The following is a 57671-nucleotide window of genomic DNA, read 5'->3' as shown; positions in this document are numbered from 1 at the left end:
AGCGGACCGTCGGCCCGACGCTCGGCGCCGCCGCCATCGACGCCAGCGCCCGTGCCGCGCTCATCGGCGCCGCGGCCACCGCGCTCTTCATCACCGTCGTCTACCGGCTCTTCGGCGCGCTCGCCGCCGTCGCGCTCGCCGCCTACGGACTGATCTCCTACGCGGCCCTGGTCGCCCTCGGCGTCACCCTCACCCTGCCCGGCCTCGCCGGATTCGTTCTGGCCATCGGGATGGCGGTCGACGCCAACGTGCTGGTCTTCGAACGGGCCAGAGAAGAACAGGCGCAGCGTCCGGGCCGCACGCTGCGCTCGTCGCTGACCGCAGGGTTCCGCGGTGCCTGGAGCGCGGTCGCCGACTCCAACGTGACGACACTGATCGCGGCCGGTCTGCTCTTCTTCCTCGGCTCCGGACCGGTGAAGGGCTTCGGCGTCACACTCGCCATCGGTGTGATCGCCTCGATGTTCTCCGCCCTCGTCATCGCCCGTGCGCTCACCGAGATCGCCTCGGGCTCACGCTTCGTCAACGACTACCGGGGTGTCAACGGCATCGCCAGTCCCGGTCGGGTGCGGACCTGGCTGACCCGTCGCAACCCCCAGCTGATGCGCTCCCCACGTCGCTGGCTGCTGATCTCCACGGCACTGATCGCCGTCGCGGTCCTCGGCATCGTCGTACGCGGCGTCAATCTGGGCGTCGAGTTCACCGGTGGCCGGCTGGTCGAGTACTCGACCAGTCGACCAGTAGACGTCGAGCGCGCCCGCAGCGCCCTGGCCGACGCCGGTTTCGGCGACGCCGAGGTCACCACGGCCGGCGCGGGCGACCTCTCGGTACGTACCGGAAAGCTCGACGACGACGGCGAACAGGTCCTGCGCGCGGCCCTCGCGGAGGAAGGCGGCAAGACCACCAAGATCCGTGACGAACTCATCGGACCCAGCCTCGGGGACGAGCTCCGGCGCAATGCCCTGATCGCCCTCGGCATCGCCGTCCTCGTGCAGCTGGCCTATCTGGCGATCCGGTTCCGCTGGACGTTCGCCCTGGCCTCGGTCGGGGCGCTGGTCCACGACGTCATCATCCTGGTCGGCGCCTTCGCCTGGCTCGGACGCACCGGCGACGGCATCTTCCTCGCCGCGCTCCTCACCGTCATCGGATACTCCGTCAACGACTCGGTGGTGGTCTTCGACCGGCTGCGGGAACTGTGGGCGAAGGCCCGTCGCACACCGGTCGGCACGATCGCCAACCAGGCCGTTCTGCAGACCGTCCCCAGAACGGTCAACACCGGGATGGGAGCCCTGTTCATCCTGACCGCTCTCGCCGTGCTGGGGGGCGACTCCCTCGCGGACTTCGCGCTCGCCCTGCTCATCGGCATCTGCGTCGGGACGTACTCCTCGGTGCTGACCGCCGTACCGGCCGCGCTCGTCCTGGAGCGGAGCAGCAAGGCCCCGCCGCCCGCCCGGAAGAGGGCCCCGAGCCGCCGTTCCGGTTCGCGAACGGCGCGCCGGGATCCGCTCGACAACGGAGCACGCGTCTAGCTAGGGGTGTCCCGTAATCCCTGGTGGAGCAGCGTGGCGTCGGATGCGGTGCCTCGCAAGGCGGAGGGACGTCCGCATACCGGATGTATGCGGACGTTCCGACGACGCGGCGAGGTGCCGTGGCTGTCGTCGTGCGCCCGCCAGGGATTACGGGGCGCGCTCGTCGGCGCAGCGGCCGTGCTGGACGGGCACCCGGGTCTTTCCCTGCTGCTCGCCGTGGCAGTGCTGGCCGTCGCGAGCACCGTCGCCGCGTTCTCGGCGCGTTCGGCACCCTGGGCCCGCCGTCGTCAGGAAGTGAGGGAGCGCAGATGGTCGGCGGTGGCCCGGTCGGCGGGCAGGAAGGTCTCGATGGCCAGTTCCGCCACCGTCACGTCCATCGGTGTGTTGAACGTCGCGATGGAGGAGACGAACGAGAGCACCCGCCCGCCGTGTTCGATGTGCAGGGGCAACGCGAAGGGCAGAGGTGACGCGGGGCCGACCGCCTTGTCGTTCCCAGGGCCGCCGCCGACCCCGTTTTCGTCCCCGCTTGCGCCGATGGCGCCGCTGTGCCCGCCGATTCCGGGGGTCCCGGTGGTTGCGGCGCCCCCGCAGCTCTCGGCCGTGCCGGTGCCGTCCGGTGCGGGATAGCCCGCGACCTCCTCGTACAGCTCACGCAGCTCCGCCGACCGGGCCAGGGCGATCTGGCGTTCCATCTGTGCCAGCAGGTCGGCCCGCCACTCACGAAGGTTACGGATGCGCGGGGCCAGGCCCTGCGGATGGAGCGTGAGCCGCATGGCGTTCAACGGCGGGACCAGCAGATGCCCGGCCACGCCCTCCAGCAGCATGGCGATACCCCGATTGGCCGCCACCACGTTGTACATGCCGTCGACGACGAGCGCCGGATACGGGTCGTACCCCTGGAGCAGCCGCTCCATCCCCTCGCGCAGCGCGCCCAGCGCCGGGTCGTCGAGCGCGGTCTGTGCGTATCGGGGCGCGTAACCGGCCACCACGAGCAGGGCGTTGCGTTCCCTGACCGGGATGTCGAGGTGTTCGGCGAGCCGCAGGATCATGTCCTCGCTGGGGCGGGAGCGGCCCGTCTCGATGAAGGAAATGTGCCGGGCCGAGGAATCGGCGCGGAGGGCCAGTTCGAGCTGGCTGATCCGACGCTGCTCCCGCCAGCTGCGCAGCAGCGGCCCTACCCCCGTGTCAAGCGCGACAGTTGTCATACCAAGACCGTAACGTCACCGGCACCGTCGACCGGCACCGAACGCTCGTGAGGGAGTCCCAGCATGCCTGCCGCACCATTGTCGCAGAAAGAGATCGAGGACCGTCTGGGTGACCTGCCCGGCTGGTCGCTGGAGGGTGACAGCATCACCTGTACCTACCGGCTCCACACGCATTTTGCCGCAGTCGGGCTGACCGTGCACGTGGCCCAGATCCAGGACGAACTGAATCACCACTCCGATCTGACCCTCGGTTACAACACCGTCACCCTGTCCGTGAACACCCATGACGCGGGTGGCGTGGTCACCGAGAACGATCTCAATCTGGCCGCGCGGGTGGTGGCGATCGCCCCCGGACACGGCGTGAGATAGCCGGGCGGGCACGCCGTCGAGAATCGAGGTACCGGGGTCCGGCGCCCGACGAGGAGCCGGGCGCCCGACGAGGAGCCGGGCGCCCGATGGGGGCCGGGGTGACGTGGGCGGGCGACTCGGGTGGGTGACGCGGGTGGGTGACGCGGGTGGGCGCCGCGCAGCCGCGGCGCCCACCGCAGGTGCGCGGCGGCAGGGAGCGCGGCGGGTCCGGCACGGTGGGTCCGGAGCGGTGGATCCGGAGCGGTGGATCCGCCAGGGCCGGGTGCCTTCGCGGGGCCCGGCCGAGCTGTGCACGATGACATGTCACATTGCAATATCCGATCTGTTGGCGCGCGGTGGCATGTCACATTGCGGTGCCGGCGCGAGGTGTCATGCCCCATCGCCATGCGCCCCATCGGTATGTCGGTATGCGGTGACCCGTCACGCGCGGCGCCGATCCGTCGACACGGGGTGCCATGTCGTATCGCGGACATCTCACATCACGGCGCCGAAGCGCGGATGCCCGGCGAGCCACCGCGCATAGCTTTCGCTGCGCTCGGCCGCCTCCGCGTACGCCGCCCGGGTGTGTCCGCTCACCGCTCCGGACGCGGCTGCGGCCGCAGCCGAGCGGGGGTGCCAGCCCAGCAGATGGCGCCAGCTCAGCGGTGAACCGGAGAGCGGGCGGGTCACCACCCCCGGCGTCGGCGGGAAGGTCGCCCGGCACAGCCCGACCGCCCGCCCGACCTGGACCAGATGGACGACGGACGTCGTGTCCGTCTCGTACACCGACACCGGGCTGAACCCGGCCCGCGCGCAGGCGCCGACGAAACAGTCGGCGAAGCAACCCTCGCCCGGCACGTCCGCCCAGCACTCGCCCGCCAGCGCGGAGAGGTCGAGTTCCGGCTCGGCGGCGAGCGGATGGGAGTCCGGCAGCATCACAAAGACCGGGTCGACCCCGACCACCTGCCACGTCAGCCGGTCGTTCGCCGGTGGCAAGCTCTCCCCGCAGGTCCCGATGAGTCCGAAGTCGAGCCTCCCGTCGACCAGTTGGGCGGCGATCTCGGTAACCGACCAGGAGGTGAACGTCGACACGGGCGCGGTCGGGTGCGCGGCGACCAGACGGTCGACGAGGCCGCCCAGCAACGGTCCGTGCGTGCCACCGAGCCGGAAGCGTTCCATCGTCCCGCAGGCATTGGCGAACCGCACCGCCTCCTCCTGGAGCTCGCTGACGGCGGGCAGCACCACCCGGGCCCGTTCGAGCACCAGCTCACCGAGGAGCGTGGGCCGCGCACCGGTGTGGTCCCGCTCGAAGAGCGGGCCGCCGAGAGCCCTCTCGATCCGTCGCAGTTGCGCGCTCAGCGCCGGCTGGGCCAGTCCGAGGGCCGCGGCGGCCTTGGTCAGGCTCCCGGTGTCGGCGATGGCACGTACGGTTCGCAGATGGCGCAACTCCAGCTCCATAAACGCAAGTTATGGGCCCAGTGGCCTACCGGCAATATACCGGTGTCCATTCGGTAGAGGTCTGTCCTAGAGTCGGGCAGGTGCTGAACTACAACACTGAGGCGGCTGCCTACGACGCCACCCGCGGTGGCGTGCCCAGAGCCGAGGCGGCGGCCGCGGCGGTGCTCGACCTGGTCCCGTCCACTGCCCGCACCCTGCTGGACATCGGCTGCGGTACGGGCCTGGTCACCGAGCGAATGGCCCTCGCCCGTCCCGGGCTCGGCGTATTCGGTGCCGACCCCTCGTACGGCATGGCACGGATGGCCCGGCAGCGGATCGGCCCGGTGGTGCTCGCCGACGCGCGCCGGCTGCCGCTGCCGGAAGCTGCGGTGGATGCGGTCGGCGCGATCTGGCTGCTGCATCTGCTGCGCGGCGAAGGGGATGTGCGGGCGGTGGTGTCCGAAGCGGCGCGAGTGCTGCGGCCCGGTGGTGTGTTCGTCACCACCGTCGACAAGGACGCTGCCCACGACGTGGGCAGCGACATCGACGAGGCCTTCGCCCCCTATCTCGCCGCCGGTCCGTCCGATTCCACAGACCTGGTCGTCGGGTACGGATCGGAGGCCGGCCTCGACGTGGTGGGGGAGGCCCGCTTCCGGGGGCATGGCCAGGGCCAAACCCCGTTGAGCGCGGCGCAGGCGGTGCGTGAGGGCTATTACGCCTCGCGCCTGCACCTGCCGGGGGCGGCGGCCGAGAGGCTCGCGGCCGTACTGACGGCGCTGCCCGAGCCCGACCGGCCGCGCCCCGATCCGTGCTACCGGCTGCTGGCGCTGCGACGCGGAGACTGAGCCCGGCGCCTCCACGAGTGCGTTCCGATGCTCCCGGCCGCCCCACGGGCCGACGGTGCTACTCCCCGAGCGTGCCACGGACCTCCCACGCACCCGCCTGCGCCGCCGCACGGGCGAACGCCCCGAAGTCCTGCGGATCGCGCCTGAGCACTCGCTTCACGCCCTCGGTCACCGTCGCGTTGTGCCCGTCGAGCAGCGTGGTGAACAGGTCGGCCAGAAAGCCGGCTTCGGGCCCCGGCACACCGTAGTTCTCCAGCATGTGCGCGTACTCCGGTCCGGTCACCGGCAGATACCGCACCGTGCGCCCCGTGGCCCGCGCGATCTCCGACGCGACCTCGTCGAACGTCAGCAGTCGCGGCCCGGTCAGCTCATGCACCGCGCCCGCATGGCCGTCCTCGGTGAGCGCGGCCACCACCACGTCGGCGAGATCGTCGACGTCCACGAACGGCTCGGCGGTTCCGCCCGCCGGGAAGACCACCTCGCCGCCGAGCACCCCGTCCAGCATCGCTCCTTCGCTGAAGTTCTGCGCGAAGAACGCCGACCGGACGACGGTGAGTTCCACCCCGGCCGCCGATGCGCGCAGGCTCTCCTCCGCCACCACCGCCTGTGGCTCGCCCCGTCCGGACAGCAGTACCAGCCGCCGCACCCCGTTCTCCACCGCGATCCGCCCGAAGGCCGCCATCGCCTCCGGCGCACCGGGCGCCGCCAGATCCGGGTAGTACGTCACATATGACGCGTCCACACCCCGCAGCGCCTGCGCCCAACTGGACTCGTCCGCCCAGTCGAAGCGGACCTCACCACCGCGCGAACCGGACCGCACCGGGACCCCGCGAGCGGCCAGCCGCTCCACGACCCGGCGGCCGGTCTTTCCCGTACCGCTCGTCACCAGCACCGATTCCCGCTGCACGTTCTCCGTGTTCTGTGTCATGGCTCAAGGCTCGCCCGGCGGTGCCGTCCACGACATCCCCGTGCCGCTCAGCTCCATACGCGTGCGTCTACGCTGCTGGGCATGGACGCACTCGCCGGACTCCTGGACGGGCCGAGGGCCAAGGGCGCCTTCCTGCTGCGGATGGTGATGGAGCCTCCGTGGTCCGTACGGATCGCGGACCGGGCCCCGCTCTGTCTCATGTCGATGACCGACGGGGAGGCCTGGATCGTTCCGGCCACGGGCACGGACGCCGTGCTGTTGCGGCCCGGTGACATCGCCATAGCGCGCGGCCCGGATCCGTACACCGTCGCCGACACTCCCGGCACCGCGCCGCACGCCGTGATCGGACCCGGCGGCACCTGCACCACTCTGCGCGGGGAGCCGCTCTCCGAATCCATGCAGCTGGGGGTGCGCACCTGGGGCAACGCCCCCGGTGGCGCGGCGGCCATGCTCATCGGCACCTATCTGCTGGACGGCGAGATCAGTCGACGGCTGCTCGACGCCCTGCCCCCGCTGCTCCACCTGCCCGCGGACGGGCGGGGCAGCCCTCTGCTGACACTGCTCGACGAGGAGATCTCCAAGGACGAGCCCGGCCAGAGCGTGGTCCTGGACCGCCTTCTCGATCTGCTGCTGATCGCCGCGCTGCGGACCTGGTTCGCCAGACCCGGCGCCGAAGCCCCCGCCTGGTACCGGGCCCTGGGTGATCCGGTCGTCGGGCAGGCTCTGCGATTGCTGCAACGGGACCCCGCCCACCCCTGGACGGTCGCCGGTCTCGCCGCCCGGACCGGGGTCTCCCGGGCCGGGCTGGCCCGGCGTTTCACGGAGCTGGTCGGGGAGCCCCCGATGGCATACCTGACCGGCTGGCGCCTCGCCGTCGCCGCCGACCTGCTGCGGGAGACGGACGCCACGGTCGAGTCGGTGGCGCGGCGGGTCGGGTACAGCCAGTCGTTCGCGTTCAGCACCGCGTTCAAGCGCGTCCGGGGCGTCAGTCCACAGGAGTACCGGAGCGGTGGCTTGCCGAACCGGCAACAAAGCTTGCCGGGCGGGTGATGTGCGGTGAGGCTGTCCGCATGAGCCAGCACACCGATCACGGTCATCACCACGACAACACCGAATTCGACTGGGACGTCCTGGGCCCGACACTGGAGCAGAACGCCGAGCTCAGCAGCCGGCAGTATGCGGAGGCGGCCCGTTGGATCGCCGGCCTGCCCACGGCGCCGAAGGTCCGCAGGGTGCTCGACATCGGCAGTGGCCCCGGCGTGATCTCCTGCCTGCTCGCCCAGGTGTTCCCCGAGGCGGAGGTGGTCGCTGTCGACGGCACCCCGGCCCTGCTGGAACGCACCCGGGCCCGCGCGCAGCGGCTCGGCCTCGGTGACCGGGTCCGCACCCGGCACGCCGATCTCCCCGACGACCTCGCCGGACTGGGGGAGGCGGACCTGATCTGGGCGGGCAACGCCCTGCACCACATGGGTGACCAGCGTGCCGTTCTCGCGGGGTTCGCCGGGCTGCTGCGCCCCGGTGGGACCATCGCCCTGGTCGAGGGCGGTCTGCCGCCGCGTCAGCTCCCGCGTGACATCGGCATGGGGCGGCCCGGTCTGGAGGCCAGGCTCGACGCGATCAACGCGGAGTGGTTCGAGGACATGCGGGCGGCACTGCCCGGCTCCAAGCGGGAGACCGAGGACTGGAACGCCCTGTTCACCGCGGTGGGGCTGGCCCCGCAGGGCACCAGGAGCTTCCTGCTCGACCTTCCGGCACCGCTCTCAGGGCCGGCGCTCGACCACGTCGTCGCCGAGTTCAGCCGTCGGCGCGAGATGTTCGGGGAGGCCCTCTCCACCGAGGACATCGCGGCACTGGACCGCCTGCTCGACCCCGAGGACCCGGCCGGGCTGCGTCACCGCCCCGACGTCTTCCTGCTCATGGCACGCACGGTGCACCTGGGCCGGAAGGACTGACCGATGCCGGCCTGCTGGGTTCCGGGGAAAGGACGGACCGGACAGACCGGTCCGCGGGCGGGTGCGGGAGGCCGACGCGTGGGTGAGTCTCTGAACCGGTCGACCCGCCGCCACGAACCCGGCCCGCCCGTGCTCGCGGGCCACCGCGCGCCCGACCGCGAGTTGTCCGGTCCCGTCGCCGCGGCACACCGCGGCGACGGCGAGGGGGAGTTCGCCCCGTACGGCGACAGCGAGGTCGGGTGCTCGGCCGCCGTGCCCACTGACGCCCCGCCCGCCGTCGAGGCACCGGTGCGACCCCTCGACGCCGGCGCAACGCACATCGAATCCAAGACGGACGGAGATGCTGCGCGCATGTCCCTCGCTGTGCGTGAACAGAGCCTCGCCGTACGGGTGTTCTTCACCACCACGACCGCGATGCACGCGCGGGGTCCTTGGACGGTGACCTGGTGAACGCCGCCGCCCCCGGGCCCCTGTCGGGTGTGGTGATAGCCGATTTCGGGCGGGTGCTGGCGGCCCCGTACGCCACCATGCTCCTCGCGGACCTGGGCGCTGACGTCATCAAGGTGGAACGTCCGGGCTCCGGCGACGACACCCGGGCCTGGGGCCCGCCGCGTGCCCATGACGAGTCCACCTACTTCCTCTCCGTGAACCGCAACAAACGGTCCCTCGCCATCGATCTGGGCACGGAGAGGGGACGCCGCGACGCGCACGAACTGGTGCGCCGCGCCGATGTGCTCTTCGAGAACTTCCGTCCCGGCACGATGGACAGGCACGGGCTCTCCTACGAGGAGGCCGCCGCGCTCAACCCCGGCATCGTCTACTGCTCGGTGACCGGATTCGGAGCCGGTGAAGGCGCCGCGCTGCCCGGCTACGACCTGCTGTTGCAGGCGGTCGGCGGGTTGATGAGCGTGACCGGGCCCGCGCCGGGGCAGCCCGTCAAGACGGGCGTGGCACTCGTCGACGTGCTCACGGGCCTGCACGCGGCCGTGGGGGTCCTGGCGGCGCTGCGCCATCGCGACGCCACCGGCGAGGGGCAGCACGTCGAGGTCAACCTGCTGTCCACGCTGCTGTCGAGCATGGTCAATCAGGCGGGTGGATACACCCTGGCCGGTCGGATACCGGGCATCCTCGGCAACCGGCACCCGTCCATCGCCCCGTACGAGGTCTACCGGGCGGCGGACCGGCCGCTGGTCGTGGCCGTCGGCAACGACCGGCAGTTCCTCGCCCTGTGCCGGGGCCTGGGTGCCGAGAAACTCGCCGACGACGCCCGATTCGCCTCGAACCAGGATCGTGTCGCACACGTCGACGTGCTGGCCGAGGAGCTCTCCGCGCGGCTCGTCCTGCGCCCCGCCGCCGAGTGGTTCGACCTGCTCACGCCGCTCGGGGTGCCCTGCGGTCCGGTCAACGACCTTGCGGGCGCCTTCGACCTGGCCGAACGCCTGGGCCTGTCCCCGCGTGTCACACCGGCCGACTCGGACCCCGACGACCCCCTGCGCCTGGTGGCCAACCCCATCGGGCTGTCCCGTACCCCGCCGCGCTACGAGCGGCGCCCGCCGAGGCTGGGCGAGCACACCGACGACCTCAGGCGCTGGCTGGAGAGCTGAACCGTCGGCCGGCGCCGATTCCGTACTCCACTCGGCCCATGACCGGGGTACGCGTGTGCCGGAAATTTCCCGGCCGGGCCGGTCTCCACGGACCCGCTCGACTCCTCCGGCGCAGCGCTCGCCGCCTCGCCCGCGGCGTGTCAAGAGGAGACACGCTGCCGCCTGAGTGAGTGGGTGTCAGAAAGTCGCCCTTACAGGCTAACTGGACATCAATTCGCCTACAGGAAAAGGCGATTGAAGGCTTATCCAATTATATGGAAATAGCATTTGGTGTACCTTTTATCCCTCGATCGGCGCCCCGGCGTCGGCCTTCAACGTGTCCGAAATGAAAGTCATGGGAGCCGTCAGTACGTTCGTCCCGGGTCGACTGCTCAGCCGACCTCTCTGAGACAGGAGAAGCGACATGGTTACCCGTTCCACCATCGTTACAGCCGCTGTCGCGGCCGCCGCGGCCATGGCCGCCACCGGCATCACCTACGCCTACGCTGCCCCCTCCTCGACGGCCCAGGCCGCCGCGGTTGCCCAGCAGGTCGCTCCCGTTTCGGCTCTCGACGGCGGCGACGCCGGCAAGGGCAACGAGAGCAAGGGCGGCGAGGGCAAGGGCAACGAGGGTCGTGGCTACGAGGGCCGTGGCTACGAGGGCCGTGGCTACGAGGGCCGTGGCTACGACGAAGGCCGTGACCACTACGAGGGCCGGATCCACATCAACGAGCGCACGTACTCCGACGAACCGGGCGGCTGCATCACCGTGGTCAGCGGCCTCGGCTCCACCAGCCTCAACATCCGCAACGACAGCCGCCGGACCGTCGAGGTCTTCCGCGGGGCCACCTGCGACAACGGTGCCCCCATCGCCACCGTCGGACCTCACAGCTCCAGCGACGGCGTCTTCCCGGGCCACGTCCGGGGTGGCGTGTGGGTCGTGAACGGAGTGGTGGGCAGCTTCCGGGTGCTCGAGCGCCACGAGGGCAAGTGGTGACCGGACCCGTCGTACCGAGCCAAGGTCGGTGACCTCGTCACTGGCCTGACGTAGAACCCCGGCCCGCCGGAATCGGGCCGGGGTTCCAGCCGGGCGCCTGGAACCGGTGCACGCCGGTTCCAGGCGCCCACACCTGACCAACGCTGACAACCCGTTCACCTGCCAAGCCATATTAAAGCCGCAGGATGAGGCGTTGCCAGCGGGCCATGAGGGCCGCGTCGCGCGTGGCCTGCGGCCTTGGGCTCTCGGCAGGGACCGGCGGCAGGGCTGCGGAACCCGATGCCGACGCGGCGGACGCCGCCCCGCGTCACGGTCGTCGGGAACCCGGCCGCTCCTGCGGACGGGCCGATCGGCACCGGAAGGCGGACGTAGAGGCCCCAGGAATCGCGCGTCGCCCCGACACGCCCGCAACAGCGGACTTTGGTCCGGACGGGTGAAGGGGCGCGGCCACACAGCCCTCGAAGTGTCCAGCCCGTCCGCCCCTGATCCGTGACCCGCCCGGCGTGATCCGGACGAAAGACCCTAAGGGCTGTCCGGCGCCGGCTCCAACTGCCACCACTGACCGGGGGAGTCGGTGTCCTCCCACTGCTGGACCCGGGCGCCGTCCGCCGTGCTGCCGTCGGCCACTTCGAGGACGAGCCCGCTGATGAAGCTGACCAGCGTCACCACCCCCGGTGCTTCCAGGTGCCGCTCGATCAGCCATTCCTGGGCGCCGTAGTTGTTGGCACGCCACTGCTGGACCACGGCGCCCTTCTCGGTGGAGGCGTTGGCGACGTCCAGGCGCTTGCCGCTGTGGGCGTTGACCAGGTGGTAGAGCGCCGCGCCCTCGTGGACGGGCGAGAGCTGCCAGTGCTGGGCCGCCGAACCGTTCTCCTCGCCCTGCTGTACCGGGGCGCCGCCGCCCTTGGCGGAGCCGTACACCTCCAGCAGCAGGCCGCTGCCCACGTTGCGCAGCCGGTAGCGGCCCGCTGCGACGACCGGTGCGCCGTCCCCGCTCATGCTCTCGTTCCTCCCTGCGCGGCGGACCGCCGCCCGGCTCGTCGGCCGGGCGGCGGTCGGCGTCGCCGTCGATGTGCGGTGGCGCGGCTCAGGCGCCGAGGTTGAACTCGCCCGGGTTCGGGCCGAGGCGCTTGCCCTCGTCCAGCGCGGCGAACGCGGCCAGGTCGTCGGCGTCCAGCTCGAAGCCGAACACATCGAGGTTCTCCACGATCCGGGACGGCGTCACGGACTTCGGAATCACCACGTTGCCGGTCTGGATGTGCCAGCGGAGCACCACCTGGGCCGGTGTGCGGCCGTGCTTCCGGGCGATCGCGACGACCGTCGGGACCTCCAGGAGCCCCTTGCCCTGGCCCAGCGGGGACCAGGCCTCGGTCGCGATGCCGTGCTTGGCGTGCAAGGCGCGCGACTCGGCCTGCTGGAGCTGCGGGTGGAGCTCGATCTGGTTGATCACCGGGACCACGGAGGTCTCGCCGAGCAGCCGCTCCAGGTGCTCGGGAAGGAAATTCGAGACGCCGATGGCCTTCGCCCGGCCTTCGGAGTAGATCTTCTCGAACGCCTTGTACGTGTCGATGTAGGCGTCCTTGGCCGGGACCGGCCAGTGGATCAGGTACAGATCGACATAGTCCAGACCCAGCCTGTCGAGCGAGGCGTCGAAGGCGCGCAGGGTGGGGTCGTAGCCCTGCTCGGAATTCCACAGCTTCGTCGTGACGAAGAGCTCTTCGCGGGCGACGCCGGAGGCCGCCACGGCCCGGCCGGTGCCCTTCTCGTTCTCGTAGATCGCGGCGGTGTCGATGCTCCGGTACCCGGCCTCGATGGCTGTCGCGACCGTCCTCGCGGCCTCGTCGTCCGGGACCTGCCAGACACCGTAACCGAGCTGCGGCATTTCGACGCCGTTGTTGAGAGTGATGGAGGGGACCTTGCTCACGAGCGGTCGATCCTTACGTCGTCGGTTGGCATTCTCAAGGTCAACGATCACGGAGGGCCGGACATTCCCGCGGGGCCGATGTCCGTGGCCGCCCCCCTGCCCGGCCCACGGTGATCCCGGTCCGTCGGCCTCGCCGCGTCCGGGCCCCACTCGGTGCGGCCCGGCCTTGTCCCGGACGTGGCGCGACATCGTCGGTTCGTGCCCGAGCTGTCCGAAACACAGCGAAATCACGTACGGGTTTTGATATTTGGGCCCACGCGCAGCATTGACAGATCGTTCTCCAGGGAATCCCATGCACTGATGGTTAGGAACCTTTCCTAACGTTGATCGGGAAGGGAGCACCCGTGCACGTTGACCGACCCCCACGCCGTACCGTCGCCGTCCTCGCGGGCCTCAGCTGTCTGTTTCTGCCTCTGCTCGCCCATGTCCCGAAGGCCACCGCGGCCACGGCGGACCGGGCTCCGGGTGCCGGCTCCCCGGCCGCCACCGCGACCGCCGTCGGCCCCGGCGCGATGGCCGCGGCCCCGTACGAGTACCTGGGCTGGGGAAACCCGCAGAAGCCGGCCGATGTGATGGCGGCGACGGGTGTGAAGTGGTTCACGCTCGCCTTCGTCCTCTCGGACGGCACCTGCAACCCGAAGTGGGACGGCGACCGGGCGCTGACCGGCGGCTCGGACCAGGCCGCCATCGACTCGATCCGGGCGGCCGGTGGCGACATTGTCGTATCGGCGGGCGGCTGGAGCGGCAACAAGCTGGGCGAGAAGTGCTCCAGCGCCTCCGCGCTGGCCGGGGCCTACCAGAAGGTGATCGACGCCTACCGCCTCAAGGCGCTGGACATCGACATCGAGGACACCGAGTTCGCCAAGGCGACCGTGCGGCAGCGGGTGGTCGACGCCCTGAAGATCGTCAAGACCAGGAACCCGGGCATCGTGACGTACGTGACCATGGGGACGACCCCGACCGGGCCCGACGCCAACGGCAAGGACCTCATCGAGCGGGGTGCCGCGGCAGGCCTGGACAACGACGGCTGGGTCGTCATGCCGTTCGACTTCGGCGGGCACACCGGCACCATGGGTGCGGCCACGGTGAGCGCACTCGACGGCCTGAAGGCCGCCGTCAAGAGCGCCTACGGATACAGCGACGACGCGGCCCACCGGCACATCGGGGTCTCCTCGATGAACGGGAAGACCGACGAGTCGGACGAGACCGTCACCACCACCGACTTCAGGACGATCCTCGGCTACGCGCAGCAGCACCACATCGCGCGCTTCGCCTTCTGGTCCGTCAACCGGGATCGCGCCTGCGGCTCCGGCGGCGACGCGGACGCCTGCAGCGGGGTGTCCCAGTCCCCGTACGACTTCACCAGGATCGTCGTCCAGTACAAGGGCTGAGGAGGTCCGATGCGCATCACTTCGAGCATGCCGACCATCGGCGGCACGGCACTCGCCGCCGCCGGGCTGCTGCTGCCCCTGCTCGCCGCGCCGCCCGCGGCCGCGGCGGCCGCCCGTTACGAGGCGGAGGGCGGGACGCTCTCCCGGGCGGTCGTGGCCACGAACCACACCGGCTACTCCGGTACGGGATTCGTCGACTACGCCAATGTCGCGGGATCATCCGTGGAGTTCACGGTGAACGCCGCAGCGGGGAGCACGTCGCTCGCCATCCGCTATGCCAACGGCACCGCCACCGACCGGCCGATGGACATCAGCGTCAACGGTACGGTCGTCGCCTCCGGGGTCTCGTTCGGCGCTACGGGATCCTGGGACACCTGGGCGACCAAGACCGTCCCCGCGCAGCCGGCCGCCGGAGCCAACACCGTCCGGGCCACCGCGACCACCGCGAACGGCGGCCCCAACCTCGACTACCTGGACATCGCGGCCCCCACCGCCGGTGGTCCCGCGGTTCCCTTCGGCAGCCATCAATTCCCCTACGCGGCAGGGACGCTGAAGCCGTCGGGCTCGCAGTCGACGCTCGACCAGGCCGTGATCAGGACGTACAACGCCTGGAAGTCCGCGTTCGTCAGGAAGAACTGCGGAAACGGCTGGTACGAGGTCATCTCGCCGGACGCCGACCACCCCTACGTCGCCGAGGCCCAGGGCTACGGCATGGTCGTCACCGCGACGATGGCGGGGGCGGACCCGGAGGCGAAGACCGTCTTCGACGGCATGGTAAAATACATGCTCGCTCATCCCTCGGTCAACAACGCCAACCTCCTCGCCGCCGAACAGGACGCCTCCTGCAAGAGCGTCGACGGCTCGGACTCGGCGACCGACGGGGACCTCGACGTCGCCTACGGCCTGCTTCTCGCCGACAGGCAGTGGGGATCCACGGGCACGTACGACTACAAGGATCTCGCGGTCAAGCACATCAACGCCATCAAGAGGAGCGAGGTCAACCCGACCACCCACCTCATGCTGCTCGGTGACTGGTCGGACTCCGGTGAGTCCCACTACTGGATGACCCGCTCCTCGGACTGGATGATCGACCACTTCCGCGCCTTCAAGAAGGCCACGGGCGACAGTGCCTGGGACACCGTGCGCACGGCCCATCAGGATCTGATCACCGGTCAACAGTCCAAGTACGCTGGCAGTACAGGCTTGTTGGCGGACTTCGTCGTCAACACCAACAGCACCCCCAAGCCCGCCGCCGGTGAGGTGCTCGAAGGCCCCAACGACGGCGACTACTCCTGGAACGCCTGTCGTGACCCGTGGCGCATCGGCACCGACGCCGTCACCAGCGGGGACGCCGCCTCGCTCGCCTCGGCACGCAAGCTCAACTCCTGGATCAAGTCGAAGACCGGTGGCGACCCGAAGAAGATCGTCACCGGATACCACCTCAACGGCACTTCCTTCGACAGCGGCGACGACATGGCGTTCACCGCCCCGTTCGTCGTGACCGCGCTGACCGACTCCGGCTCCCAGGTCTGGCTCGACGCTCTCTGGAACAGGCTCGCCACCACCTCGATCGACCCGCAGCTCTACTACGGCGGAAGCGTCCAACTGCAGTCGATGATCGTCGCATCCGGCAACTACTGGGTTCCCTGACGGAGGTTCAGATGCAGATCGGAACGCTCACCGCGTTACGCAGAAGGGCGGCCGTGCCGGTGGTGGCGCTGCTCTGCACCGCCCTGGTGCAGGCGGTCCCGCAATCCGCCTCCGCGGCAGCCACCCGGTACGAGGCGGAGTCCGCGACGATCGTGCGGGGCGCCGTGGAGTCCAACCACTCCGGCTACTCCGGGACCGGCTTCGTCAACGGCGACAACGTCGTCGGAAGCTACGTGGAGTTCACCGTCACCGCCGCCTTTGCCGGGACCGGAAGAATCGCCGTCCGGTACTCCAACGGGACGACGGCCGGCCGGGCCGCGGATGTCGCAGTCGGCGGTACGGTCGTCTCCGCCGCCCGCCCCTTCGGCGCCACCACCGACTGGGACACCTGGGCCACCTCCACCCTGACCACCCCGGTCGAGGCGGGCAGCAACAAGATCCGGCTGACGTCCACGACGGCCGATGGGCTGCCCAACCTCGACTACGTCGACTTCACGGTCGCCCCGCCGGACACCGAGGCCCCCACCGCACCGGGGCAGCCCAGCTGCTCGGCGATCACCGAGAACAGCCTCACGCTGAACTGGGGCGCCGCGACGGACAACGTGGGCGTCACCGCGTACGACATCTACGAACACGGCAACAAGCTCGCCGAGGCGGCCGGGAACGTCACGACGAAGAACCTGACCGGGCTCACGGCCGGGACCAGGTACGACATCACCGTGTTCGCGCGTGACGCGGCCGGCAATGTGTCGTCGGTCAGTCCGATCGTGGACTGCACCACCCTGCCCGGCTCCGACACCACCGCGCCCTCGGTGCCGGGCACCCTGTCCGCCTCGGGCCTCACCGCCAACAGCGTCGTCCTGAAGTGGGGTGCCTCGACGGACGACAGGGCCGTCACCGCCTATGAGGTCCGCAGCGGAAGCACCGTCTACAAGACCGTGTCCGGCACCCCGCCTGCCACCACGACCACCCTCACCGGGCTCGCCTGCGCCAGCCCCTACGTCCTGGACGTCGTCGCCAAGGACGCGGCGGGCAATGCCTCGCCGCCCGGCAACACCGTCACCTTCACCACCCCGGCCTGCGCCACCGACGGCGGCGTACCGTCCGGCATCGCCACCGTCTCCACCGGCTGGTCCGTCCCCTGGGGCACCTACTGGATGCCCGACGGAAAGACCGCGCTGGTGACCGAGCGGGACGGCTTCAAGGTCTTCAAGGTCACCCCCGGCGGCACCAGGACCCAGGTCGGCACCGTGCCCCAGGCCGTCACGACCGACGGCGAAGGCGGCCTGCTCGGCGTCGCCGTCGACCCCAAGTGGTCCACGAACCACTACGTGTACTTCATGCACACCGCGTCCGAGGGCAACCGGGTCGCCCGCATGACGTACGACGGCACCTCGCTCGGCGGATACACGGTCCTGCTCCAGGGGATCAAGAAGAGCAGATACCACAACGGCGGACGGCTCGTCCTCGGCCCCGACGGCTATCTGTACGCCTCGACCGGCGAGGCCCAGACCCCCGACCTCGCCCAGGACAAGAACTCGCTGAACGGCAAGATCCTGCGGATGACCACGGACGGCAGGCCCGCTCCCGGCAACCCGTTCGGCAACTACGTCTACAGCTACGGCCACCGCAACCCGCAGGGCCTCGCGTTCGACCGCAACGGCCGCCTGTGGGAGGCGGAGTTCGGCGACAGCAAGAAGGACGAGCTCAACCTCATCAAGCCGGGGAACAACTACGGCTGGCCCGTCTGCGAGGGCAACTGCTCCACCGCCGGAATGACCAACCCGAAGAAGACCTGGAGCGTCTCCGAAGCCTCGCCCAGCGGGATCGCCATCGTCCGCAACGTCATCTACATGGCCGCGCTGAAGGGCGAGAGGCTGTGGCGGGTGCCGATCACCGGTGACACCGAGAACCTCGGCACGCCGAGCGCCTACTACGTCGGTACCTACGGGCGACTGCGCACGGTCACCCAGGTGCCCGGCCGGGACCAGCTCTGGCTCTCCACCACCAACTGCGACAACAAGGGGAACCAGCCGGACGGCTCGGACAAGCTGTTCCGCATCTCGATCACGTAGCCCGTGCTGTACCGCTGGGGCACGACCGTGCCTCAGCGGTACAGCGCGTCGACCTCCACCGCGTACGCCGTCTCGATCGCCTTGCGCTTCAGCTTCAGCGACGGGGTGAGCAGACCGTGCTCCTCGCTGAACGGATGCGCCAGGATCCGGAACGTGCGGATCGACTCGGCCTGCGAGACGGCTGTGTTGGCGGCCACCACCGCCCGCCGTACCTCCATCTCCAGGTCCGGATCCCGCACCAGCTCCTCCGTCCTCATCGGCACCCGCCCCTGCATCGCGAGCCAGTGGTCCACCGCCTCCTGGTCCACCGTGACCAGTGCCGCGATGTACGGCCGGTCGTTGCCGACGACGATGCACTGGGCGACCAGCGGATGTGCCCGTACCCGCTCCTCCAGGCCGGCCGGTGACACGCTCTTGCCGCCCGACGTCACCAGGATCTCCTTCTTCCGGCCGGTGATCGTCAGATAGCCCTCCTCGTCGAGCGCCCCCAGGTCCCCGGTGGCCAGCCAGCCGTCGCGCAGCACCGCGTCGGTGGCCTCCGGCGCCCCGAGATAGCCCGCGAACACATTGGCGCCGTGCACCCACACCTCGCCGTCCTCGGCGATGTGCACCGTGGTGCCGGGGATGGGCTGCCCGACCGTGCCGTACCGCGTGCGTTCCGGCGGATTGGCGGTGGCCGCCGCGGTCGACTCGGTCAGCCCGTACCCCTCGTACACCGTGACGCCCGCGCCCTCGAAGAACAGCCCGAGCCGCCGCTCCATCCCCGAACCGCCGGACATGGCGTGCCGGATCCGGCCACCCATCGCCTCGCGTACCTTCTTGTACACGACCTTGTCGAAGAACTGGTGCTGCACCCGCAGTCCGGCGGACGGCCCGGGACCGGCCCCGAAGGCCCGTTCCTCCATCGCCTCGGCATACTTCACCGCGATGTCCACGGCCTTGTCGAACGGCCCGGCGCGCCCCTCGGCCTCGGCCTTGCGCCGGGCCGCGTTGAAGACCTTCTCGAAGATGTACGGCACCGCCAGGATGAACGTCGGCCGGAACGACACCAGGTCCGGCATCAGGGCCTTCGCCGACAGCTCCGGCTGATGGCCCAGCTTCACGCGGCCGCGCACGGCGGCGACCTCGACCATGCGCCCGAAGACATGCGCCAGGGGCAGGAAGAGCAGCGTGGCGGCCTCGTCACCCGGCCTGGAGCGGAAGACCGACTGCCAGCGGGAGGCCATGGTGTCCGTCTCGAACATGAAATTGGCGTGCGTGATCACACAGCCCTTGGAGCGTCCGGTCGTCCCCGAGGTGTAGATGACGGTCGCCACCGACTCGGGCGTCACCGCGCGCCGGTGCCGGTGCACCACCTCGTCCTCGACATGGGCACCCGCGCCGACGAGCTCGGTCACGGCGCCCGCGTCGAGCTGCCAGAGCCGCTGGAGCCGGGGCAGCCGGTCGATCACCGAGGCGATCGTCATGGCGTGGTCCTCGTGCTCGACCATGACGGCGGACACATCGGCGTCGTGCAGCATCCAGAAGACCTGCTCGGCCGAGGAGGTCGGGTAGACCGGTACGGACTGGGCACCGATTGTCCACAGGGCGAAGTCGAAGAGCGTCCACTCGTAGCGCGTACGCGACATCAGGGCCACCCGGTCGCCGAACCTGACGCCGTGCGCGATCAGCCCCTTGGCGAGCGCCATCACCTCGTCGCGGAACGTCGCCGCAGCGACATCCCGCCAGTGGCCGTTCTCGTCCTTCCGGCCGAGCGCGACCCGGTGCGGATCCTCCTCGGCGTAGTCGAACACCGCATCGGCCAACCCGCCCACGAGGGGCGCGGCCGCCATGGGTGGGACAGTGAACTCACGCAATGACCTGCTCCTCGTGGCGCTCCGCACAGCGCCGTGACGCTACCCCAAGGGACGGCGCGGCGGGAGGGGCCCGAACCGACGGACAACGTGGCATATGCACAGGTCAGCCACCGAAATCCGGCCAGATGGGCAAGGCTCGGGCGTGGCCGAGACCACGGAGTAAGCGGCCGAAGGCGGAATCTCCACCGAATCTGTACGTCGCGGTCACTCCCGTTCCGGGTGGATACGGGGGCATTGGTCCGCGGACGGGCCGACGCCCGTCGGCCCGCACCGGGCCCGCCTCGCCACCGCGACTGCCGTCCACCCTCCCCGTGACGGCGTACGGTCATGCATCCACCCGGCCGCCGAGCGAACCGATCGTGCCGACATCTCGGATCAGCCGGTCGCCGCCCGCCAGGATCGCCGCCGCCAGGGCGTCCGCGGCCTCCTGGGCGCCGTCCCGGCGGCGGCCGTGCAGCAGGACGAAGTCCACGTCGCCGAGGTCCGGCAGCCCCGCTCTGGCCGGCATCGGCGTCAGGCCCGGCGGGATCAGCCCCCGGCTGTGAGCCATCACGCCGAGCCCCGCGCGGGCCGCCGCGATCAGTCCACTGAGACTGGTGCTCGTACAGGCGATCCGCCAGGACCGGCCGTGCTCCTCCAGGACCTCCAGGGCGCGGGCCCGAGTGATGCCCGGCGGCGGGAAGAGCACCAGCGGAACCGGACGGTCCGGGTCGATCCGCAGCCGGGGCGCGCCGATCCAGGTCAGCGCGTCGTGCCGGACCAGTTCTCCGTGCGTGTCGCCGGTGCGCCGCTTGGCGAGGACGAGATCCAGCCGGCCCGCCGCCAGTCGCTGGTGCAGCGTTCCGGACAGCTCCACCGTCAGCTCCAGCTCGACGTCCGGATGGTCGCGGCGGAACGACTCCAGGATCTCCGGCAGCCGGGTCAGTACGAAGTCCTCGGAGGCCCCGAACCGCAGCCGTCCGCGCAGCCGGGTGCCGGTGAAGAAGGCCGCGGCCCGCTCATGGGCCTCAAGTATCGTCCGGGCGAAACCGAGCATCGCCTCGCCGTCCGGCGTGAGATCGACCCGGTGCGTGTCCCGGGCGAACAGCTGGCGCCCCGCCGCGTCCTCCAGCCGCCGCACATGCTGGCTCACCGTGGACTGCCGTACCCCGAGCCGCCGGGCGGCCTGCGTGAAACTCAGCGTCTGGGCCACGGCGAGAAAGGTGCGCAGCTGCGCGGGGTCGTACATGAGGCCAGGCTATCGCGAACCGTGATGACAGTGAGAGCGGTGTGCGGGATTCCCGATCACCTTGATCGGGAGCAGGATGGGCAGGGCCCGACCGGAATCAGACAGAACATGTGGAGCACATGAGCCGCCGCACCTGGAAGCTGCCGACCCGGCTGCCGATCGACCCGTACATCCTGGCGCTGATCGGCACGGTCGTGCTCGCCGCGGCGCTGCCCGCGTCGGGGACCGCCGCGGATGTGGCGGGCGGCGCCTCGACCGGAGCGGTCGCCCTTCTCTTCTTCCTGTACGGCGCCCGCCTCTCCACCGCCGAGGCGCTCGACGGCCTCAAGCACTGGCGGCTCCATCTCGCCGTCCTGGTCTGCACCTTCGTGGCATTTCCGCTCCTCGGCCTGGCGGGCAGGGGGCTGGTGCCGTACGTCCTGACGCCGCAGCTCCACAGCGGCTTCCTCTTTCTCTGCCTCGTCCCCTCGACCATCCAGTCCTCGATCGCCTTCACCTCGATCGCCCGCGGCAATGTGCCGGCGGCGATCTGCGCTGGCTCCTTCTCCTCGATCGCCGGAATCTTCCTCACCCCGCTGCTCGCGGCCGCGCTGCTCGGCAACAGCGGCGGCGGGTTCTCGGTGGACGCGCTGTTGAAGATCGCGGTGCAACTGCTGCTGCCGTTCGTCGCGGGGCAGTTGCTGCGCCGCTGGATCGGTGGCTTCCTCACCCGTCACAGGAAGGTCCTCGGCCGTGTCGACCGGGGCTCGATCCTGCTCGTCGTCTACACGGCGTTCAGCGAGGGCATGGTCGCGGGCATCTGGCACCAGGTCACCCCGGCCCGGCTCGGGGCGCTGCTCGCCGCCGAGGCGGTGCTGCTCGCGCTGATGCTCATCCTGACCTGGTACGGGGCGAAGCGGCTCGGCTTCGACCGGGAGGACAGGATCGCCATCCAGTTCGCCGGTTCGAAGAAGAGCCTGGCCTCCGGGCTCCCGATGGCGAGCGTCCTGTTCGGGGCGCAGGCGTCCCTCGCCGTGCTGCCGCTGATGCTCTTCCATCAGATGCAGCTCATGGTGTGCGCGGTGATCGCCAAGCGCCGCTCGCGCGATCCGCTGGAGGGGAACCCCGGCAGGGCGGCGCGGACGAGTGGTCGGGCGACGGAGAAGTCCTTGGCGGTGGGCTGAAACCGCCCCGGGGACGCGCCCGGTCCCCGGGGCGGACGTGCACGCAACGGGACGGGCCCGGTCGGCCGACGCGGGGGAGTGCTCTTCGTCGGTCGGCACCCGGACCCGTGCGGACGGGCAGGGAGCCTCAGCCCCGGCCGGCCGGGGCCTCCAGGGCGACGCGCTCCTCGCCCGCGTACACGTTCATGGAAGGGCCCCGCAGAAAACCGACCAGGGTCAGTCCGGTCTCGGCCGCCAGGTCGACGGCGAGGGACGACGGTGCCGAGACCGCCGCGAGCACGGGGATCCCGGCCATCACCGCCTTCTGGGCCAGCTCGAAAGAGGCACGTCCCGACACCAGCAGAATCGTGCGGGACAGCGGCAGTCGACCGTCCGTCAGGGCGCGGCCCACCAGCTTGTCGACCGCGTTGTGGCGGCCGACGTCCTCCCGGACGTCGAGCAGCTCACCCGTCTCGGAGAACAACGCCGCCGCGTGCAGACCACCCGTCCGGTCGAAGACCCGCTGGGCGGCGCGCAGCCGGTCGGGGAGGGCGGCGAGCAGGGCGGGCTCCACCCGGACCGGGGGAGTGTCGGCGATGGGATGCCGGGTCGTGGTGCGCACCGCGTCGAGGCTCGCCTTGCCGCACAGCCCGCAGGACGACGTGGTGTACACATTGCGTTCGAGCGTGACGTCGGGGACCGCGACACCGGGGGCGAGTCTCACATCCACCACGTTGTACGTGTTGACGCCGTCCGCCGTGGCCCCGGCGCAGTAGGCGATCCGCTGCACCTCGGCTCCGTCGCCGATCACGCCCTCGCTCACCAGGAAGCCCGCCGCCAGTGCGAAGTCGTCGCCCGGCGTCCGCATCGTGATGGCGAGCGGCTTGCCGTTCAGCCGGATCTCCAGGGGCTCCTCGGCGACGAGCGTGTCGGGGCGCGTCGAGACCTTCCCGTCCCGGATGCGAATGGTGCGTCGACGCTCGGTGACCCGTCCCATAGCGGTGAAACCCGATTCTGTACGTGGTGTCGGAAGCCGAACCGGCCCTGGATGCAGAGGTTGCCGCGGGTCACCCCTGATTGTGGTGCGGTGAGGTGAGCTCGGCGAGCTCATTGTCCCGCACGTGGAGTGTGACATTGCGGTCGACGCCGCAGTATGGGCCGACGGTGGTGGTCCGGGTCCCGGACCAGGCGTGGGGGCAGCGCACGATCCCAAGTCGCCAGAATTGTCCACAGAATGCTTTCCGGGTGGTCAAGGCTGTTGCCAAGCCTCCAATGAGCGGCGGTGATTCCTGTGGGATCACGTGCCCCTGTACCGGGCGGTAGCGACCAAGACTGGATGGTTCCTGCCATATGTAGCGAGGGGATCCTGTACATGACCGGCTCACGTGTCGTGGCGCTCGGCCACTATCAGCCCGCCCGGGTGCTCACCAACGACGATCTGGCGGCCATGGTCGACACCAGTGACGAGTGGATCACCAGCCGCGTCGGCATCAAGACCCGACACGTCGGAGGTCCTGACGAGCCGGTGGACGAGATGGCCGCGCACGCGGGGGCCAAGGCGCTCGCCTCGGCGGGGCTGCAGCCCGCCGAGGTCGATCTGGTTCTCGTCGCCACCTCCACCGCGATCGACCGTTCGCCGAGCATGTCGGCGCGGGTCGCCGCGCGCCTCGGCATGGGATCCCCCGCGGTGATGGACATCAATGTGGTCTGCTCCGGGTTCACCCACGCCCTCGCCACCGCCGACCATGCGATCCGGGCGGGCGCGGCCGACCGTGTCCTCGTCATCGGCGCCGACAAGATGGCGGACATCGCCGACTGGACCGATCGCAGCACCTGTGTGCTGCTCGGTGACGGGGCAGGCGCGGCGGTCGTCGTGGCGGACCCGGACGGCGGGGACCTGTCCGGGATCGGACCCGTTCTGTGGGGTTCGGTGCCGGAGATGGGGAACGCGGTGCGGATCGAAGGGACGCCCCCGCGATTCGCGCAGGAGGGGCAGTCCGTGTACCGGTGGGCCACCACGCAGTTGCCGCCGATCGCCCGCAAGGTGTGCGAGAAGGCCGGTGTCGCCCCCGAGGATCTGGCCGCGGTGGTACTGCACCAGGCCAACCTGAGGATCATCGAGCCGGTCGCAAGGAAGATCGGCGCGGTCAACGCGGTCATCGCCCGGGATGTCGTGGACTCCGGCAACACGTCCGCGGCCTCGATCCCGATGGCCCTGTCCAAGCTGGTCGAGCGCGGGGAGGTGCACAGCGGTGCGCCGGTGCTGCTGTTCGGCTTCGGCGGGAATCTCTCGTACGCGGGTCAGGTCATCCGCTGCCCCTGAGGGGCGTTGCGCCCGGTGACGGCCTGGTGCGCGACAAGCAATTGCTCGTCGCCCGTAGGGGGACCGCGATGTTGTCGACAGGGCTGCCGCAAGGGGCTGTGCCGAAGCCGGAACGGCCCGGTCCACTGCGGGAGCGCGCGTACGAGGCGCTGCTCGAACCGATGACGACGCGCGTGCTCCGTCCCGGACGGCACTTGGTCGAGAGCGAGCCGGCCTGCAATCCCTGGCGGGCGCGCGACGACAGCTACGGCACCGCGCCGCGTTGTCGGCGGACGGCCGAAAGGGATCCGCGCGGGAAGGGCCGCGCCGCAGGGGTCGGGGCTTCGAGCCCCGGCTCCTTTCCGCGTTCCGCGCCGCCGGGTCGCTCCGATGCCACCCCAACGTTCGCACACATCGATGTTCAATCGAACATCAATGTGTTAGAAATGAGTCATGGGTGTCGCCAATCGTCTGGACCTGACCCTGCGATTGGTGCAGGGCTCCGACCGGGTTTCCGTGTCGGAGCTCTCCCATCGTCTGGGGGTCTCCGAGATGACCGTCCGCCGGGACCTCGACGTACTGGAGCGCCAGGGGCTGGTGCGCAGGGTGCACGGCGGTGCGGTCGCCACGCGTTCCCGCGAGGAGGGCGCGGGCTTCGCGGCCCGTGAGCCGTGGCAGGCCGCGACGAAGGACCGGCTCGGTGCGGCCGTGGCCGCGATGATCGAGCCGGGATCGCGGGTGCTTCTGGACGCAGGCACCACCACCGTTCACGTCGCCGGGTATCTGGCCGAACGGGCCCCCCTGACAGTGGCGGTGCTCAGTCTTCAGGCCGCTGTCCGTCTGGCGGATCGGCCTGGGATCGACCTGCTGGTCGTCGGCGGCCGGTCCCGTCCCGGTGAACGGTCACTGGTCGGCCCGTCGGCCCTGCGCACACTCGAAGCACTGGCCTTCGACTGCTTCGTCCTGTCCATCGGCGGGGTGCACGCCGAGTACGGCTGGTCGGAGTTCTCGCTGGACGACGCGGCCGTCAAACAGGCCGCGCTCGCGCAGTCGGACCGGACCATCGCCGTCGCCGACGCGACCAAGCTCGGGGTGCGCGCGTTCAGCCAGGTCGCCGCCGTGGGCGCGGTGGACGTGTTCGTCACCGACAGTGCGGCCCAGGACGCCGAAACCCACCCCAAAGGCCCGTCGACGCTGGCAGCCCTGCGCGATGCGGGCGTCCGCACCGTCCTGGCCTGAGGAAACCGGATCCACCGCAAGGAGTGCAGCTCATGACCGCTGTTCCACGACCGTTGGTCATCCCGGTCGCCGACCCCCCGGACTGCGCGGACCGGATGGTCGCGCGGGCCCGGGGCCTGGACGTCCACACCGCCATCGACGACGTCCCGGCCGCGCGGTGACCGCGGGCGTGGACACCCCGGACCGCCGCGGGCGCACCGGCCTGGACCGGCACGGCCGCGATCTGGCCGGCAATCCGCGGGTGCGCATCAGGGACGTGGAGGTACTGTCCTGCGACTGGTACGTCCTACGCAGAACGACTTTCGACTATCAGCACAGCGACGGCCACTGGAGCACCGAACAGCGTGAGACCTACGACCGGGGCGACGGCGCCACGATCCTGCTCTACCACCCCGATCGCCGCGCCGTTCTGTTGACCCGTCAGTTCCGCCTGCCCGCCTACGTCAACGGGCACCAGGACGGGATGCTGATCGAGACCGCCGCCGGGCTGCTCGACGGCGACAGCCCCGAGGAGGCCATCCGCAGGGAGGCGGCCGAGGAGACCGGACATGTCGTGGGCGCCCCCCAGCGGGTCTTCGACGTCTATATGAGCCCCGGCTCGGTCACCGAACGCCTGCACTTCTTCGCCGCCCCCTACCGTTCGACGGCCGACACCGCCGACGGGTACGGGTACGGGTACGGGTACGGGGTCGCGGCCGAGGGCGAGGACATCGAAACCGTGGAACTCCCCTTCGACGAGGCCCTCTCCATGGTCCGCAGCGGTGCCATCGCCGATGCCAAGACCATCATGCTGCTCCAGTGGGCGGCCCTGGACGGCCCGTACCGACAGCGCTGACCCCCGACCCGCACGCGCCGGCGGTCGGGAGCCCGAGTCGGCAGCGGGCCCGTGATTCGGTCGAACGGCTTTGTCCTCGGTGTGGAGAAAGTTGTAGCGGATTCCTGCGCAACTTCTTCCCACTCCCGGCAACCGCTGCTACGTTCCCCTCGAAAGCCCGACGGACAGGCCGATGTGGCGGGGAGGGGCGCGTGAGACGTATGACGGCACGACCCGCGAATGCGCATCAGGCGCGACTGCTTCGGCTGTTGCGCGACGGCGGGCCCAACTCACGGGCACAGCTGGGGGATCAGGTGGATCTCTCCCGCTCCAAGCTCGCCGTCGAGGTCGACCGGCTGCTGGAGACCGGACTTGTCGTGGCCGACGGACTCGCCGCATCCCGCGGCGGGCGTCGCTCGCACAACATCCGGCTCGCTCCGCAACTGCGCTTCCTCGGCGTCGACATCGGTGCCACATCCGTCGATGTGGCCGTCACCAACGCCGAGTTGGAGGTCCTGGGTCACCTCAACCACCCCATGGACGTACGCGAAGGACCCGTCGCCGTCTTCGAGCAGGTGCTGGCCATGGCCGCCAAGCTCCGGGCCTCCGGGCTCGCCGAGGGCTTCGACGGCGCGGGCATCGGCGTGCCCGGCCCGGTCCGCTTCCCCGAAGGCGTACCGGTCGCGCCGCCGATCATGCCCGGCTGGGACGGCTTCCCGGTCCGCGAGGCGCTCAGCCAGGAACTGGGCTGCCCCGTCATGGTCGACAACGATGTGAACCTGATGGCGATGGGGGAGCAGCACGCGGGCGTCGCACGTTCCGTGGGCGACTTCCTCTGCGTCAAGATCGGCACGGGCATCGGCTGCGGCATCGTCGTGAGCGGCGAGGTCCACCGCGGTACGACGGGCAGCGCCGGGGACATCGGCCACATCCAGGTCGAACCCGAAGGACGCGCCTGCGCCTGCGGCAACCGGGGCTGCCTGGAAGCCCATTTCAGCGGTGCCGCGCTCGCCCGTGACGCCGAGGACGCGGCGCGTGCCGGGCAGTCGGCGGAACTCGCGGGCCGGCTGGAGGCGTCCGGAAAGCTCACCGCCGCCGATGTGGCGGCCGCCGCGGCGGCCGGTGACGCCACCTCGCTCGACCTGATCCGCGAGGGCGGCAACCGCGTCGGTCAGGTCATCGCGGGACTCGTCAGCTTCTTCAATCCCGGCCTGGTCGTGATCGGCGGAGGTGTCACCGGCCTCGGGCACACGCTCCTCGCCAGCGTCCGGACCCAGGTCTACCGGCAGTCGTTGCCGCTGGCCACCGGCAATCTCCCCATCGTTCTGGGCGAGTTGGGACCGGCCGCCGGAGTGATCGGCGCCGCCCGGCTCATCAGCGACCACCTGTTCTCACCGGCCTGACTCCGGGCCGGCAGCACCTGGGAAACCCCACCACCACACCCGGCAAGCACGCACTCGCACACTCAGGCAGCACGCACTCGCACACCGGAATCACGCACACCGGCGCACCCGGGCAAGCATCCGCACACCGACAACACCCGCACCACCGCACCTGGTACCGCCCTGCCCACTCACCGGCCCTCCCCGAGCTCTCGGCTGCGCTCGAGCAGGGGAGACCGTACTCGCCGAGGGGATTCGTCATGGCACCAGAACCACCCCTGCTCACCATGTCCGGCATCACCAAGTCGTTCCCCGGAGTGCGCGCCCTCGACGGCGTGGACCTGGAGGTCCAGGCCGGCGAAGTCCACTGTCTCCTCGGGCAGAACGGCGCCGGCAAGTCCACTCTCATCAAGGTGCTCGCCGGGGCCCACCAGCCCGACGGCGGCGAGATCACCTGGCACGGCGCACCGGCCGTGCTCAAGTCGCCCATGGCCGCGATGCGCCTGGGCATCGCCACCATCTACCAGGAACTCGACCTGGTCGAGGGCCTGTCGGTCGCCGAGAACGTCTTCCTCGGCCATGAACCCACCACCGCCCGCTTCGTCGTCCGCACCCGGGAGGGCCGCACGGCGGCGGCCGCGCTGCTGAGACGTCTCGGTCATCCGGAGATCGACCCTGCCAGGGCCGTCGGTGAGCTGTCCGCCGCACAGCAGCAGATCGTCTCCATGGCGCGGGCGCTCTCCCACGACGTCCGGCTCATCGTGATGGACGAGCCTTCCGCCGCACTCGACCCCGACGAGGTCGACAACCTCTTCCGCATCGTCACCTCCCTCACGGCCGACGGGGTGGCCGTCGTGTACATCTCGCACCGCCTGGAGGAGATCCGCCGGATCGGCGACCGGGTGACCGTGCTCAAGGACGGCCGCGCCGTCGCCGTGGGGCTGCCCGCCAAGTCCACGCCCACGCGCGACATCGTTGCGATGATGACCGGCCGCAATGTCGAGTACGTCTTCCCGCCGCGCACCACGGACGGCGCGGCAGCGGCGGCGACGGAGCCGGTACTGAAAGTCGTGGGGCTGACCAGGAAGGGGGAATTCGACCCGGTGGACCTGGAGCTTCGGCCCGGCGAGATCGTCGGCCTGGCCGGACTCGTCGGATCGGGGCGCTCCGAGATCCTGGAGACGGTCTACGGCGCCCGCAGGCCGAGCGCCGGACAGGTCACCGTGGCCGGCACACCGCTCAGGCCCGGCAGCGTACGCGCGGCCGTCGCCGCCGGGATCGGACTCGCACCCGAGGAACGCAAGGCGCAAGCGCTGCTGATGCTCGAATCCGTCACCCGCAACGTCTCCGTCTCCTCCATGTCGCGCTTCTCCCGCGCCGGTTGGATGGACCGCGGGGCCGAGCGCCGGGCGGCGCGCGCCGCCACCCGCGAACTCTCATTGCGCCCCGACAACCCGGACACCCCCGTCCGCACGCTCTCCGGCGGCAATCAGCAGAAGGCCGTCCTGGCCCGCTGGCTGCTGCGGGGCTGTCGGGTACTGCTGCTCGACGAACCGACCCGCGGTGTCGACGTCGGCGCCCGCGCCGAGCTCTACGCCGTGATCCGACGGCTGGCCGACGAAGGCCTCGCCGTCCTGCTCGTCTCCAGCGAGGTGCCCGAAGTGCTTGGCCTCGCCGACCGGGTGCTGGTGCTCCGCGAGGGCCGCGTCGTGCATGCGGCGGATGCCCGGGAGCTCGACGAGCACCGCGTACTCGACCTAGTGATGGAAGGGAGCCCGACGTCATGACGCAGCCCGTCTCCTCGACGCAGCAGGGCGGGCCGGACGAGGGAGCCGCCCCCGCCCCGGTCGCCGGACCACGGAGCAAGGACGGACCTCCGCGCGCCATCGGCCTGCGCGCGGACGTCCGCAACCTCTCGCTCCTGGGCGTCCTCGCCGCACTGATCGTGGTCGGTGGAATCACCGAGCCCGATGCCTTCCTGGACACCGGGAACCTCCAGCTGATCCTCACGCAGTCGTCCGTCATCGGCGTCGTCACCGTCGGCATGACCTTCGTCATCACCAGCGGCGGCATCGACCTGTCGGTGGGTGCGATGGTCGCGCTCGCCTCCGTCTGGGCGACCACGCTCGCCACCCAGGAGTACGGTTTCGCCGGAATCCTGTTCACCGCGGTGATCGTCGGACTCGGTGCCGGACTGGTGAACGGACTGCTCATCGCGTACGGCCGGATGGTGCCGTTCATCGCGACGCTGGCCATGCTCGCCTCGGCCCGGGGGCTCGCCCTCCAGATCACCGACGGCAAGACCCAGATCGTCACCGTCCAGTCCGTACTGGACCTGGGTCTGCCCGGCTCCTACGTCCTCGGCATCCCGCCCCTGGTCATGATGTTCGCCGCGGTGACCGTCATCGGCTGGCTGGTGCTGAACCGCACGACCTTCGGACGGCGTACGGTCGCGGTCGGCGGCAACGCGGAAGCGGCCAGGCTGGCCGGCATCGACGTACGGCGGCAGCGGCTCTACCTCTATCTGCTCTCCGGGCTGTGCTGCGGCATCGCGGCGTTCATGCTGATCGTCCTGTCCGGCTCGGGGCAGAACACCAACGGCAATCTGTACGAGCTCGATGCCATCGCCGCCGCGATCATCGGCGGGACCCTGCTCAGCGGTGGGCGCGGCACGATCGTCGGCTCCGTACTCGGTGTCCTCGTCTTCACCACCATCACCAACATCTTCGCGCTCAACAATCTGCAGAGCGATGTGCAGCAGATCGCCAAGGGCGCGATCATCGTCGCCGCCGTCCTCGTCCAGCGCCGCACCTCCGCGCACGGGGAGACCTGAGGCCCGGCGGATCAGGCCCGGACGGGCCCGCACCGCGCCCCGCCCCCGTCGGCTCCGTCACCCCGACCCACCCACCCCCCGCCCCGAACGCCACCTGTGACACGTCACGTATCGGATGAAGGGTTTGACAGCCATGCCAGAAACCAGCCGCAGACGACTGCTCTTCGGCTCCGCGGCCGTCTCCGCGGGCGCCCTGCTCACCGCCTGCACCAGCAACGACCCCAAGACCAAGGACACCGCGCAGAGCAGCGTCCCCGCCGCCGACGACAAGCCCGGCAAGGCCGTCACCATCGGCTTCGCCGGCCCGCAGGCCGACCACGGCTGGCTCAACGCCATCAACGAGAACGCCAAGTCGCGGGCGGCGAAGTACTCCGAGGTGACACTGGAGACCACCGAGGGCTCCAATGACACAGCCGCCCAGATCGGCCAGGTCAAGACCCTCATCAACAAGAAGGTCGACGTCCTCGTCATCCTTCCCGCCGACGGCAAGGCGCTGACCCAGGTCGGCCTGGAGGCCATGCGGGCCGGCATCCCCGTCATCAATCTGGACCGGATCTTCGCCTCTCCGCAGGCCTACCGCTGCTGGGTCGGCGGCGACAACTACGGCATGGGTCTCAACGCCGGCACGTACATCGGCGAGCAGCTCAAGGACAAGGCGGACGCCAAGGTCGTCGAGCTGGCCGGCATCGACAACCTGGAGCTCACCAAGCAGCGCAGCCAGGGCTTCGCCGACGCGTTGAAGAACTACCCCAACGTCAAACTGGTGGCACGTCAGGCCGCCGACTTCACCGTCGAGTCGGGCCAGGCGAAGATGGCCCAGCTGCTGCAGGCGCAGAAGAAGTTCGATGCCCTGTGGAACCACGACGACGACCAGGGTGTGGGCGCGCTGCGCGCCATCCAGCAGGCGGGCCGCGACGAGTTCCTGATGGTCGGCGGCGCCGGGGCCAAAGCCGCGATGGACGCCATCAAGGCCGACAACAGTGTGCTGAAGGCCACCGTTCTCTACCCGCCGACGATGGCCGCGTCCGCCATCGACCTGGCCCGCTCCCTCGGACAGGGCAAGGGGCTCGGCGGCCTGGCCGAGCTGGAGATCCCGACCAATCTCACCCTCTACTCGGCCGTGGTCACCAAGGAGAACATCGACCAGTACCTGCCGACGGGCTTCAGCTGATCCGCCCCGCAGGAGGGTGCTGACCCTCCTGCCGCCCCCATCGAACGACCGACGAGGAGGAAGCCCGGATGGCCCGTAGGGAAGATACGGATCAGGAGGCCGCAGCGCCGCCGACGGACCGGCCGACGACGAGTGTGCCGGTGCTCGGAGTCGGCATGGTCGGATACGCGTTCATGGGCGCCGCCCACTCACAGGGCTGGCGCACCGCGGGACACGTCTTCGAACTGCCCATGAAACCGGCTCTCGCCGCGATCTGCGGCCGCGACCGGGCAGCGGTCGACGCGGCCGCGGCCCGCCATGGCTGGGCGGCGGCGGAGACCGACTGGCGGGCCCTGATCGACCGGGAGGACGTACAGCTCGTCGACATCTGCACCCCCGGCGACAGCCATGCCGAGATCGCCATCGCCGCCCTGGAGGCCGGCAAGCACGTGCTGTGCGAGAAGCCGCTCGCCAACACGGTCGCCGAGGCCGAGGCCATGGTCGAGGCCGCGGAGCGCGCGGCGGTCCGCGGCCAGGTCGCGATGGTGGGCTTCAACTACCGCAGGGTGCCGGCGATCACCTACGCCAGGCAGCTGATCGCCGACGGCCGGATCGGCACCCTGCGACATGTCCGTGCCACCTATCTCCAGGACTGGCTCGTCGATCCCGAATCACCGCTCACCTGGCGGCTGAAGCGGGAACACGCGGGCTCGGGAGCGCTCGGCGACCTGGGGGCGCACATCGTGGACCTGACCCAGTTCCTGGCGGGGGAGCCGCTGGTCGGGGTGTCCGCGGTCAGCGAGACGTTCGTGCGTGAACGACCGGTGCTCGCCGGGCCCTCGGCCGGGCTCTCCGGAGCCGCGGACCCGGGCGCGCGGGGTGCGGTGACCGTCGACGACGCGGCGCTGTTCACCGGCCGGCTCGCGTCCGGGGCGCTGGCCTCGTTCGAGGCGACCCGGATGGCGGCCGGACGGAAGAACGCGCTGCGGCTGGAGATCAACGGGGAGCGCGGTTCGCTCGCCTTCGATCTGGAACGGCTCAACGAGCTGTCCTTCCACGACCAGACCGAGGCCCCCACCACGGCGGGATTCCGGCGCATCCTCGTCACCGAGCCCCAGCACCCCTACCTGGAGGCGTGGTGGCCGCCGGGTCACGCCCTCGGTTACGAGCACACCTTCGTCCACCAGGCCCGTGACCTCGTGCGGGCCATCGCCGAAGGGACCGCCCCCGCACCGTCGTTCGCCGACGGCCTGCAGGTGCAACGGGTGCTCGCCGCGGTGGAGGAGAGCGCCGAGAAGAACTCCGTACACACCCCCGTAGTCCTCTAGGAGGTCCCGCGCATGCCCCGTCCCTTCACACTCTTCACCGGTCAGTGGGCCGACCTGCCGCTGGAGGAGGTCTGCCGGCTCGCCCGGGACTTCGGCTACGACGGACTCGAACTCGCCTGCTGGGGCGACCACTTCGAGGTCGAAAAGGCGCTGTCCGACCCCGGTTATCTGGACGGGCGGCGGCAGCTGCTCGACAAGTACGGGCTGAAGTGCTGGGCGATCTCCAACCACCTCGTCGGCCAGGCCGTCTGCGACAACCCGATCGACGAACGGCACCAGGGGATCCTGCCCGCGCGGATCTGGGGCGACGGCGACCCCGAAGGGGTACGTCGCCGGGCGGCCGAGGAGATCAAGAACACCGCCCGCGCGGCCGCCGCGTTCGGGGTGCGTACCGTCATCGGATTCACCGGATCCTCGATCTGGCACCTGGTCGCCATGTTCCCGCCGGTCCCGCCCCACATGATCGAGCAGGGGTACGAGGACTTCGCCGAACGCTGGAACCCGATCCTGGACGTCTTCGACGCGGAGGGCGTGCGGTTCGCCCACGAGGTCCACCCGAGCGAGATCGCGTACGACTACTGGACCACGCACCGCGCCCTGGAGGCCGTCGGCCACCGGGCGGCATTCGGGCTGAACTTCGACCCGAGCCACTTCGTCTGGCAGGACCTCGACCCGGTCAACTTCCTGTACGACTTCCGGGACCGGATCTACCACGTGGACTGCAAGGAGGCACGCAGGCGCCTGGACGGCCGGAACGGTCGTCTCGGTTCCCACCTGCCCTGGGGCGACCCGAGGCGCGGCTGGGACTTCGTCTCCGCCGGACACGGCGACGTGCCCTGGGAGGACGTCTTCCGGATGCTCCGGTCCATCGCGTACGAGGGGCCGGTGTCCGTGGAGTGGGAGGACGCGGGGATGGACCGGCTGGCGGGCGCGCCGGAAGCGCTTGCCACGCTGAAGCGGTACGACTTCGAGCCGCCGTCGGCGTCGTTCGACGCGGCGTTCGGAGGTGGGGACTGAGGGGCCGTCCGGGGGCGCCGCCCCCGGGCCCGGCTCCTCCGTCGTCGGAGGAGCCGGAATCCGGCCGAGCGCCGGTTCGGGAGGGTGGGCCGGGAGCGGGAGCTCGCGGCCGCCCCGCGCTCAGCCCTGCCCTCACCCCACTTTGTCCTGGCACAGGAAAAAGTTCGACACGACCGTTGCGCAAGGGCTTTCCGTCCCGGACGAACAGGTCTACCGTCCACAGCGTGTACATGACATGACCTGGGTCACAGGCGCCCCATCGGCCCCATATGACCTGCGCGGCAGTCCCCGCGCAGAACGGCACGGCAGCACCCGCCCGTACAACCGGCACTCTCCGGAGGACACTCGTGCACAGAACAAGAACCAGAAGCAGGAACCGAACGCGGCTCCGCGCCCGCAAATCCCTCGCGCTGCTCACCGGCGGCCTGCTCGCGGCGGCAACCCTCGCTCTGGGCGCCTCGCCCGGAGCGGCCGCGACGGGACCGTCCTCGCCGGCCGCCGCCGACGCGGCGGCGGAGGAATTCCAGCAGGTCACCCTCGCCAAGGGCGCAGCCGAGACCGGCGAGCCCATGACCCTCGCCGTCCTTCCCGACCGCAGCGTGCTGCACACCTCGCGCACCGGCGAGCTGCGTCTCACCGACAGCGGCGGGAACACCCGCGTGGTGGGGGCCGTCCCCGTGTACTCGCACGACGAGGAGGGGCTCCAGGGCGTCGCCATCGACCCCGACTTCAGCAAGAACCGGGCCATCTACCTCTACTACGCGCCCCCGCTGGACACCCCCTCCGGAGACGCCCCCGAGAACGGCACGGCCGCCGACTTCGCCAAGTTCGACGGCGTGAACCGCCTGTCGCGCTTCGTCCTGAAGGACGACGGCACTCTCGACAACGCCAGCGAGAAGAAGATCCTCGACATCCCGACCTCGCGCGGCATGTGCTGCCACGTCGGCGGCGACATCGACTTCGACGCCCAGGGCAACCTGTACCTGTCGACCGGTGACGACACCAACCCGTTCGCCTCCGACGGCTACACCCCGATCGACCAGCGCCCCGACCGCAACCCGGCGTTCGACGCCCGGCGCAGCGCGGGCAACACCAACGACCTGCGCGGCAAGATCCTCCGGATCAAGGTCGCCGACGACGGCTCGTACACCATCCCCGACGGGAACCTCTTCGCACCCGGTACGGACAAGACCCGCCCCGAGATCTATGCGATGGGCTTCCGCAACCCGTTCCGCTTCTCCGTCGACAAGGCCACCGGCATCCTCTACGTCGGCGACTACGGGCCCGACGCGGGCGCGGCCGATCCCAAGCGAGGCCCGTCGGGCCAGGTCGAGTTCGCCCGGGTGACCGAGCCGGGCAACTTCGGCTGGCCGTTCTGCACCGGGAACAACGACGCGTACGTCGACTACGACTTCGCGACGAAGACGTCCGGCGCGTCCTTCGACTGCGCCGCCCCGAAGAACACCTCTCCGCACAACACCGGTCTCGTCGACCTCCCGCCCGCCCAGCCCGCCTGGATTCCCTACGACGGCGGATCCGTACCCGAGTTCGGCACCGGATCCGAGTCGCCGATGGGCGGACCCGTCTACCACTACGACGCCGACCTCGACTCGCCCGTGAAGTTCCCCGAGTCCTACGACGGGCAGTTCTTCGCCGGAGAGTTCGGCCGGCGCTGGATCAAGGCCATCGAGCACGACGCCGACGGCACCGTCCGGTCCATCAACCCCGTCCCGTGGACCGGGACCCAGGTGATGGACATGGCCTTCGGACCCGACGGGGCGCTGTACGTACTCGACTACGGCACCAGCTGGTTCGGCGGCGACGCGAACTCCGCCCTCTACCGCATCGAGAACGCCACCGGCGGGCGCTCTCCCAACGCGGTGGCATCGTCCGACAAGACCTCCGGCACGGCACCGCTCAAGGTGAAATTCTCCTCGGAGGGCACCGTCGACCCCGACGGCGATCCCCTGACGTACGCCTGGAACTTCGGTGACGGCGGTACCTCGACCGCCGCCAACCCCACCTACACGTACAAGAAGAACGGCACCTACACGGCGACCGTCACCGCCAAGGACCCGACCGGACGGACCGCCTCGGCGAGTGTCCATGTCACAGTCGGCAACACCGCGCCGAAGGTGGAGCTGAAACTCCCCGGTGACGGGCAGCTGTTCAGCTTCGGAGACGACATCCCGTTCAAGGTGACCGTCACCGATCCCGAGGACGGCACGATCGACTGCTCCAAGGTCGAGGTCCGCTTCGTCCTCGGCCACGACAGCCACGGCCACCCCATCACCACCGTCAACGGCTGCTCCGGCACGATCAAGACCGCCGTCGACGGCGGCCACGACCCGAACGCCAACATCTTCGGGGTCATCGACGCCTCCTACACGGACGGCGGAGGCGGCGGCCAGGCACCCCTGTCCGGTCACGACCAGGCCCAGCTCCAGCCGCGGCACCGCCAGGCCGAGCACTTCAGCGCCTCGTCGGGCATCAAGGTCTACGACAAGACGACCGCCAACGGCGGCAAGACCGTCGGCGACATCCACAACGACGACTGGATCTCCTTCAAGCCGTACATCCTCGGCGACTCCAACAAGCTCACCGCCCGCATCGCGTCCGGTGGCAGCGGAGGCTTCCTGGAAGTCCGGGCAGGCTCGGCGACGGGTACGCTCCTCGGCTCGACCCCGGTGCCGGTGACCGGCGGCTGGGAGAACTTCCAGGACGTCGACGTATCGCTGCGCAACGTTCCCAAGAAGGCCACCGAGCTCTTCCTCGTCTTCAAGGGAGGCGACGGAGCGCTGTACGACGTCGACGACTTCGAGCTCACCCACAGCACCGCCGGCAAGACCGCCAAGCGGGTCCTGGTCTTCTCGAAGACGGCCGGCTTCCGCCATGACGCGATCCCCGACGGCATCGCCGCGCTGAAGGAACTCGGCAAGGGCAGCGACATCACCGTCGACGCGACGGAGGAGGCCCGCCAGTTCACCACCGCGAACCTGGCGCGGTACGACGCCGTCGTCTTCCTGTCGACGACCGGTGACGTGCTCGGCGCCGATCAGCAGAAGGCGTTCGAGAACTACGTGGCCAACGGCGGCGGCTACATGGGCGTCCACGCGGCGGCGGACACCGAGTACGACTGGCAGTTCTACGGCGGACTCGTCGGCGCGTACTTCTCCTCGCACCCCGCGATCCAGCCCGCCACCGTCCGCGTCGAGGACCACAAGCACCCGGCGACCGCCCACCTCGACGACGAGTGGAACCGCACCGACGAGTGGTACAACTACCGCACCAACCCGCGCGGTCAGGCCAAGGTCCTCGCCACACTCGACGAGACGACCTACACCGGCGGCACCATGAAGGGCGATCACCCGATCACCTGGTGCCAGAGCTACCAGGGCGGCCGCTCCTTCTACACCGGACTCGGCCACACCAAGGAGTCGTACGCGGAACCGGCCTTCCGCCAACTCCTGCTCGGTGGCATGCGGTACGCGGCCGGCCAGGTGAAGGCCGACTGCAAGCCCGACACCGGCTACCGGTCCATCTTCAACGGCAAGACGCTCGAAGGGTGGAAGCAGGCCGGCCCCGGGAAGTTCGACATCGTCGACGGTGAACTGCGCTCCGTGGGTGGCATGGGTCTGCTCACCTACCAGGCCAAGGAGCTCGGCGCGTACTCGCTCAAGCTCGACTGGAAGATGGAGGGCGACGACAACTCCGGTGTCTTCGTCGGCTTCCCGGAGTCCGACGACCCCTGGTCCGCGGTGAACAACGGCTACGAGGTCCAGATCGACGCCACCGACGCACCCGACCGCACCACGGGCTCGATCTACACCTTCAAGGCGGCGAACATCAAGGCCCGCGACCAGGCCCTGCGCCCGCCCGGCCAGTGGAACAGCTACGAGATCAAGGTCCAGGGCGAACGTCTCCAGGTCTTCCTCAACGGAGTGAAGATCAACGACTTCACCAACACCGATCCGGTACGGAGCCTGAAGAACGGATACATCGGCCTGCAGAACCACGGTGCCGACGACCATGTGTCCTTCCGCAACATCCAGTTGAAGGAGCTGCCCTCCAGGTAGGGCGATGCACCCGGCCGACGGCGGGCGGGGAAGGTCCGTCCTCCCCGCCCGCCGTCACCACGCGAGACCGAGCCCCTCGTCCACCCCGTTCCCCCGTCGCACAGCGCCACCCGCTCTGCCCAGCCAGGATCCCCAGCCAGGGAGGCAGCCAGTGACAGCACCCGCCGTTCGCACCGGAGTCTGGTTCATCGGAGCACGCGGCTCCGTCGCCACCACCGCCACGGCGGGGTGCGCGGCGGTCGCGGCGGGGCTCCACCCGGCGGCAGGCATGGTCACCGAGACCCCGCCGTTCGCGGCCAGTGGACTGCCCGCCCTCACCTCACTGGTCTTCGGAGGGCACGACACCGTCGGCTGCCCGCTGCCCAAACGTGCCGAGGAGCTGGCCGCCGGAGGAGTCCTTCCGTACGGCCTTCCCGCCGCCGTACGCTCCGAACTCGACGCCGCCGACGCCGAGATCCGGCCCGGCGGACCGCTGCCCGGCGACACCCGCGGCGACGAGGCGCTCATCACCGCCTTCGCCGCCGACCTCGCCGACTTCGGAAAACGCCACGGCCTGGCCCGGACGGTCGTGGTCAATGTCGCCTCCACCGAACCCGTCCCGGCCCCCGGCGACCGGCGGCTGCCCGCCAGCTCGCTGTACGCCGCGGCGGCGCTCCGGGCCGGCTGTCCGTACATCAACTTCACCCCCTCCACCGGGCTGCGCACCCCCGCCCTTCAGGACACCGTCGCGGACTGCGGACTTCCTCACGCGGGCCGCGACGGCAAGACCGGCCAGACGCTGCTGCGCTCCGTGCTCGCCCCGATGTTCGTGCAACGGGCCCTGCCCGTACGGGCCTGGTCCGGCACGAACCTGCTGGGCGGAGGTGACGGAGCGGCACTGGCCGACCCGGATGCGGCCGCGGCCAAGAACGCGGGCAAGGAACGCGTCCTCGCCGACACACTGGGAACCGCGCCCGAGGGCGAGGTCCACATCGACGACGTGCCGGCACTCGGCGACTGGAAGACGGCCTGGGACCACATCGCGTTCGATGGATTCCTCGGGGCGCGCATGGTCCTCCAGACGACCTGGCAGGGCTGCGACTCCGCACTGGCCGCACCGCTGGTCCTCGACCTGGCCAGACTGGTCGCCCGAGCCCACGAGAAGGGACTGACCGGCCCGCTGCCCCAGCTCGGTTTCTACTTCAAGGACCCGGACGGCGGGCCGGCCGCGCTCTTCGAGCAGTACACGGCGCTGCTCGCCTTCGCCGAGACGCTGCGGGGGGAGAAGTGACGGTACGGGCCTGGGCGGAACTGCTGCGGGTGTCGGCGCTGTTCACCGTCCCCGGGGACGCGCTGGCGGGGGCGGCGGCGACGGGCCTGCGTCCCGACCGCGGTACCGCGCTCGCCGTCGGCGCCTCGCTCTGCCTGTACGAGGCGGGCATGGCGCTCAACGACTGGGCCGACCGCGACGAGGACGCCGTCGACCGCCCGTACCGCCCGATCCCCTCGGGACGGATCTCTCCCGGCGCGGCCCTCGCGGCGGCGGGCGCGCTGACGGCCGCGGGCCTGGGCCTCGCCGCCCGTGCGGGCCGCCCCGCCCTCGCAGTTGCCACGGGACTGGCGGCGACGGTCTGGGCGTACGACCTCCGCCTCAAGCACACCCCGGCGGGACCGGCGGCGATGGCGGCGGCGCGAGGCCTGGACCTGCTGCTCGGCGCCACCGCCACCGGGGCGGCGACGACGGGGACGGCGGGGCCGGGCCCGGACCGGGGCACGCGTGCGGATTCGGGACGGGGACGGGATTCGGGACGGGAATCGCTCTCGGACGCGGGCCGGGTTCCGCCCTCCGGCTCGCTTCCGGTTCCGGTTCCGGTCTCGCGTTCGGGATCCGGATCGTGTTCGGGTGCGGCCGTGACCCCGGCCTCCGGTTCCGGTCCGGCCTCCGCCGCGGGCGGCGCTGCGCGTGGTTCCGTGCTCGGGGCGCTCCCGGCGGCCGGCCTGCTCGGGGCCCACACGTACGCCGTCACCGCCGTCTCCCGCCACGAGGCGCAGGGCGGATCCACCATCACCCCCCTGGCCGCGCTCGCGGCCACGGCCGCACTCGGAGCCGCGGCCCTGCGCGAGCGACGTGGACCGCGCGGCTCCGGGGCCGCGACCCGGGACACGGGGCGCGGCGGAAGGGAAAGGGCGTACCCGTCGGACCCGTCGCCGACGCCCGGCATCGCGACCGCCCCCCGCCTCCTCCTCACCGCCCTCACCGGCGCCTACCTCCGCACCGCCGCCGGGCCCCTCCTCCACGCCGCCCTCAACCCGTCCCCACCGCTCACCCGGCGCGCCGTCGGCAGCGGCATCCGGGCCATGATCCCGCTCCAGGCCGCTCTGGCCGCCCGCGCCGGAGCAGCCGGAACAGGGCTCGCCGTCATGGGACTCGTCCCACTCGCCCGCACTCTCGCCCGGAAGGTGAGCCCCACATGACGATCCGCTTCGGCTACGGCACCAACGGGCTCACCGACCTCCGCCTGGACGACGCCCTCGGCCTCCTCGCCGATCTCGGGTACGACGGGGTCGGCCTGACTCTCGACCACATGCACCTCGACCCCCTCGCCCCGGATCTCGCCGCCCGCACCCGCCAGGTGGCCTCCAGGCTCCGGGAGCTGGGCCTGGGCGTCACCGTCGAGACCGGTGCCCGCTACGTCCTCGACCCCCGCCGCAAACACGGCCCGTCCCTCCTCGACCCGGACCCGGAGGCCCGCGCCGCCCGCACGCGGCTGCTCGTCCGCGCCGTCGGCGTCGCCGCCGACCTCGGCGCCCACGCCGTGCACTGCTTCAGCGGCATCACCCCACCGGACACCACTCCCGACACCGCGTGGCAGCGGCTCACCGACTCCCTCACGCCCGTTCTGGACGCCGCCGACCGCGCCGGCATCCCCCTGGCGATCGAACCCGAACCCGGACACCTCCTCGCCACCCTCGCCGACTTCCACCACCTGCGCGTCCTCAGCGGAGATCCACCGCCTCTCGGACTCACCCTCGACATCGGCCACTGCCAGTGCCTCGAACCGGCCGCGCCCGTCGACTGCGTCCGCGACGCCGCCCCCTGGCTGCGGCACGTCCAGATCGAGGACATGCGCCGGGGCGTCCATGAACACCTTCCGTTCGGCGAGGGCGAGATCGACTTCCCGCCCGTGCTCGAAGCGCTCGACGCCCTGCCGGACACCGGGTACCGCGGCCTCGCCGTCGTCGAGCTGCCCCGGCACTCCCACGCCGGTCCCGAACTCGCCCGCACCTCGATCGAGTTCCTCCGCAAGCACAGCCCGTCGAGCCGCTGAAACCGCCGAAGGGAGCAACGCCATGCCGATGACCCCGACGACCGCCCCGCTGCTGACCCGCGAGGAACTCGACGCACAGCTCGGCGGAGCCGCACGCGCCTGGCTCGACGAGGCCTTCGCGGAAGCCGAGCACGCCGCCGCCCACGAGGGCACCGAACAGCCCGGCGGCCCGTACGCCGTACCGCCGTGGGAACTGCGGTACGCCGCCGCCGGCCGCCACTGCGGACTCCAACACGCCGACTCCGTACGGGTCCTCCTGCTCATCGAGGCCCGCGCCGCGCTGCCGGCCCTGACCCGGCTGTACGAGCAGGGCACCGCCGCCGAACGACGCGCCGTCCTGCTCGCCCTGCACCGGCTCGACCTCGGCCCCACCGCCCTCCCGCTCGTCGAGGACGCACTGCGCACCAATGACACCCGGCTCGTCGCCGCGGCCGTCGGACCGTACGCCGCCGTCCATCTCGACGCGCACAACTGGCGCCACGCCATTCTCAAATGCCTCTTCACCGGCGTCCCCGTCGACGCCGTCGGCCAACTGGCACGGCGCTCCCGCGGCGACGCCGAACTCGCCCGCATGCTGGGCGACTTCGCGGCCGAACGCATTGCTGCGAACCGCGACGTCCCCGCCGATCTCACCCGCGTTCTCGACCTCACCACCCCCGGCCCTGCCGCCCCCACGGAGGAGTCCTGATGCGCATCTTCGACCCCCACATCCACATGACCTCCCGCACCACGGACGACTATCAGGCGATGTTCGACGCGGGCGTCCGCGCCCTCGTGGAACCCTCCTTCTGGCTCGGTCAGCCCCGAACCTCGCCCGCCAGCTTCTTCGACTACTTCGACGCCCTGCTCGGCTGGGAGCCCTTCCGCGCCGCCCAGTACGGCATCGCCCACCACTGCACGCTCGCCCTCAACCCCAAGGAGGCGAACGATCCGCGCTGCACCCCGGTCCTGGACGCCCTGCCGCGCTATCTCGTCAAGGACTCCGTCGTCGCCGTCGGCGAGATCGGCTACGACTCCATGACCCCGGCCGAGGACACCGCCCTGGCCGCCCAGCTCCAGCTCGCCGCCGACCACGGTCTGCCCGCGCTCGTGCACACCCCGCACCGCGACAAGCTCGCCGGTCTGCACCGCACCCTCGACGTGATCCGCGAATCCCACCTCCCCCCGGAGCGGGTCCTGCTCGATCACCTCAACGAGACGACCGTGAAGGACGCCACCGACAGCGGCTGCTGGGCCGGCTTCTCCATCTACCCCGACACCAAGATGGACGAGGACCGCATGATCGCGGTCCTCAAGACCCACGGCACCGAGAGGATCCTGGTCAACTCGGCCGCCGACTGGGGCAGGAGCGACCCGCTCAAGACCCGCAAGGTGGGCGACGCGATGCTCGCCGCCGGGTTCGACGAGGACGACGTCGACCAGGTGCTCTGGCGCAACCCCGTCGCCTTCTACGGGCAGAGCGGCCGGCTCCAGCTCGACATCACCGCGCCTGAATCACTCCACGAGGGCAACTCCATCCTGCGCGGCGGGGAGTGAGGCCATGCGCTTCCGCCACCCCGACGGCTCCACCGTCCACCTCTCGTACTGCACCAACGTCCACCCGGCGGAGACACTCGACGGGGTCCGCACCCAACTGCGCGACCACTGCGAACCGGTCCGCAAGCGCCTCGGCCGCGACCGGCTCGGCATCGGCCTGTGGCTCGCCGGGGACGCCGCCCGCAGCCTGATCAACGACCCGTCCCAGCTGCGCTCCCTGCGCACCGAGCTGGACCGCCGCGGCCTGGAGGTCGTCACCCTCAACGGCTTCCCGTACGAGGGCTTCGGCGCCGACGAGGTCAAGTACCGGGTGTACAAGCCGGACTGGACGGACCCGGAGCGGCTCGCCCACACCACCGACCTCGCCCGCCTCCTGGCCGGGCTGCTCCCCGACGACGTCACCGAAGGAACCATCTCCACCCTCCCGATCGCCTGGCGCACCCCGTTCGACTCCGACGCCGAGGCCGCCGGTCTCGCACACACCGCGCTCACCACTCTCGCGGAACGCCTCGACGCGCTGGCCGAGCTCACCGGCAAGTCCATCCGCATCGGCCTCGAACCCGAGCCCGGCTGCACGGTCGAGACCACCGCCGACGCCGTCGCACCGCTCACCGCCGTCGGACACCGGCGCATCGGCATCTGCATCGACACCTGTCACCTCGCGACCTCCTTCGAGGACCCCGACACCGCCGTCGACGCACTCGGTGCCGCCGACGTCCCGGTCGTCAAGGCACAGCTCTCCGCCGCGCTGCACGCCGAACACCCCCACCTCCCCGAGGTACGCGCCGCGCTCGCCGCCTTCGCCGAACCCCGCTTCCTCCACCAGACCCGCACCCGCACGGCTGCCGGACTGCGCGGAACCGACGACCTGGACGAGGCGGTCACCGGCCGGGCCCTGCCCGACGGAGCCCCGTGGCGCGCCCACTTCCACGTCCCCCTGCACGCACCCCCCGCACCGCCGCTCACCTCCACCCTTCCCGTGCTCCGGTCCACGCTGACCCGACTGGTCGGCGGCGCTCGGCCCCTCACCAGGCACCTGGAGGTCGAGACGTACACCTGGCAGGCGCTGCCCGCCGCACTGCGCCCCCGTACCCGCCCCCAGCTCGCCGACGGCATCGCCGCCGAACTCACCCTCGCCCGGGACCTCCTGGTCGACCTCGGTCTCAAGGAGCTCCCATGACCCACGCCGGGCCCGCTGCCGGGCAGCACGCGACACCCACCCCCCTCCTCGTCCTCGACGTCGTCGGCCTCACCCCGCAGCTCCTCGACCACATGCCGCACCTCAAGGCCCTCGGGCGGTCCGGCACCCGCGCCCCCCTCGGCACCGTGCTGCCCGCCGTCACCTGCGCCGCCCAGTCCACCTTCCTCACCGGCACCACCCCCGCCGAGCACGGGATCGTCGCCAACGGCTGGTACTTCCGCGAGCTCGGCGACGTGCTGCTCTGGCGCCAGCACAACGGTCTGGTCGCCGGTGACAAACTCTGGGACGCCGCCCGCCGCGCCCACCCCGGCTACACCGTCGCCAACATCTGCTGGTGGTACGCGATGGGCGCCGACACCGACATCACCGTCACCCCGCGTCCCGTGTACTACGCGGACGGCCGCAAGGAACCCGACTGCTACACCCGGCCGCCCGCCCTGCACGACGAACTCACCGCGAAATTCGGCACCTTCCCCCTGTTCCACTTCTGGGGCCCCGGCGCCGACCTCGTCTCCTCGCAGTGGATCATCGACGCGACCCGGCACATCCTCGACACCCGCCACCCCGACCTGGCCCTGTGCTACCTCCCGCACCTCGACTACGACCTGCAGCGCTACGGCCCCGACGACCCCCGCTCGTACCGGGCCGCGGCCGACCTGGACCGGGCCGTGGCTCCCCTCCTGGACGACGCGCGCCGCGAAGGCCGCACCGTCGTCGCCCTCTCCGAGTACGGCATCACCCGCGTCGACCGGCCCGTCGACATCAACCGGGCCCTGCGCCGCGCCGGCCTCCTGGAGGTCCACACCCAGGACGGCATGGAGTACCTCGACCCGATGGCCTCCCGTGCCTTCGCCGTCGCCGACCACCAGCTCGCCCATGTCTACGTACGCCGTCCCGAGGACCTCGAAGCCACGCGCGATGCCCTCCGGGACCTCCCCGGGATCGAGCAGCTCCTCGACGACGAGGGCAAGAAGGCCCACGGTCTGGACCATCCGCGCTCCGGCGAACTGGTCGCCGTCGCGGACCCGGATGCCTGGTTCACGTACTACTACTGGCTCGACGACGCGCACGCGCCCGACTTCGCGCAGCTCGTCGAGATCCACCGCAAGCCCGGATACGACCCGGTCGAACTGTTCCTGGATCCCCAGGACCCGTACGTCCGGGTCAAGGCCGCCGCGGCCGTCGCCCGCAAGAAGCTCGGGATGCGCTACCGCATGGCGGTCGTCCCGCTGGACCCCTCACCCATTCGCGGCAGCCACGGCCGCCTTCCCACGAGCGACGAAGAAGGGCCGCTCATCCTGTGCTCCACCCCCCACGCGTTCACCGGACCCGTCCGGGCCACCGAGGTGAAGTCCTTGCTCCTCACGCTTGCCGGCCTCGCATGAGATCGGTCCGCGCACAGCGTTTCGAGCATCTTCGAGAAAGAGAGAGACCGTGACCGCGTACAACGACGAATCCGGAACGGACGGCGCTCTGCGCCGCAGCCTCGGCGTCAGCCGCCGCCGCTTTCTGAGCACCTGCACGGCCGCCGCGACAGCGGCGATCGCCGCGCCCGCCTTCGGCGCGTCGCCGGCCCTGGCCCAGACCGCATCCGGCAAGGGGCAGGGTGTCGGCCAGGCGCTGATCCCGGCGGCGAAGCGAGGAATCATCCTGTACACCGTGCGTGACGCCACGGGCCGGGATCCGCTCACCACGGACCTTCCCTCGGGCTTCCGCGAGGTCTTCAGGGAGCTGGCCCGATACGGCTACCGGCAGGTCGAGTTCGCCGGGTACGGCCAGCACGCCAACGCACCCGGCGGAAGCAACCTCGAATCGGTGGAGGGCGCGAAGCTGCTGCGCTCGTGGCTGGACGAGTACGGCCTGCGCGCCCAGGGCAACCACGGCTTCATCCCGTCGTCCTGGCCGCTGAGCCAGAGCGATCTGGACCAGTTCAAGCGCCACCTCGAAATAGCGAACATCCTCGGCATGGAGCACATGGGCACCGGCGGCGACCCCACCGGCAGCGCGTACCGTGCCGACTGGGACGTGGCCGCCGACAAGTGGAACACGCTGGGACGGATCGCTCACGGCGCCGGTATCAAGCTGTACACCCACAACCACGACGCGGCCTACGGCTTCCTGCTCGACGGCGGTCCGCTGGACGCCCAGGGCCGCCCCACCCGCAGCTCCGGCATCCGCAAGCTCGAATACTTCCTCCAGGCCACCGACCCGAAGACCGTATGGCTGGAGATGGACATCTACTGGGCGCACGTCGCCCGGTACAAGTTCCACACCTACACCGCGCACGACGGGTCGCAGCAGGAGAACATCTTCGACCCGGCGGCACTGGTCCGCTGCAACAGCAAGCGCTACCCGCTGTTCCACGCCAAGGACGGCGTCGTCAACACCACCAGCGGCGAGGGCTACGACATGGTCCCCTTCGGCACCGGGGACATCGACTACCGGACGTTCTTCCGCCGTGTCGGGGCGAAGAATTACCACAACCCGATGGTCGAGCAGGACAACGCACCGAGCTCGACCGTCCCCGCGCAGTCCCTGAACCATGCGCGGATCGGCTACGACAACCTGGCCGCGCTGCGCAAGTAGGACGATCGGCGCCGCCGGAGGGGCGGTCCGCGCCTCACCCCGATGTCCTGACGACCGGGGAAGAGAGCGAACGCCCGTCGGTGACGTCAGGCACCGTACGCTCCACGGCCGTCACCAGGAGCGTACGGTGCCCGAGCCCACCTGTCCGGAGATCAGCTCCTGGGCGCCGAGTCAGACGACTTCACGGCTGATCGGCTGTGGATTCGGGACGATGTCCCGCACCCGCGACCGTTCCGGCCGCTTCAGCATCAGGCGATGCAGGCCGCCACCATGGATCCCACCGGCCATCGCGTGGGCACCTTCGTTCTTCGCCAGGCTTGCCGCGCTCTTCGTCCTGCCCGCGAGATCGCCGACTTCCTCGTCCGCCTGCTCGTCCTTCAGGTGCGTGACGATCTCCGCATCGAGCACCGAGACGCCCCACCACAACACGAAGGAGCACAGCAGCCCCGCCGCCGGAGCGAACCAGAACGTATTGCGCAGATGCTCACGCGGGGGGACAGCGCCGGCGGGCCGTCGACGGCCGCGATCACTCATGCCCGCGAAGGCAGCCCGGCTGCACCCACCGAGCGCGTACGCCGCCCCGCGAACGTTCGGTGAACTGCGCGTACGCGCGCGACTGCGGACCGTGCGCAATGCTCGCGGGGTCCCGCGGACGCGCCCACCCGCACCACACTGACCACCGAATATGCAGGTGAGAGGCGCCCCAAACCCCTGGTATTGTTTTCTTTGTCGCCGCGGGAGACCGGGGTCGATCACCTAGTCCGGGTGGCGGAATGGCAGACGCGCTAGCTTGAGGTGCTAGTGCCCTTTATCGGGCGTGGGGGTTCAAGTCCCCCCTCGGACACAGTTCAGCTGAGACCCCAGTTCATCTGGGGTCTTTTGGCGTTTCCGGGCGGCTCGATGAGCATGAGAACAGCCCCGGTGAACAGCGTCCTCACGCGATACGCCAAGCCATCCAGGTCGAGACGGCCCGGTCGGGAATCGACGCCCGGTCGGCGAGGCGGAGTGCCGGGCGTGCGGCACTCCGCCTCGCCGTATCCGATGGTCTGCCGACGGTGTTCGGGTGGGGCGACTGGGGCGACTGGGGCGACTGGGGCGACGGGCGTGCGGGGCTCGGATCCGCTATCGGGCGGCAGCGATCAGCGGGTAGTGGTCGGAGAGGTTCGTGTACGTGTACTTCGTGCCCCAGCTGGAGACGGTCCAGGGCGCGCTCCGCTCCTTGATCACCTCGTTCGTCCAGCCGGCCGGCTTCGCGTGCCCGGCGCGGTGCAGGACGTAGTCGAGGTCCTCGCGGGGGTCGTCGGGGTAGCGGTCGGCGGCGATCGAGTTGTCCTGGGTGTCGAAGGAGTAGGCATGCCCGATGCGGGCATCGGCTCCGGTCAGTCCGGCATCGGCGAGCATCGAGGCGTACTCGGGGGAGCGGGAGTCGACGTTCATATCGCCTGCCACGATGACCTGCTCGGAAGCCGGGATGTTCTTCGCGTCGAGGAAGGCGTCGATCTGCTTGAACTGCCGGCTGCGCATCTGCGCCGCCTCGCCGGCCTTGCATCCGGAGTCGGTCGACTGTGCGTGGGTACCCACCACATGGACCCTGGCGCCGTTGACATTCAGTTCGGCGTAGACGAAGCCCTTGTTGGACCACCAGTCGCTGCCGCAGGCGTCCTTGTAGATGTACTGCTCCTTGCGGATGATCGGCCACTTGCTCAGGACGGTGACCCCACCGTCCTCCGGAGTGGTGGCCGAGTAGGCGCCTCCCGTGGCATCCCAGCCGCTCTTGCTCCGGCCCGCCACCGGTGTCTGATACGGGTATTGAGTGGAAGCGTTCCGTGCGAGTGCGTCGGAGGCGGAGTTGTCGAACGCCTCCTGGAGCACGACCACGTCATGGCCCTGGAAGAAGGACGCCTCCGGTATCTCCGCCGCTCGGTGGTCCTGTCCCCAGTTCGGGTAGAGGTTCTTGCTCATCAGAAGTATTGGCTAAGTATAGTGACGAAGGGCATCAAAAAGCCCCGCTCCTACGGGGGAAGGAGCGGGGCTAGCGGACGGATAGGGACCGTGCCGACCTCACATCGAGCGTGGTCCCTGCCGCCCACCGCGCGCCAGGGGTGACGCCCCTAACGCGCGGGTCTGTGGGACGTCAGAGCGCGGGGGCTGCTGCCTCGTCCTGACTGCGATGGTCTCTGACCTCGTCGACAATACGGTGAGCTAGCCCCACGTCGAACAGCGGGGAGGCCGGCTCGGTGACGTCGATCCACTGCCGGACCAACGCGGCGCATACGTCGCAGCCCGGATACGGATTCGGAGAGATGGGCTCCGTCAGATGTACTTTCCGGGGCTGCTTCATGATGGTCGCCATGTCCGCTCCTCCGCTGTGGCCTGAGACCTCAGGATTTCGTCGCGCCTGACGACGAAACAGGGACGCAGCGGCATAGTTCGGCGACGCTAATCGGCGACGCCTAGGAACTCAGCGATAGACCGAAGCCCCACGGGGCGGTTCGGGAGGGCCCACAGGTCCGTCACAATGGCGACGGCAAGCGTGTGATGTCGCATCCACGTCGGCGCGACTCGCCGGAGGCTCTCTAGCGCCTTGACAGCGCCATCCGCGTCCCCAAGATCCGTATGCGCCCGGGCGACGTCCAGCAGCAGCCACGTGCGCCACGAGGGAGGCGTGTCCTTCGAAAGGCGCATACCCTTCGCCAGACGTAGCGCTTCCTCCGGCCTCTCGTGCTGCACCGCCAGACGTACGCGCTCGATGCGGACGGAAGACTTGCTGAAGACAGACAGGAGGCGCCCATCACCCTCTGCGGGGGGCATTTTCGCCAGCCGTTCGGCGGCCTTCTCGGCGGCGCGCATCATCTTGTCAGCGTCGTCGTACTCGTCCAGCCGGGCGTACGAGGTGGCGGCGCTCATGGTCAAGCCGCCCCATACCCGCAGCCCCGACACGTCGTCAGTGAGGCCGTCCCGCTCCATGCCGTCGGCCGCGTACAGAGCAATGCTCTTGGCGTCGTCCAGCCGGTTGGATCTTTGGTACGCCCACGCCAAGGAGTTGCAGATCATCGGGACGAGAAGAGGATCCCCGGAGACTTCTGCGGCAGCTATGGCCCGTTCCAGAGCGGCTAGGGCAAGGTCAAGCTTGCCCAGACGGATGCTCAGGTGCCCGGCCAGTTGGAACGTCTTGCCGAGTGCCGCTTGCCCCCCGTCAGACCCCTGCGACGCCGTGAGACGGGCATCAGCAAGGATTCCAGGCAGCAGGTTCAGAAGCTGAGGAAACTCGGCCGAGTGATACAACGACCAGGCATCAGCGATCTCGGCCCGCAGCAGTGAAGGCGTGAGGACCTCCGCCCCGTCAGACTCCTGCGGAGGGGCGAACATGAGCGGGTGAACGGCCCGCCGAACGGCCACCAGCTGTGGCGGGTCGGACTCTCCCGCTGATGGGACGCCGGGCGGATCTCCCAGCAGCGTTGTCAGTTCGACGCCTAGTCCGCCGGCCAGGGCGTGCAGCGTCGGCAGGCGTGCGGATCCCTTGCGTTTCTGCTCCAGCTTCCGGATGACGTCGACGGACACGCCTGACTTCTCCGCCAGCTCTTCCTGTGTCAGGTCCGACAGCCGGCGGAGGCGGGACAGTTTGTCTCCGAGATGCTCGCTCACAGCTCAGACGGTACGCCGCCTGCGGGTGTAGCAGCCAGGATCCCGGAGCACCCGTCCCGCTCTGGCTCAGAGCCAGCCGGCCGACCGCATCCGAGTGCGCCACGAGCGCCCGTGGCTAAGGGCTGTCCCGTAAATGATCTGCAAGCTGTGTCGGGTGCCTGGTCGCCCGCGCGGCCGGCTCGCCGATCCGGCGCCTGTGTCGGCTGTTGGCAGGTGGCAGCACGAAGATCTGATCATTTAGCTCGATCGGGTCTGATAGGTCCGAGTCAGTCGAGCAGTAGACCGGCGGCGTGGATGATCTCGGGCGAGACGCCTTCCGCGCGTCACCCTGGTTCACCCCAACGGTGCAGGACACGCCAACACCGCCGCACACGTCGAACGAGCCATCCGTATCGCTCTCCTCGAACGCTGACCGGCCTCCCACCGGCGCCAGTGCCCCGGCCCGCGCGGAACCGCAGGCCGGGGCACTTGGCCAACCGCGCGACGGGCGTCGCCCGGCGGGTGAGTCGGGCGGCGTAGGCGACCAGAGGTCGTGTCCGCTGCGAGAGTTGGGCTGGGACCTCCGCCTACCCTGATGTGATGATCTTGATGTGGCTAGTGTGATCACGGCGGCGGAGCCGTCCTGGATAGCTCCGTTCTCTGGGCTGAGCCCTCGCGCCTTCGGCGGCGCGCGCGGGGGCGGACACGGCCCGCAAAGGCCGGCCGTGGAGCCTTCCGCTGGAGGACCGGACCCTGCTGGTCGCGGCCTACTGGCGAACGAACCTGACCATGCGGCAGCTCGCCCTGTTGTTCGGGGTGTCGAAGTCGGCGGCGGACCGGATCATCAACCACCTCGGGCCGATGCTCGCCTACCAGCCCCGCAAGCGGTTCGCGAAGGACACCGTGCTCATCGTGGACGGCACTTTGGTCCCCACCCGGGACCACAGCATCGCCGAGCGGTCGAAGAACTACCATCACTCGACCAACCACCAGGTCGTCATCGACGCCGACACCCGCTTGGTCGTCGTGGTCGGCCGGCCGCTCGCCGGGAACCGCAACGACTGCAAGGCGTGGGAGGAGTCCGGCGCCAAGGCCGCCGTCGGCAAGACAGTCACAATCGCGGACGGTGGCTATCCGGGCACTGGACTCGTCATCCCGCACCGCCGCGAGCGCGGCCAGGCGAGGCTTCCCGGCTGGAAGGAGGAGCACAACAAGTCCCACAAGCAGGTCAGGGCCCGGGTCGAGCACGTCTTCGCCCGCATGAAGACCTGGAAGATCCTTCGCGACTGCCGCCTCAAAGGCGAGGGCGTCCACCACGCCATGCTCGGCATCGCCCGGATGCACAACCTCGCCCTTGGCGGATAGAAAAGCGGGTCTCACCCCTGTCAACCATGTCCGAAGCGACTCAAAGATCATTTACGGGACAGCCCTTAGGGGTCGATTCTGTCCTTTTGGCCAATCTGTCGGCGGAATGGAGGAGTAAAGCAGGACAGAACGGCTACCGGTCAAATTGGGACCTAACGTCCGGGAGGGGTCACGATGCACTGTTACCCGCCAGTAGTGTCAGGCTTTTGTCCAGCAGCCCCGGAGAGGGTGCGGAGAACGTCGACGAGAGCGGCCCCGGACGCGCGGGAGCCCCGCTCCAGCCGAAGCTAGCGCGGGGCTTTCCCGTTACGATCTGTTACCTGTTTGCGGCCTCTTCCTCCGCCATCTTGCGACGGAGATACCCGGCGTTCCATCCGACGTCCTTTGGGTCCTCATCGAGTGCGCCGCGGATGATGATCCGCGCCCACCGGGCACGGTCAACAAGTCGGCGGTCGTTGAGATCGTCCCCAGGCGCGGTCAGGGCCTCACAGACAGCTGCCAGAAGCTCCCGTAGGTCGCTCGCTTCGTCGCTCATGCCGTCACCGCCGAAAGGAGGAAAGCGGAAGTGCTGGCGTAGACCGGCTCCACGTTGTCTGTGGGGTTCCACGGTGAGGGGTGCAGAGCCTTCATGATGTCCGCGCACCCGCTGCACATCGGCACCCAACCACCGTCGACGTAGACCGGCGCCGTGGGCTCATCCGTGAAGCACTGGATGCACCCCGGGGCGTCTCCGGAGCACGACGCGCAGAACACACCGTGCTCTGTCCGCACAGTCGCGATCGTCTGGAGCTGTCCGCACGCGTCACGCGGGGCGGCGTGGGAAAGCGGCTGAGCGACGATCACCGGCACGTCGTAGAGCACCGCCTCCGCCTCCAGGACCATCGCCGTACCGACAACTGACAGCGGGCTGGAGAGCGACGGCCCGTAAACCACCACTGCGGCATAGTTGCGGACGTCGATATCGGTCGACGTCGCGGTGACTGCGGCATGCCCAAGCTGTGCGCAAACATCGAAGGCGAAGGCGGTGAGGTCGTCGCGCAGAACCTCAGTGGCGATGGGGCCGACGACGAGGACCGTGGAGTGTGAAACCATGACTCTGCTCCTTCAGGGGAGTTCACAGCCCCGTCTCTTCTGCCAGGTCGACGCGGGGCTGTGGTGTGTCCCCGGGCTGCTCCCGGGTGGTTGACCACCCCTGAAGAATGACACGCGGTTGCGAGGTGGTCAACCACCCTGGCAAGCTAGTCGCATGGCCAACATGCATAAGCACCCAGTCCGCGGGCTACGCGGCATCGACGGCGAACTTTGGTCGGAGTTCGAAGCTGCGACCAAGGCCATGGGGAGCGACCGCTCCGCCACTCTGAAGGAGTACATGGAGTGGTTCACAGGCCGCTCTGACGAAGCTCCGGAGCGTCCGCCGGCCGGCCCGTGGAGCAAGCCCTCCGAGTAGCAAGCGCACAACATAGCCCCCGCCGTCGTCGACGGGGGCTCTCCTGCGTTGGTGAGGCTACGAAGCCGACGCGACGGACCGCGACGCACTGGCGCGAAACGCCTTGTCCGCCCCTGCGTCGGGATCCTCACCGTTCACGAGCGGTTGCCAACGAGGCGAGTGCCCCTCCGGCCGCACCTTCACAGTGATCCCGAACTCACTTAGAGGCTGCGCGGATAGGCACGGTTTCAGGGTCGTCGGCTTGGGCTGTTGTACCAGCGGCGGGTGCTTCAGAGACGGCGGATAAGGTTACGCACAGTAGGCTTGCACCTTGTACTTGGAGGCGCTCGCTCGGCAGGTCATTGTGTTCTCGCCATCTGGTTGTGGCCACGGCCTGTCACGGACTCAGATGCTGCGATGAAGGCTTGTACGAGGGGACGGTTGTCGCCTTGACGGGTGGCCATGAAGATCCGGCTCATTGGGGGAGGTCCGTCGAGGTCAAGACGTTGGGCGCCTGCGGGGAGCAGTGTCGTGACGCTGTAGGGGGCGATGGTGACGCCAAGGCCAGCGGCGACGAACATGATGATGGTGTGCCAGTTCGAGCACTCTTGCGCGACCTGGACGTCGATGCCGGCGTCACGCAACGGCTGTGTGTTCACGTCGAACGCCTGTGCTCCTGCTGAACGCGGAAACAGAATCAGCGGGTCAGTGGCCAGCGCGGTTGCTTCCACACGGTCAGCCTTTGCGGCGGGGTGGTCTGCAGGAATGACGGCGACAAACCGTTCCGTTGTCAGCAGGGAAAGGTCGATGTCGTCTCGCTGCTCAGCATCACGCACGATCCCGATGTCGGCCGTGCCCCGCTCCAGAGCCGCCAGGACATCGACGGTGAAGCCGTCGTGCAGTTTGACCTGGACGTCTGGGCGGCAGCGGGAGAATTCACGGAGCCGTTCGCTGACGATCGCCGTGGCGGAGGTGATGAAGGCGACATCCAGGCGACCGGTCTCGCCGCGCCCGACACGGCCGGCCTCGTCGAGATCGGCCGCCAGACGGCCCAGAAGGTCCCTCGCCCGTGGCTGGAACGTCGCTCCCGCGTCTGTGAGGCGGACGCTTCGAGAGGTGCGCCGGAACAACTCGACACCGACGATCTTCTCGAGCTGCCTGATCTGCTGCGACAGGGCGGGCTGAGCGATGTTCAGCCGCTGGGCGGCACGGCCGAAGTGGAGTTCCTCGGCCACAGCCAGAAAGTACCGCAGGTGGCGGAGCTCGATTCGCTGATCCATAGTTCAAGCTTATTGATATGGGCCACTGCTTGTATTGGACATATGGGTAAGCGGGGTCGGAGGCTGGCGGGAAGCTACATCCGAAGGGAAACCCGCCTCATGCCGTACATTTCTGCTCCCACCGTGGTCTCCTCGATCGCCTCACAAAGTGATGCCCACGCGTTCCGCGCGTTGAACGAGGAGTGGATCTCCCGCCTATTCACCCTGCAGGAAGAGGACCGGGCGGTTCTCGGAGATCCGTTCGGCCACATCGTGGGCCCGGGCGGTGATGTGCTCCTGGCGCACGAGCAGGGCAGCGGCGCCGTTGTCGGGTGCGTCGCACTTTTGGCTTACCCGGAGGCCGTGTTCGAGCTGGCGAAGATGGCCGTGGCCCCAGCCGCGCAAGGACGCGGCATCGGCCGCCAACTCATAGCCGCAGCGATCGACCGTGCCCAGGCACTTGGTGCGGCCCGACTGTTCCTCGGCACGAACAGCAAGCTGGCCCCCGCCATCCACCTGTACAAGGAAGCCGGGTTCGTCAGGATCACCCGCAACCGTCTCCCCGTGGCCGACTATTACGCCCGCGCCGACATCCTCATGGAACTGAGGTGACGCCCCGGCCCGGAGCTCTGAGCGGCCGCGGTAGAGGTCCCCCACGTGCACGGACCGGCCCATGGCACCGCGTCGCGCAGTGGCCGCGAGCCCCTGGCCTGGGGAACTCCTCTTCCACACGTCATGCTCGTTCTGATCGAGTGGGACGGCTTCAGCTGGCACTGCCCCGATGGCCCGACGCCACCGGCCCACCCTCCAGAGTGACTACTGATCCACCCCATAAGCCATGATCGGTGATCACGGAGTTGCGGCGCTCTGTGATCATCAGGAGACTCATGCCTGCGCTTCCCTTATGGCTGGCCGAACCGCTCTGGGACCAGTTCGCGGTCTTGCTGCCCGCGCGGCCGGAGTACCAGCCGGACCATCCGCTGGGCTGCCACGGCAGGCGTATCAGCGACCGGATCATCTTTGAAAAGCTGCTGCAACTGCTGCGTTTCGGCTGTTCTTACGAGGCGATCGCCGACACCACCTGCTCGGCCACCACGATCCGCAGCCGCCGCGTCGAGTGGATACGACTGGGCGTCTTCGCCGAGTTCAAGGAGATCGCACTCGACTCCTACGACCGGACCGTCGGCCTCGTCCTCGACCGGATCGCCGTGGACGGCTGCATCACCAAGGCCCCCGGTGGTGGTGAGGTCGCGGGGCGATCGCCGGTCGACCGCGGCAAACAGGGCCTGAAACGCTCCGGCATGACGGACGGTTACGGCATTCCACTGGGCCGCGTCCTGGCCGGAGCCAACCGCCACGACTCACCACTCCTGGCCCCGACCCTGGACCTGCTGGACGACCTCGGACCCCTGCCCCAGGACATCACCGTCCACCTCGACGCCGGCTACGACTCCGGCAAAACCCGAGCCCTGCTCACCGAACGCGGCCTGTACGGCCGGATCGCACACAAAGGCGAGAAGGCGCCCATCCAGGCAAGCCAGAGGTGGCACGTGGAGCGCACCCACGCCTGGCAGAACGCCTTCCAGCGCCTCGCCCGCTGCTACGAGCGGCGGGCCACCGTCATCCATGCGTTCTTCGATCTCGCCGACACCATCATCACCGTCCGCAGCCTGATCCGCCGGGCTTGGACAACCCACCGCTGGGACGAACGCCCGCACCGCCGCCCATGAACAGCCGACGCCAGCATGCCCCGGGCGTTGGCCGCTGCGTGGCAGACACCCCGGGTACCGGGCAGAGACCTGGTCAGCAGCGGGTCAACACCGAAACCTCCCAGCCGAACCCCACCACCAGCCGGCCATCCGGAGTAACGGCCACCGCCCACACCGCCGCAGGAAACACCAGCTCCGGTCCGACCTGCCGGCCGGTGGTCAGGTCCCACACCCGCACTTCTCCGTCGGCGCCGCTGGTGACGGCGACCGGGCGGCCGTCCACCACCTCCGTCGCCACCGCCCACACCGGGCCGGTGTGGCCGGTGAGGGGTTCGCCGACGGGCCGGCCGGTGGTCAGGTCCCACACCCGCACTTCTCCGTCGGCTCCGCCGGTGACGGCGACCGGGCGGCCGTCCACCACCTCCGTCGCCACCGCCCACACTGTGCCGGTGTGGCCGGTGAGGGGTTCACCGACGGGCCGGCCGGTGGTCAGGTCCCACACCCGCACTTCTCCGTCGGCGCTGCCGGTGACGGCGACCGGGCGGCCGTCCACCACCTCCGTCGCCACCGCCCACACTGTGCCGGTGTGGCCGGTGAGGGGTTCGCCGACGGGCTGGCCGGTGGTCAGGTCCCACACCCGCACCGTCTCATCGCCGCTGCCGGTGACGGCGACCGGGCGGCCGTCCACCACCTCCGTCGCCACCGCCCACACTGTGCCGGTGTGGCCGGTGAGGGGTTCGCCGACGGGTCGGCCGGTGGTCAGGTCCCACACCCGCACCGTCTCATCGCCGCTGCCGGTGACGGCGACCGGGCGGCCGTCCACCACCCCCGTCGCCACCGCCCACACTGTGCCGGTGTGGCCGGTGAGGGGTTCGCCGACGGGCCGGCCGGTGGTCAGGTCCCGCACCCGCACCGTCTCATCGCCGCTGCCGGTGACGGCGACCGGGCGGCCGTCCACCACCCCCGTCGCCACCACCAACACCGGGCCGGTGTGGCCGGTGAGGGGTTCACCGACGGGCCGGCCGGTGGTCAGGTCCCACACCCGCACTTCTCCGTCGGCGCCGCTGGTGACGGCGACCGGGCGGCCGTCCACCACCTCCGTCGCCACCGCACACACCGGGCCGGTGTGGCCGGTGAGGGGTTCGCCGACGGGCCGGCCGGTGGTCAGGTCCCACACCCGCACCGTCTCATCGCCGCTGCCGGTGACGGCGACCGGGCGGCCGTCCACCACCCCCGTCGCCACCACCCACACCGAGTCGGTGTGGCCGACGAGTGCCTGCCGGAGGCGGTGGTCGACCATGCCGCCAGTGGCCCACTCCACCCCCCACCCCACGCCGGTTCCGCCGCTCACCGGCACTGCGGTGATCCGCGCCGCTAGTTCCCGGTCCCCGTACCGGGCGGCGTCCAACGCCAGCAACTGCCGCCGCAC

Annotated in this window: 48 protein-coding genes, 1 tRNA gene and 3 pseudogenes (1 of these 52 running past the window's edge); 36 read left to right on the top strand and 16 right to left on the bottom strand. The window is 70.1% G+C overall.

Annotated elements, in window-relative coordinates; all coding sequences use genetic code 11:
- Window positions 1-1526, top strand: the 3' portion of a protein-coding gene (gene secD, locus ACIOHC_RS32700; protein WP_401845136.1) for a protein translocase subunit SecD. Its footprint begins 823 nt before the window's first position; only the last 1526 of its 2349 coding nucleotides appear in the window; the start codon falls outside the window, past its left edge; it ends in the stop codon at window positions 1524-1526.
- A 287-nt stretch (window positions 1527-1813) separates the two neighbouring features.
- On the opposite strand, the gene ACIOHC_RS32695 is transcribed toward secD, so the two are convergent.
- A complete protein-coding gene (locus ACIOHC_RS32695; RefSeq protein ID WP_351085098.1) occupies window positions 1814-2731 on the bottom strand; it encodes a helix-turn-helix transcriptional regulator in 918 nt (305 codons plus the stop codon).
- Window positions 2732-2794: 63 nt separating this feature from the next.
- On the opposite strand from ACIOHC_RS32695, the gene ACIOHC_RS32690 reads away from it, so the two are divergent.
- Window positions 2795-3100, top strand: a complete 306-nt coding sequence (locus tag ACIOHC_RS32690) for a 4a-hydroxytetrahydrobiopterin dehydratase (RefSeq protein ID WP_351085095.1) — start codon at window positions 2795-2797, stop codon at window positions 3098-3100.
- Window positions 3101-3574: 474 nt separating this feature from the next.
- Here the strand turns inward: ACIOHC_RS32690 and ACIOHC_RS32685 are convergent, their stop codons facing one another.
- Window positions 3575-4537 carry a LysR family transcriptional regulator gene (locus ACIOHC_RS32685; protein WP_351085093.1) on the bottom strand — a complete coding sequence of 321 codons (963 nt, stop codon included), beginning with the start codon at window positions 4535-4537 and terminating at the stop codon, window positions 3575-3577.
- Between the two features lie 80 nt (window positions 4538-4617).
- Here ACIOHC_RS32685 and ACIOHC_RS32680 point away from each other — a divergent pair, with 80 nt between their 5' ends.
- A complete protein-coding gene (locus ACIOHC_RS32680; protein ID WP_351085090.1) occupies window positions 4618-5361 on the top strand; it encodes a class I SAM-dependent methyltransferase in 744 nt (247 codons plus the stop codon).
- Window positions 5362-5419: 58 nt separating this feature from the next.
- Here ACIOHC_RS32680 and ACIOHC_RS32675 read toward each other — a convergent pair whose 3' ends face one another.
- A complete protein-coding gene (locus ACIOHC_RS32675) occupies window positions 5420-6289 on the bottom strand; it encodes an NmrA family NAD(P)-binding protein (protein ID WP_351085088.1) in 870 nt (289 codons plus the stop codon).
- Window positions 6290-6370: 81 nt separating this feature from the next.
- Between ACIOHC_RS32675 and ACIOHC_RS32670 the strand changes: the two genes are divergently transcribed.
- The 5 genes from ACIOHC_RS32670 (at window position 6371) to ACIOHC_RS32650 (ending at window position 10821) form a co-directional block, all read left to right on the top strand.
- On the top strand, window positions 6371-7339 hold the full coding sequence (locus ACIOHC_RS32670; RefSeq protein WP_351085085.1) for an AraC family transcriptional regulator: 969 nt from the start codon (window positions 6371-6373) through the stop codon (window positions 7337-7339).
- A gap of 20 nt (window positions 7340-7359) precedes the next feature.
- On the top strand, window positions 7360-8241 hold the full coding sequence (locus tag ACIOHC_RS32665; protein ID WP_365693710.1) for a class I SAM-dependent methyltransferase: 882 nt from the start codon (window positions 7360-7362) through the stop codon (window positions 8239-8241).
- Window positions 8242-8319: 78 nt separating this feature from the next.
- The gene (locus ACIOHC_RS32660) at window positions 8320-8691 is read left to right on the top strand and encodes a hypothetical protein (RefSeq protein WP_401845132.1); all 372 of its coding nucleotides are present in this window, start codon (window positions 8320-8322) and stop codon (window positions 8689-8691) included.
- A complete protein-coding gene (locus ACIOHC_RS32655) occupies window positions 8688-9845 on the top strand; it encodes a CaiB/BaiF CoA transferase family protein (protein ID WP_401845130.1) in 1158 nt (385 codons plus the stop codon). The genes ACIOHC_RS32660 and ACIOHC_RS32655 overlap by 4 nt, the downstream gene beginning before the upstream one ends.
- Window positions 9846-10248: 403 nt before the next feature.
- The gene (locus ACIOHC_RS32650) at window positions 10249-10821 is read left to right on the top strand and encodes a hypothetical protein (protein WP_401845128.1); all 573 of its coding nucleotides are present in this window, start codon (window positions 10249-10251) and stop codon (window positions 10819-10821) included.
- A gap of 522 nt (window positions 10822-11343) precedes the next feature.
- Here the strand turns inward: ACIOHC_RS32650 and ACIOHC_RS32645 are convergent.
- Both ACIOHC_RS32645 and ACIOHC_RS32640 read right to left on the bottom strand, forming a co-directional pair.
- On the bottom strand, window positions 11344-11820 hold the full coding sequence (locus ACIOHC_RS32645; RefSeq protein ID WP_351083013.1) for an RICIN domain-containing protein: 477 nt from the start codon (window positions 11818-11820) through the stop codon (window positions 11344-11346).
- Between the two features lie 88 nt (window positions 11821-11908).
- Window positions 11909-12745, bottom strand: coding sequence for an aldo/keto reductase (locus ACIOHC_RS32640; RefSeq protein WP_351083015.1), 837 nt, complete (start codon window positions 12743-12745; stop codon window positions 11909-11911).
- Window positions 12746-13089: 344 nt separating this feature from the next.
- Here ACIOHC_RS32640 and ACIOHC_RS32635 point away from each other — a divergent pair, with 344 nt between their 5' ends.
- The 3 genes from ACIOHC_RS32635 to ACIOHC_RS32625 are packed head-to-tail and all read left to right on the top strand — an operon-like array spanning window position 13090 to window position 17861.
- Window positions 13090-14136 carry a chitinase gene (locus ACIOHC_RS32635; protein ID WP_401845125.1) on the top strand — a complete coding sequence of 349 codons (1047 nt, stop codon included), beginning with the start codon at window positions 13090-13092 and terminating at the stop codon, window positions 14134-14136.
- Between the two features lie 9 nt (window positions 14137-14145).
- Window positions 14146-15786, top strand: coding sequence for a glycosyl hydrolase family 8 (locus ACIOHC_RS32630; RefSeq protein ID WP_401845122.1), 1641 nt, complete (start codon window positions 14146-14148; stop codon window positions 15784-15786).
- 11 nt (window positions 15787-15797) lie between these two features.
- A complete protein-coding gene (locus ACIOHC_RS32625; RefSeq protein ID WP_401845120.1) occupies window positions 15798-17861 on the top strand; it encodes a PQQ-dependent sugar dehydrogenase in 2064 nt (687 codons plus the stop codon).
- Between the two features lie 32 nt (window positions 17862-17893).
- Here the strand turns inward: ACIOHC_RS32625 and ACIOHC_RS32620 are convergent, their stop codons facing one another.
- On the bottom strand, window positions 17894-19693 hold the full coding sequence (locus ACIOHC_RS32620; RefSeq protein WP_351083023.1) for a long-chain fatty acid--CoA ligase: 1800 nt from the start codon (window positions 19691-19693) through the stop codon (window positions 17894-17896).
- A 349-nt stretch (window positions 19694-20042) separates the two neighbouring features.
- The gene (locus ACIOHC_RS32615) at window positions 20043-20945 is read right to left on the bottom strand and encodes a LysR substrate-binding domain-containing protein (protein ID WP_351083025.1); all 903 of its coding nucleotides are present in this window, start codon (window positions 20943-20945) and stop codon (window positions 20043-20045) included.
- Window positions 20946-21064: 119 nt separating this feature from the next.
- On the opposite strand from ACIOHC_RS32615, the gene ACIOHC_RS32610 reads away from it, so the two are divergent.
- Window positions 21065-22108 carry a bile acid:sodium symporter family protein gene (locus ACIOHC_RS32610; protein WP_401845117.1) on the top strand — a complete coding sequence of 348 codons (1044 nt, stop codon included), beginning with the start codon at window positions 21065-21067 and terminating at the stop codon, window positions 22106-22108.
- Between the two features lie 127 nt (window positions 22109-22235).
- Here the strand turns inward: ACIOHC_RS32610 and fdhD are convergent, their stop codons facing one another.
- Entirely contained in the window at window positions 22236-23084 is an 849-nt protein-coding gene (fdhD, locus tag ACIOHC_RS32605) for a formate dehydrogenase accessory sulfurtransferase FdhD (protein ID WP_365694267.1), read from the bottom strand.
- 375 nt (window positions 23085-23459) lie between these two features.
- Here fdhD and ACIOHC_RS32600 point away from each other — a divergent pair, with 375 nt between their 5' ends.
- From ACIOHC_RS32600 to ACIOHC_RS32505, 20 genes and pseudogenes are all read left to right on the top strand, one after another.
- Window positions 23460-24410 (top strand): beta-ketoacyl-ACP synthase III, encoded by a 951-nt coding sequence (locus ACIOHC_RS32600; RefSeq protein WP_351083031.1) that lies wholly within the window; start codon window positions 23460-23462, stop codon window positions 24408-24410.
- Window positions 24411-24478: 68 nt separating this feature from the next.
- Window positions 24479-24625 (top strand): annotated as a pseudogene (locus ACIOHC_RS32595) (GntR family transcriptional regulator); the annotation flags it as partial.
- A gap of 217 nt (window positions 24626-24842) precedes the next feature.
- Window positions 24843-25628, top strand: a complete 786-nt coding sequence (locus ACIOHC_RS32590; RefSeq protein ID WP_351083033.1) for a DeoR/GlpR family DNA-binding transcription regulator — start codon at window positions 24843-24845, stop codon at window positions 25626-25628.
- Between the two features lie 32 nt (window positions 25629-25660).
- Complete coding sequence (locus tag ACIOHC_RS32585; protein ID WP_351083035.1) at window positions 25661-25789, top strand: hypothetical protein; 129 nt, start codon at window positions 25661-25663, stop codon at window positions 25787-25789.
- The gene (locus ACIOHC_RS32580; RefSeq protein WP_401845115.1) at window positions 25786-26463 is read left to right on the top strand and encodes an NUDIX domain-containing protein; all 678 of its coding nucleotides are present in this window, start codon (window positions 25786-25788) and stop codon (window positions 26461-26463) included. The genes ACIOHC_RS32585 and ACIOHC_RS32580 overlap by 4 nt, the downstream gene beginning before the upstream one ends.
- Before the next feature lie 200 nt (window positions 26464-26663).
- Window positions 26664-27845, top strand: coding sequence for an ROK family transcriptional regulator (locus ACIOHC_RS32575; RefSeq protein ID WP_351083038.1), 1182 nt, complete (start codon window positions 26664-26666; stop codon window positions 27843-27845).
- 239 nt (window positions 27846-28084) lie between these two features.
- Window positions 28085-29611: a sugar ABC transporter ATP-binding protein gene (locus ACIOHC_RS32570; protein ID WP_365694261.1), complete on the top strand. Its 1527-nt coding sequence runs from the start codon at window positions 28085-28087 to the stop codon at window positions 29609-29611.
- Entirely contained in the window at window positions 29608-30657 is a 1050-nt protein-coding gene (locus ACIOHC_RS32565) for an ABC transporter permease (RefSeq protein ID WP_351083042.1), read from the top strand. The genes ACIOHC_RS32570 and ACIOHC_RS32565 overlap by 4 nt, the downstream gene beginning before the upstream one ends.
- A gap of 133 nt (window positions 30658-30790) precedes the next feature.
- On the top strand, window positions 30791-31828 hold the full coding sequence (locus ACIOHC_RS32560; RefSeq protein ID WP_401845110.1) for a substrate-binding domain-containing protein: 1038 nt from the start codon (window positions 30791-30793) through the stop codon (window positions 31826-31828).
- Window positions 31829-31896: 68 nt separating this feature from the next.
- Window positions 31897-33135, top strand: coding sequence for a Gfo/Idh/MocA family oxidoreductase (locus tag ACIOHC_RS32555; protein WP_351083046.1), 1239 nt, complete (start codon window positions 31897-31899; stop codon window positions 33133-33135).
- A gap of 12 nt (window positions 33136-33147) precedes the next feature.
- The gene (locus tag ACIOHC_RS32550) at window positions 33148-34152 is read left to right on the top strand and encodes a sugar phosphate isomerase/epimerase family protein (protein ID WP_351083048.1); all 1005 of its coding nucleotides are present in this window, start codon (window positions 33148-33150) and stop codon (window positions 34150-34152) included.
- A 347-nt stretch (window positions 34153-34499) separates the two neighbouring features.
- Window positions 34500-38228: a ThuA domain-containing protein gene (locus ACIOHC_RS32545; RefSeq protein ID WP_389638324.1), complete on the top strand. Its 3729-nt coding sequence runs from the start codon at window positions 34500-34502 to the stop codon at window positions 38226-38228.
- Window positions 38229-38379: 151 nt separating this feature from the next.
- On the top strand, window positions 38380-39498 hold the full coding sequence (locus ACIOHC_RS32540; protein ID WP_351083053.1) for an inositol-3-phosphate synthase: 1119 nt from the start codon (window positions 38380-38382) through the stop codon (window positions 39496-39498).
- A complete protein-coding gene (locus tag ACIOHC_RS32535) occupies window positions 39495-40682 on the top strand; it encodes an SCO3242 family prenyltransferase (RefSeq protein ID WP_401845107.1) in 1188 nt (395 codons plus the stop codon). Before ACIOHC_RS32540 ends, ACIOHC_RS32535 begins: the two co-directional genes overlap by 4 nt.
- Window positions 40679-41536: a sugar phosphate isomerase/epimerase family protein gene (locus tag ACIOHC_RS32530; protein WP_351083058.1), complete on the top strand. Its 858-nt coding sequence runs from the start codon at window positions 40679-40681 to the stop codon at window positions 41534-41536. Before ACIOHC_RS32535 ends, ACIOHC_RS32530 begins: the two co-directional genes overlap by 4 nt.
- Window positions 41537-41558: 22 nt before the next feature.
- Entirely contained in the window at window positions 41559-42224 is a 666-nt protein-coding gene (locus ACIOHC_RS32525; RefSeq protein WP_351083060.1) for an EboA domain-containing protein, read from the top strand.
- Window positions 42224-43072, top strand: coding sequence for a TatD family hydrolase (locus tag ACIOHC_RS32520; RefSeq protein WP_365694355.1), 849 nt, complete (start codon window positions 42224-42226; stop codon window positions 43070-43072). Before ACIOHC_RS32525 ends, ACIOHC_RS32520 begins: the two co-directional genes overlap by 1 nt.
- Before the next feature lie 4 nt (window positions 43073-43076).
- The gene (eboE, locus tag ACIOHC_RS32515) at window positions 43077-44252 is read left to right on the top strand and encodes a metabolite traffic protein EboE (RefSeq protein WP_351083064.1); all 1176 of its coding nucleotides are present in this window, start codon (window positions 43077-43079) and stop codon (window positions 44250-44252) included.
- Complete coding sequence (locus ACIOHC_RS32510) at window positions 44249-45658, top strand: nucleotide pyrophosphatase/phosphodiesterase family protein (RefSeq protein WP_351083066.1); 1410 nt, start codon at window positions 44249-44251, stop codon at window positions 45656-45658. Before eboE ends, ACIOHC_RS32510 begins: the two co-directional genes overlap by 4 nt.
- Before the next feature lie 49 nt (window positions 45659-45707).
- On the top strand, window positions 45708-46859 hold the full coding sequence (locus ACIOHC_RS32505; RefSeq protein WP_351083068.1) for a sugar phosphate isomerase/epimerase family protein: 1152 nt from the start codon (window positions 45708-45710) through the stop codon (window positions 46857-46859).
- Window positions 46860-47030: 171 nt separating this feature from the next.
- Here ACIOHC_RS32505 and ACIOHC_RS32500 read toward each other — a convergent pair whose 3' ends face one another.
- Window positions 47031-47393 (bottom strand): hypothetical protein, encoded by a 363-nt coding sequence (locus ACIOHC_RS32500; protein WP_351083070.1) that lies wholly within the window; start codon window positions 47391-47393, stop codon window positions 47031-47033.
- 225 nt (window positions 47394-47618) lie between these two features.
- On the opposite strand from ACIOHC_RS32500, the gene ACIOHC_RS32495 reads away from it, so the two are divergent.
- Window positions 47619-47703: transfer RNA gene (locus tag ACIOHC_RS32495), tRNA-Leu, on the top strand.
- Between the two features lie 278 nt (window positions 47704-47981).
- Here the strand turns inward: ACIOHC_RS32495 and sph are convergent.
- From sph to ACIOHC_RS32480, 3 genes and pseudogenes are all read right to left on the bottom strand, one after another.
- A pseudogene (gene sph / locus ACIOHC_RS32490) lies at window positions 47982-48824 on the bottom strand (sphingomyelin phosphodiesterase); the annotation flags it as partial.
- A gap of 169 nt (window positions 48825-48993) precedes the next feature.
- Complete coding sequence (locus tag ACIOHC_RS32485; RefSeq protein ID WP_351083071.1) at window positions 48994-49212, bottom strand: hypothetical protein; 219 nt, start codon at window positions 49210-49212, stop codon at window positions 48994-48996.
- An 86-nt stretch (window positions 49213-49298) separates the two neighbouring features.
- The gene (locus ACIOHC_RS32480; RefSeq protein ID WP_401845103.1) at window positions 49299-50504 is read right to left on the bottom strand and encodes a helix-turn-helix domain-containing protein; all 1206 of its coding nucleotides are present in this window, start codon (window positions 50502-50504) and stop codon (window positions 49299-49301) included.
- A 590-nt stretch (window positions 50505-51094) separates the two neighbouring features.
- Here ACIOHC_RS32480 and ACIOHC_RS32475 point away from each other — a divergent pair.
- A pseudogene (locus tag ACIOHC_RS32475) lies at window positions 51095-51848 on the top strand (transposase).
- Between the two features lie 316 nt (window positions 51849-52164).
- Here ACIOHC_RS32475 and ACIOHC_RS32470 read toward each other — a convergent pair.
- The 3 genes from ACIOHC_RS32470 to ACIOHC_RS32460 form a co-directional block, all read right to left on the bottom strand.
- The gene (locus ACIOHC_RS32470; RefSeq protein ID WP_401845101.1) at window positions 52165-52383 is read right to left on the bottom strand and encodes a hypothetical protein; all 219 of its coding nucleotides are present in this window, start codon (window positions 52381-52383) and stop codon (window positions 52165-52167) included.
- Window positions 52380-52940 carry a hypothetical protein gene (locus tag ACIOHC_RS32465; RefSeq protein ID WP_401845099.1) on the bottom strand — a complete coding sequence of 187 codons (561 nt, stop codon included), beginning with the start codon at window positions 52938-52940 and terminating at the stop codon, window positions 52380-52382. The genes ACIOHC_RS32470 and ACIOHC_RS32465 overlap by 4 nt, the downstream gene beginning before the upstream one ends.
- 693 nt (window positions 52941-53633) lie before the next feature.
- Window positions 53634-54554, bottom strand: a complete 921-nt coding sequence (locus ACIOHC_RS32460) for a LysR family transcriptional regulator (RefSeq protein WP_401845097.1) — start codon at window positions 54552-54554, stop codon at window positions 53634-53636.
- Window positions 54555-54653: 99 nt separating this feature from the next.
- Between ACIOHC_RS32460 and ACIOHC_RS32455 the strand changes: the two genes are divergently transcribed.
- Both ACIOHC_RS32455 and ACIOHC_RS32450 read left to right on the top strand, forming a co-directional pair.
- Entirely contained in the window at window positions 54654-55145 is a 492-nt protein-coding gene (locus ACIOHC_RS32455) for a GNAT family N-acetyltransferase (protein ID WP_401845096.1), read from the top strand.
- A gap of 275 nt (window positions 55146-55420) precedes the next feature.
- Window positions 55421-56263 (top strand): IS5 family transposase, encoded by an 843-nt coding sequence (locus ACIOHC_RS32450; protein ID WP_401845094.1) that lies wholly within the window; start codon window positions 55421-55423, stop codon window positions 56261-56263.
- Window positions 56264-56336: 73 nt separating this feature from the next.
- Here the strand turns inward: ACIOHC_RS32450 and ACIOHC_RS32445 are convergent.
- Window positions 56337-57671, bottom strand: a 1335-nt coding sequence (locus ACIOHC_RS32445) for a WD40 repeat domain-containing protein (protein ID WP_401845092.1), incomplete at its 5' end; no start/stop codon positions are given.

The organism is Streptomyces sp. NPDC088252 (assembly GCF_044740965.1).
Classification (GTDB): domain Bacteria; phylum Actinomycetota; class Actinomycetes; order Streptomycetales; family Streptomycetaceae; genus Streptomyces.
Note: the sequence above shows the minus strand (reverse complement) of the source record. Positions and strands in the feature narration are given on the sequence as shown.

Excerpts from the sequence above, each read along its gene's own strand:
- ACIOHC_RS32500 (WP_351083070.1), bottom strand. The coding sequence starts at position 47,393 with ATGAGTGATCGCGGCCGTCGACGGCCCGCCGGCGCTGTCCCCCCGCGT.
- ACIOHC_RS32470 (WP_401845101.1), bottom strand. The coding sequence starts at position 52,383 with ATGAGCGACGAAGCGAGCGACCTACGGGAGCTTCTGGCAGCTGTCTGT.
- ACIOHC_RS32690 (WP_351085095.1), top strand. The coding sequence starts at position 2,795 with ATGCCTGCCGCACCATTGTCGCAGAAAGAGATCGAGGACCGTCTGGGT.
- ACIOHC_RS32685 (WP_351085093.1), bottom strand. The coding sequence starts at position 4,537 with ATGGAGCTGGAGTTGCGCCATCTGCGAACCGTACGTGCCATCGCCGAC.
- ACIOHC_RS32525 (WP_351083060.1), top strand. The coding sequence starts at position 41,559 with ATGCCGATGACCCCGACGACCGCCCCGCTGCTGACCCGCGAGGAACTC.
- ACIOHC_RS32455 (WP_401845096.1), top strand. The coding sequence starts at position 54,654 with ATGCCGTACATTTCTGCTCCCACCGTGGTCTCCTCGATCGCCTCACAA.
- eboE (WP_351083064.1), top strand. The coding sequence starts at position 43,077 with ATGCGCTTCCGCCACCCCGACGGCTCCACCGTCCACCTCTCGTACTGC.
- ACIOHC_RS32465 (WP_401845099.1), bottom strand. The coding sequence starts at position 52,940 with ATGGTTTCACACTCCACGGTCCTCGTCGTCGGCCCCATCGCCACTGAG.
- ACIOHC_RS32590 (WP_351083033.1), top strand. The coding sequence starts at position 24,843 with ATGGGTGTCGCCAATCGTCTGGACCTGACCCTGCGATTGGTGCAGGGC.
- ACIOHC_RS32530 (WP_351083058.1), top strand. The coding sequence starts at position 40,679 with ATGACGATCCGCTTCGGCTACGGCACCAACGGGCTCACCGACCTCCGC.
- ACIOHC_RS32620 (WP_351083023.1), bottom strand. The coding sequence starts at position 19,693 with ATGGCGGCCGCGCCCCTCGTGGGCGGGTTGGCCGATGCGGTGTTCGAC.
- ACIOHC_RS32565 (WP_351083042.1), top strand. The coding sequence starts at position 29,608 with ATGACGCAGCCCGTCTCCTCGACGCAGCAGGGCGGGCCGGACGAGGGA.
- ACIOHC_RS32485 (WP_351083071.1), bottom strand. The coding sequence starts at position 49,212 with ATGGCGACCATCATGAAGCAGCCCCGGAAAGTACATCTGACGGAGCCC.
- ACIOHC_RS32560 (WP_401845110.1), top strand. The coding sequence starts at position 30,791 with ATGCCAGAAACCAGCCGCAGACGACTGCTCTTCGGCTCCGCGGCCGTC.
- ACIOHC_RS32510 (WP_351083066.1), top strand. The coding sequence starts at position 44,249 with ATGACCCACGCCGGGCCCGCTGCCGGGCAGCACGCGACACCCACCCCC.
- ACIOHC_RS32550 (WP_351083048.1), top strand. The coding sequence starts at position 33,148 with ATGCCCCGTCCCTTCACACTCTTCACCGGTCAGTGGGCCGACCTGCCG.
- ACIOHC_RS32675 (WP_351085088.1), bottom strand. The coding sequence starts at position 6,289 with ATGACACAGAACACGGAGAACGTGCAGCGGGAATCGGTGCTGGTGACG.
- ACIOHC_RS32630 (WP_401845122.1), top strand. The coding sequence starts at position 14,146 with ATGCGCATCACTTCGAGCATGCCGACCATCGGCGGCACGGCACTCGCC.
- ACIOHC_RS32450 (WP_401845094.1), top strand. The coding sequence starts at position 55,421 with ATGCCTGCGCTTCCCTTATGGCTGGCCGAACCGCTCTGGGACCAGTTC.
- ACIOHC_RS32650 (WP_401845128.1), top strand. The coding sequence starts at position 10,249 with ATGGTTACCCGTTCCACCATCGTTACAGCCGCTGTCGCGGCCGCCGCG.
- ACIOHC_RS32695 (WP_351085098.1), bottom strand. The coding sequence starts at position 2,731 with ATGACAACTGTCGCGCTTGACACGGGGGTAGGGCCGCTGCTGCGCAGC.
- ACIOHC_RS32610 (WP_401845117.1), top strand. The coding sequence starts at position 21,065 with ATGAGCCGCCGCACCTGGAAGCTGCCGACCCGGCTGCCGATCGACCCG.
- ACIOHC_RS32555 (WP_351083046.1), top strand. The coding sequence starts at position 31,897 with ATGGCCCGTAGGGAAGATACGGATCAGGAGGCCGCAGCGCCGCCGACG.
- ACIOHC_RS32665 (WP_365693710.1), top strand. The coding sequence starts at position 7,360 with ATGAGCCAGCACACCGATCACGGTCATCACCACGACAACACCGAATTC.
- ACIOHC_RS32670 (WP_351085085.1), top strand. The coding sequence starts at position 6,371 with ATGGACGCACTCGCCGGACTCCTGGACGGGCCGAGGGCCAAGGGCGCC.
- ACIOHC_RS32600 (WP_351083031.1), top strand. The coding sequence starts at position 23,460 with ATGACCGGCTCACGTGTCGTGGCGCTCGGCCACTATCAGCCCGCCCGG.
- ACIOHC_RS32460 (WP_401845097.1), bottom strand. The coding sequence starts at position 54,554 with ATGGATCAGCGAATCGAGCTCCGCCACCTGCGGTACTTTCTGGCTGTG.
- ACIOHC_RS32585 (WP_351083035.1), top strand. The coding sequence starts at position 25,661 with ATGACCGCTGTTCCACGACCGTTGGTCATCCCGGTCGCCGACCCCCCG.
- ACIOHC_RS32570 (WP_365694261.1), top strand. The coding sequence starts at position 28,085 with ATGGCACCAGAACCACCCCTGCTCACCATGTCCGGCATCACCAAGTCG.
- fdhD (WP_365694267.1), bottom strand. The coding sequence starts at position 23,084 with ATGGGACGGGTCACCGAGCGTCGACGCACCATTCGCATCCGGGACGGG.
- ACIOHC_RS32625 (WP_401845120.1), top strand. The coding sequence starts at position 15,798 with ATGCAGATCGGAACGCTCACCGCGTTACGCAGAAGGGCGGCCGTGCCG.
- ACIOHC_RS32615 (WP_351083025.1), bottom strand. The coding sequence starts at position 20,945 with ATGTACGACCCCGCGCAGCTGCGCACCTTTCTCGCCGTGGCCCAGACG.
- ACIOHC_RS32520 (WP_365694355.1), top strand. The coding sequence starts at position 42,224 with ATGCGCATCTTCGACCCCCACATCCACATGACCTCCCGCACCACGGAC.
- ACIOHC_RS32575 (WP_351083038.1), top strand. The coding sequence starts at position 26,664 with ATGACGGCACGACCCGCGAATGCGCATCAGGCGCGACTGCTTCGGCTG.
- ACIOHC_RS32645 (WP_351083013.1), bottom strand. The coding sequence starts at position 11,820 with ATGAGCGGGGACGGCGCACCGGTCGTCGCAGCGGGCCGCTACCGGCTG.